The organism is Streptomyces gamaensis, from assembly GCF_042656465.1.
Classification (GTDB): domain Bacteria; phylum Actinomycetota; class Actinomycetes; order Streptomycetales; family Streptomycetaceae; genus Streptomyces; species Streptomyces gamaensis.
Genome location: NZ_JBHSPB010000008.1, coordinates 282,131 through 338,866, shown reverse-complemented (window position 1 = coordinate 338,866; position 56,736 = coordinate 282,131). Strand labels below are relative to the sequence as shown.

Annotated in this window: 46 protein-coding genes; 24 read left to right on the top strand and 22 right to left on the bottom strand. The window is 74.7% G+C overall.

Going from position 1 to position 56,736, the window contains the following annotated elements:
• Positions 1 to 44 precede the first annotated feature (44 nt).
• The 3 genes from ACFP1Z_RS16140 to ACFP1Z_RS16130 all read left to right on the top strand — a co-directional run bounded on the left by ACFP1Z_RS16140 (position 45) and on the right by ACFP1Z_RS16130 (position 3,693).
• A complete protein-coding gene (locus ACFP1Z_RS16140; RefSeq protein WP_390317019.1) occupies positions 45 to 905 on the top strand; it encodes an SAM-dependent methyltransferase in 861 nt (286 codons plus the stop codon).
• Positions 906 to 1,170: 265 nt separating this feature from the next.
• Positions 1,171 to 2,889: a hypothetical protein gene (locus ACFP1Z_RS16135; protein ID WP_390317017.1), complete on the top strand. Its 1,719-nt coding sequence runs from the start codon at positions 1,171 to 1,173 to the stop codon at positions 2,887 to 2,889.
• 183 nt (positions 2,890 to 3,072) lie between these two features.
• Complete coding sequence (locus ACFP1Z_RS16130; protein ID WP_390317016.1) at positions 3,073 to 3,693, top strand: TetR/AcrR family transcriptional regulator; 621 nt, start codon at positions 3,073 to 3,075, stop codon at positions 3,691 to 3,693.
• Between the two features lie 51 nt (positions 3,694 to 3,744).
• Here the strand turns inward: ACFP1Z_RS16130 and ACFP1Z_RS16125 are convergent, their stop codons facing one another.
• A complete protein-coding gene (locus tag ACFP1Z_RS16125) occupies positions 3,745 to 4,968 on the bottom strand; it encodes an FAD-dependent oxidoreductase (protein ID WP_390317015.1) in 1,224 nt (407 codons plus the stop codon).
• A 329-nt stretch (positions 4,969 to 5,297) separates the two neighbouring features.
• Here ACFP1Z_RS16125 and ACFP1Z_RS16120 point away from each other — a divergent pair, with 329 nt between their 5' ends.
• From ACFP1Z_RS16120 to ACFP1Z_RS16070, 11 genes are all read left to right on the top strand, one after another.
• A complete protein-coding gene (locus ACFP1Z_RS16120) occupies positions 5,298 to 6,275 on the top strand; it encodes a hypothetical protein (protein ID WP_390317014.1) in 978 nt (325 codons plus the stop codon).
• A gap of 503 nt (positions 6,276 to 6,778) precedes the next feature.
• Positions 6,779 to 6,946 (top strand): hypothetical protein, encoded by a 168-nt coding sequence (locus tag ACFP1Z_RS16115; RefSeq protein ID WP_390317013.1) that lies wholly within the window; start codon positions 6,779 to 6,781, stop codon positions 6,944 to 6,946.
• Between the two features lie 134 nt (positions 6,947 to 7,080).
• On the top strand, positions 7,081 to 8,640 hold the full coding sequence (locus ACFP1Z_RS16110; protein WP_390317012.1) for a radical SAM protein: 1,560 nt from the start codon (positions 7,081 to 7,083) through the stop codon (positions 8,638 to 8,640).
• A 20-nt stretch (positions 8,641 to 8,660) separates the two neighbouring features.
• Entirely contained in the window at positions 8,661 to 10,496 is a 1,836-nt protein-coding gene (locus tag ACFP1Z_RS16105) for a carbamoyltransferase C-terminal domain-containing protein (RefSeq protein ID WP_390317011.1), read from the top strand.
• Between the two features lie 59 nt (positions 10,497 to 10,555).
• A complete protein-coding gene (locus tag ACFP1Z_RS16100; protein ID WP_390317010.1) occupies positions 10,556 to 11,443 on the top strand; it encodes a phytanoyl-CoA dioxygenase family protein in 888 nt (295 codons plus the stop codon).
• Positions 11,444 to 11,532: 89 nt separating this feature from the next.
• On the top strand, positions 11,533 to 12,852 hold the full coding sequence (locus tag ACFP1Z_RS16095; RefSeq protein WP_390317009.1) for an MFS transporter: 1,320 nt from the start codon (positions 11,533 to 11,535) through the stop codon (positions 12,850 to 12,852).
• Positions 12,849 to 13,787 (top strand): NAD(P)/FAD-dependent oxidoreductase, encoded by a 939-nt coding sequence (locus ACFP1Z_RS16090; RefSeq protein WP_390317008.1) that lies wholly within the window; start codon positions 12,849 to 12,851, stop codon positions 13,785 to 13,787. The genes ACFP1Z_RS16095 and ACFP1Z_RS16090 overlap by 4 nt, the downstream gene beginning before the upstream one ends.
• 68 nt (positions 13,788 to 13,855) lie before the next feature.
• A complete protein-coding gene (locus ACFP1Z_RS16085) occupies positions 13,856 to 14,788 on the top strand; it encodes an SGNH/GDSL hydrolase family protein (RefSeq protein ID WP_390317007.1) in 933 nt (310 codons plus the stop codon).
• Positions 14,789 to 14,952: 164 nt separating this feature from the next.
• The gene (locus tag ACFP1Z_RS16080) at positions 14,953 to 16,788 is read left to right on the top strand and encodes a carbamoyltransferase family protein (RefSeq protein WP_390317006.1); all 1,836 of its coding nucleotides are present in this window, start codon (positions 14,953 to 14,955) and stop codon (positions 16,786 to 16,788) included.
• Between the two features lie 68 nt (positions 16,789 to 16,856).
• Positions 16,857 to 16,988, top strand: a complete 132-nt coding sequence (locus tag ACFP1Z_RS16075) for a hypothetical protein (protein WP_390317004.1) — start codon at positions 16,857 to 16,859, stop codon at positions 16,986 to 16,988.
• Positions 16,989 to 17,069: 81 nt separating this feature from the next.
• On the top strand, positions 17,070 to 18,167 hold the full coding sequence (locus tag ACFP1Z_RS16070) for a PP2C family protein-serine/threonine phosphatase (RefSeq protein ID WP_390317003.1): 1,098 nt from the start codon (positions 17,070 to 17,072) through the stop codon (positions 18,165 to 18,167).
• Between the two features lie 28 nt (positions 18,168 to 18,195).
• Here the strand turns inward: ACFP1Z_RS16070 and ACFP1Z_RS16065 are convergent, their stop codons facing one another.
• The 3 genes from ACFP1Z_RS16065 to ACFP1Z_RS16055 form a co-directional block, all read right to left on the bottom strand.
• Entirely contained in the window at positions 18,196 to 19,533 is a 1,338-nt protein-coding gene (locus ACFP1Z_RS16065) for a lanthionine synthetase C family protein (RefSeq protein ID WP_390317002.1), read from the bottom strand.
• A complete protein-coding gene (locus ACFP1Z_RS16060; RefSeq protein ID WP_390317001.1) occupies positions 19,530 to 22,694 on the bottom strand; it encodes a lantibiotic dehydratase in 3,165 nt (1,054 codons plus the stop codon). The genes ACFP1Z_RS16065 and ACFP1Z_RS16060 overlap by 4 nt, the downstream gene beginning before the upstream one ends.
• A gap of 94 nt (positions 22,695 to 22,788) precedes the next feature.
• A complete protein-coding gene (locus ACFP1Z_RS16055; protein ID WP_390317000.1) occupies positions 22,789 to 22,923 on the bottom strand; it encodes a hypothetical protein in 135 nt (44 codons plus the stop codon).
• A 239-nt stretch (positions 22,924 to 23,162) separates the two neighbouring features.
• Between ACFP1Z_RS16055 and ACFP1Z_RS16050 the strand changes: the two genes are divergently transcribed.
• Positions 23,163 to 24,104 (top strand): MBL fold metallo-hydrolase, encoded by a 942-nt coding sequence (locus ACFP1Z_RS16050; protein WP_390316998.1) that lies wholly within the window; start codon positions 23,163 to 23,165, stop codon positions 24,102 to 24,104.
• Positions 24,105 to 24,162: 58 nt separating this feature from the next.
• On the opposite strand, the gene ACFP1Z_RS16045 is transcribed toward ACFP1Z_RS16050, so the two are convergent.
• The 4 genes from ACFP1Z_RS16045 to ACFP1Z_RS16030 form a co-directional block, all read right to left on the bottom strand.
• A complete protein-coding gene (locus ACFP1Z_RS16045; protein WP_390316997.1) occupies positions 24,163 to 25,182 on the bottom strand; it encodes a hypothetical protein in 1,020 nt (339 codons plus the stop codon).
• Positions 25,183 to 25,510: 328 nt separating this feature from the next.
• Positions 25,511 to 26,926 (bottom strand): SufS family cysteine desulfurase, encoded by a 1,416-nt coding sequence (locus ACFP1Z_RS16040; protein WP_390316996.1) that lies wholly within the window; start codon positions 26,924 to 26,926, stop codon positions 25,511 to 25,513.
• Entirely contained in the window at positions 26,913 to 28,292 is a 1,380-nt protein-coding gene (locus ACFP1Z_RS16035) for a family 2B encapsulin nanocompartment shell protein (protein WP_390316994.1), read from the bottom strand. The genes ACFP1Z_RS16040 and ACFP1Z_RS16035 overlap by 14 nt, the downstream gene beginning before the upstream one ends.
• Positions 28,293 to 28,652: 360 nt before the next feature.
• Positions 28,653 to 29,810, bottom strand: coding sequence for a DUF6777 domain-containing protein (locus ACFP1Z_RS16030; protein ID WP_390316993.1), 1,158 nt, complete (start codon positions 29,808 to 29,810; stop codon positions 28,653 to 28,655).
• A 250-nt stretch (positions 29,811 to 30,060) separates the two neighbouring features.
• On the opposite strand from ACFP1Z_RS16030, the gene ACFP1Z_RS16025 reads away from it, so the two are divergent.
• The gene (locus tag ACFP1Z_RS16025) at positions 30,061 to 31,371 is read left to right on the top strand and encodes a streptophobe family protein (RefSeq protein WP_390316991.1); all 1,311 of its coding nucleotides are present in this window, start codon (positions 30,061 to 30,063) and stop codon (positions 31,369 to 31,371) included.
• Between the two features lie 5 nt (positions 31,372 to 31,376).
• Here the strand turns inward: ACFP1Z_RS16025 and ACFP1Z_RS16020 are convergent, their stop codons facing one another.
• The 3 genes from ACFP1Z_RS16020 to ACFP1Z_RS16010 are packed head-to-tail and all read right to left on the bottom strand — an operon-like array spanning position 31,377 to position 35,265.
• Entirely contained in the window at positions 31,377 to 32,369 is a 993-nt protein-coding gene (locus tag ACFP1Z_RS16020) for a serine/threonine-protein kinase (protein WP_390316989.1), read from the bottom strand.
• Entirely contained in the window at positions 32,366 to 32,893 is a 528-nt protein-coding gene (locus ACFP1Z_RS16015) for a hypothetical protein (protein WP_390316988.1), read from the bottom strand. The genes ACFP1Z_RS16020 and ACFP1Z_RS16015 overlap by 4 nt, the downstream gene beginning before the upstream one ends.
• A gap of 17 nt (positions 32,894 to 32,910) precedes the next feature.
• Complete coding sequence (locus ACFP1Z_RS16010) at positions 32,911 to 35,265, bottom strand: ABC transporter ATP-binding protein/permease (RefSeq protein ID WP_390316987.1); 2,355 nt, start codon at positions 35,263 to 35,265, stop codon at positions 32,911 to 32,913.
• A gap of 96 nt (positions 35,266 to 35,361) precedes the next feature.
• Here ACFP1Z_RS16010 and ACFP1Z_RS16005 point away from each other — a divergent pair, with 96 nt between their 5' ends.
• Entirely contained in the window at positions 35,362 to 35,808 is a 447-nt protein-coding gene (locus tag ACFP1Z_RS16005) for a gamma-glutamylcyclotransferase family protein (protein WP_390316986.1), read from the top strand.
• A 365-nt stretch (positions 35,809 to 36,173) separates the two neighbouring features.
• Positions 36,174 to 37,946, top strand: coding sequence for a M4 family metallopeptidase (locus tag ACFP1Z_RS16000; RefSeq protein WP_390317039.1), 1,773 nt, complete (start codon positions 36,174 to 36,176; stop codon positions 37,944 to 37,946).
• Positions 37,947 to 38,014: 68 nt separating this feature from the next.
• Here ACFP1Z_RS16000 and ACFP1Z_RS15995 read toward each other — a convergent pair whose 3' ends face one another.
• Positions 38,015 to 38,893 carry a helix-turn-helix transcriptional regulator gene (locus ACFP1Z_RS15995; protein WP_390316985.1) on the bottom strand — a complete coding sequence of 293 codons (879 nt, stop codon included), beginning with the start codon at positions 38,891 to 38,893 and terminating at the stop codon, positions 38,015 to 38,017.
• Positions 38,894 to 39,010: 117 nt separating this feature from the next.
• On the opposite strand from ACFP1Z_RS15995, the gene ACFP1Z_RS15990 reads away from it, so the two are divergent.
• Together ACFP1Z_RS15990 and ACFP1Z_RS15985 are read left to right on the top strand one after the other, a co-directional pair.
• On the top strand, positions 39,011 to 40,075 hold the full coding sequence (locus ACFP1Z_RS15990) for an NAD(P)-dependent alcohol dehydrogenase (protein WP_390316984.1): 1,065 nt from the start codon (positions 39,011 to 39,013) through the stop codon (positions 40,073 to 40,075).
• A gap of 239 nt (positions 40,076 to 40,314) precedes the next feature.
• Positions 40,315 to 41,088 (top strand): VOC family protein, encoded by a 774-nt coding sequence (locus ACFP1Z_RS15985; RefSeq protein ID WP_390316982.1) that lies wholly within the window; start codon positions 40,315 to 40,317, stop codon positions 41,086 to 41,088.
• A 720-nt stretch (positions 41,089 to 41,808) separates the two neighbouring features.
• Here ACFP1Z_RS15985 and ACFP1Z_RS15980 read toward each other — a convergent pair.
• On the bottom strand, positions 41,809 to 42,438 hold the full coding sequence (locus ACFP1Z_RS15980) for a 50S ribosomal protein L25/general stress protein Ctc (RefSeq protein ID WP_390316981.1): 630 nt from the start codon (positions 42,436 to 42,438) through the stop codon (positions 41,809 to 41,811).
• Between the two features lie 280 nt (positions 42,439 to 42,718).
• On the opposite strand from ACFP1Z_RS15980, the gene ACFP1Z_RS15975 reads away from it, so the two are divergent.
• On the top strand, positions 42,719 to 44,896 hold the full coding sequence (locus ACFP1Z_RS15975; protein WP_390316979.1) for a type 1 glutamine amidotransferase family protein: 2,178 nt from the start codon (positions 42,719 to 42,721) through the stop codon (positions 44,894 to 44,896).
• 19 nt (positions 44,897 to 44,915) lie between these two features.
• On the opposite strand, the gene ACFP1Z_RS15970 is transcribed toward ACFP1Z_RS15975, so the two are convergent.
• Together ACFP1Z_RS15970 and ACFP1Z_RS15965 are read right to left on the bottom strand one after the other, a co-directional pair.
• Positions 44,916 to 45,974 carry a hypothetical protein gene (locus ACFP1Z_RS15970; protein ID WP_390316978.1) on the bottom strand — a complete coding sequence of 353 codons (1,059 nt, stop codon included), beginning with the start codon at positions 45,972 to 45,974 and terminating at the stop codon, positions 44,916 to 44,918.
• 86 nt (positions 45,975 to 46,060) lie between these two features.
• Positions 46,061 to 46,234 (bottom strand): hypothetical protein, encoded by a 174-nt coding sequence (locus tag ACFP1Z_RS15965; protein WP_390316977.1) that lies wholly within the window; start codon positions 46,232 to 46,234, stop codon positions 46,061 to 46,063.
• 232 nt (positions 46,235 to 46,466) lie between these two features.
• Here ACFP1Z_RS15965 and ACFP1Z_RS15960 point away from each other — a divergent pair, with 232 nt between their 5' ends.
• From ACFP1Z_RS15960 to ACFP1Z_RS15950, 3 genes are all read left to right on the top strand, one after another.
• Complete coding sequence (locus tag ACFP1Z_RS15960; RefSeq protein WP_390316976.1) at positions 46,467 to 47,348, top strand: trypsin-like serine peptidase; 882 nt, start codon at positions 46,467 to 46,469, stop codon at positions 47,346 to 47,348.
• A 283-nt stretch (positions 47,349 to 47,631) separates the two neighbouring features.
• Positions 47,632 to 47,856 (top strand): hypothetical protein, encoded by a 225-nt coding sequence (locus tag ACFP1Z_RS15955; RefSeq protein WP_390316975.1) that lies wholly within the window; start codon positions 47,632 to 47,634, stop codon positions 47,854 to 47,856.
• Positions 47,853 to 48,032, top strand: coding sequence for a DUF6126 family protein (locus ACFP1Z_RS15950; RefSeq protein ID WP_390316974.1), 180 nt, complete (start codon positions 47,853 to 47,855; stop codon positions 48,030 to 48,032). The genes ACFP1Z_RS15955 and ACFP1Z_RS15950 overlap by 4 nt, the downstream gene beginning before the upstream one ends.
• A 24-nt stretch (positions 48,033 to 48,056) precedes the next feature.
• Here ACFP1Z_RS15950 and ACFP1Z_RS15945 read toward each other — a convergent pair whose 3' ends face one another.
• From ACFP1Z_RS15945 to ACFP1Z_RS15915, 7 genes are all read right to left on the bottom strand, one after another.
• Positions 48,057 to 49,583, bottom strand: a complete 1,527-nt coding sequence (locus ACFP1Z_RS15945) for a hydrogenase large subunit (RefSeq protein WP_390316973.1) — start codon at positions 49,581 to 49,583, stop codon at positions 48,057 to 48,059.
• Positions 49,584 to 49,586: 3 nt separating this feature from the next.
• Positions 49,587 to 51,311, bottom strand: coding sequence for a proton-conducting transporter transmembrane domain-containing protein (locus ACFP1Z_RS15940; RefSeq protein ID WP_390316972.1), 1,725 nt, complete (start codon positions 51,309 to 51,311; stop codon positions 49,587 to 49,589).
• The gene (locus tag ACFP1Z_RS15935) at positions 51,311 to 52,015 is read right to left on the bottom strand and encodes a hypothetical protein (protein ID WP_390316971.1); all 705 of its coding nucleotides are present in this window, start codon (positions 52,013 to 52,015) and stop codon (positions 51,311 to 51,313) included. Before ACFP1Z_RS15935 ends, ACFP1Z_RS15940 begins: the two co-directional genes overlap by 1 nt.
• A gap of 19 nt (positions 52,016 to 52,034) precedes the next feature.
• Positions 52,035 to 53,051: a respiratory chain complex I subunit 1 family protein gene (locus ACFP1Z_RS15930; RefSeq protein WP_390316970.1), complete on the bottom strand. Its 1,017-nt coding sequence runs from the start codon at positions 53,049 to 53,051 to the stop codon at positions 52,035 to 52,037.
• 34 nt (positions 53,052 to 53,085) lie between these two features.
• Positions 53,086 to 55,119 carry a proton-conducting transporter transmembrane domain-containing protein gene (locus ACFP1Z_RS15925; RefSeq protein WP_390316969.1) on the bottom strand — a complete coding sequence of 678 codons (2,034 nt, stop codon included), beginning with the start codon at positions 55,117 to 55,119 and terminating at the stop codon, positions 53,086 to 53,088.
• Between the two features lie 109 nt (positions 55,120 to 55,228).
• Positions 55,229 to 55,711, bottom strand: coding sequence for an NADH-quinone oxidoreductase subunit B family protein (locus ACFP1Z_RS15920; protein WP_390316968.1), 483 nt, complete (start codon positions 55,709 to 55,711; stop codon positions 55,229 to 55,231).
• Between the two features lie 247 nt (positions 55,712 to 55,958).
• A complete protein-coding gene (locus ACFP1Z_RS15915; protein WP_390316967.1) occupies positions 55,959 to 56,639 on the bottom strand; it encodes a DUF4142 domain-containing protein in 681 nt (226 codons plus the stop codon).
• Positions 56,640 to 56,736 lie beyond the last annotated feature (97 nt).

The window sequence follows — 56,736 nt, the reverse complement described above, 5'->3', positions numbered from 1 at the left end:
CGGCGGGCGGATCCGCCCCTGGTGACGGACGAAAGGCAGCGGTCATGGGTCAGGAGAGCACGGCGAACGCCGCGGAGGCGGCGCGGCGTTACTACGGCACGAGCGACGTCGACGGCTTCTACGCCGCGGTGTGGGGCGGGGAGCACATCCACACCGGGATCTACACCGACGCCGGCGAACCGGTCGGCCAGGCCTCGCGGCGCACGGTCGAGCGGACGGCGGCGAAGGCGGCGGACCGGCTCGGCCCCGGCGCCACCGTGCTGGACCTGGGCTCCGGCTACGGCGGCGCGAGCCGGTTCCTCGCCGAGCGCTACGGCTGCCGGGTCACCGCCCTCAACATCAGCGAGTCCCAGAACGACAGGCACCGGAAGGTCAACGCCGAGCGCGGACTGGACGGACTCATCACGGTCGTCACCGGGTCGTTCCAGGACATCCCGTGTCCGGACGGGCACTTCGCCGTGGTCTGGTCGCAGGAGGCGTTCTGTCACAGCGGCGACCGGGAGCAACTGCTCGGCGAGGCCGTGCGCGTGCTCGCGCCAGGCGGGGCGCTGGTCTTCACCGATGTGATGGCGGCCGACGGCACCCCGCGCGAGGCGCTGCGCGAGACCATCGCCCGCCTGGAGGTCGCGGAGCTGGCCACGCCGTCCTTCTACCGTGAGCGGCTCACCGGACTGGGGCTCGCGCGCGTCGACTTCGAGGACCGCAGCGAGCAACTGCTCACCCACTACACGCGGCTGGCCGAGGAGACCCGCGAGCGCGCGGAGGAACTGCGCGGACGCATCGCGCCGGCCTATGTGGACAGCCTGCTGCGGAATCTGCCGCTGTGGGTGGACGCCTGCCGTTCCGGCCTGTTGAGCTGGGGCATCTTCCACGCCCGCCGGGAGGGTCCGGCCGTGGAGGGCTAGAGCGTCCCCGTTCCCGGCGGACCGGACCGGCCGGTGCCCGCCGGTCCACCGGGAACGGACGGCGAGGGCACCCCGGGGTGCTGTGACCGAGATCATCACCGGGGTCGCGGGAGATCGGGACGGAGTGCGCCCGGCCGCGTGGCATGATCATGCAGATCTCTTGGTGCGGGCCGTGTGCGGCCCGCCCGTCGCCGCGCGACACGGCCCGAAGCCCCCTCGCAGGTCTTCGCGGGCCGTGGTCCGTCACGCCCCCGAGGAATCGAACTTGCGCAAGACGACCAAGGCCGGTCTCGCTCTGCCGGCCCTGACCGCCGCGTCCCTGCTGGTCGCCGGATGCTCGGCACCCTCTCCTTCCGGTGCGTCGGCCGCGCCCGGTGGTGGTGCGGAAGCGGCGTCCGCGACGCCGCCCGCTCCGGCGGAGCAGCCCCAACTCGTCGTCAAGGCGGCCCCCGAGGGCGGCGGCACCCCAAGTGCCGTGGCCCGGCCCACCGGTGGCGGCCGTCAGGCGGAGAAGACCGCGCTGAAGGTCGCCTCCTACGACCGCGCCACGGGCCGGGCCGTCATCTCCGGTGCGACGCACGGCCGGCCCCCGGGGCAGCCGGGCGGCGCGCACCCGTCGGCCTCGGCCCCCGCCGGCTCCGCCGCTCCCGCGGACAAGGCCCCGGGACGGCCTTCGGCGGGGCACGCCCCCGAGGGGACGGCCCCCGGCGGCGACTCCCCGGCGGGCGGCCCCGCCGACGGGAAGTCGCCGGATCGGCAGGCGCCTTCGGGCAGTTCCCCGGCGGAGCACGCCCCTGGCCCGAAGTCCCCCGACGGCAAGGCTCCGGCAGGCAGCGCGCCCGCCGGCACGGCACCTTCGGGCAGCGCGCCCGCACCGCACGCGCCGTCGGCCGACGCGCCGGTGGCCGTCGGCGACATCATCGCCAGCGCGCCCACGCCGGGCGCTCCGGACGGAGTGCTGGCCAAGGTCACCCAGGTGCTGGGGACGACGTCCCGGGGCACCGAGGTCGCCACGGCCCCCGCCACGCTCGGCGCGCTGCTGGGGGACGCCAAGGCGGACGGCACCGTGCCCGTCGACCCCTCGGCCGTGCGGGTCGAGCCGCTCGTGAAGGGCGCGAAGGTGTCCTGGGCGAAGACCGGCGGGCTCCACTTCGGCCCCGAGGGCGCCCGGTTGCCGCTCGGCAGCCTGCGGATCGACGTCGGCGCCGCGCTGCCGACGGTCCAGGGGGCCGCGGGCTCCGCCTCGGCGTCGGCCTCCGGCTTCGTCCAGCTGGCACCCGAGGTGGACTTCTCCTACGACGGCAGGGGCACACCCGCCGGCGGCTCGCCGGGCACCGCCTCGCTGGCGCTGTCCGGCACCTGGTCCTCCCAGTGGGAGCTCAAGGGCCGGGCCGCGGGCGGCACCGGCGGCAAGCCGCTGCGCGTGCCGTTCGCCAAGCTGCACGCCTCGCCGGTGATCCAGGTGGGGCCAGTGCCGGTCGTGGTCAACCTCGGCCTCACCTGCTATCTCCAAGTGGACGCCGACGGCCGGATCGACCTGGACGTCAAGCAGGACGTCAAGGGCGACTTCAAGGTCGGCGGCTCCTACAGCCGGGCCAAGGGCTGGACCCCGGTCAACTCCTCGGGCATCTCGGCGACTTCGCCGAGTGCGACGGTCTCGGCCGCGGGCAAGGTCAAGGCGACGCTGGGCGCGGAGGCCAACGTGGGCCTGTACGGCACGGTCGGGGTGAGCGCGGACGTCGCCCCGTACCTGCGGGCCGAGGCGGAGGGCCGGGCGAGCGGCGCTCTCGACGGCAGCGGCTCCGCCGTGGGCACGTGGAAGGCGCTCGGGGGACTGGATGTGTCGGGTGCGCTCCAGGTGCAGCTGAAGATCTTCGACACTCCGGTCTTCCAGAAGCCCATCCCGCTGGGCACGCTGCACCGGGAGTGGCAACTCGCCGCGGGCGAGGGCTCGGTCCCGGCACGGGGCGGCCGCCGCACCTGACCGCACCGGGGCGGGGCGTGGGCCGCTTCCCCGCCCCCGCCCCGGCCCCGTCACCATCACCGCCTGTACCGGTGCGGATCGCCAAGTGCGGCGGCCGCGGTGTACGGTCGACGGGCCGGCCGGGCACGCGAGCGGCCGGCCGGGTTCATGGTCGTGGTCAGGAAGGGCAAGGGTGGCGTCACGGTGACCCCTCGTCGCAGCGGTGCCGCGGATACGCCCACGTTCACCGAGCGGGCCCGTCGGGCGCAGATCGTCGAGTGCACGATCGATCTCATCTCCACCCGGGGCTACCCGGCGACCTCGCTGTCGGCGATCGCCGAGGCGGCCGGCATCTCCAAGGCCGCGGTGCTCTACCACTTCTCCTCCAAGGACAATCTGGCGCGCACGACGCTGGAGCACGTGCTGGAGCAGTTCACCGCCTACGTCGGGGAGCAGGTCGGGCGGACGCCGGACCCGCTCGACGCCGTCCTCGCCTACGTCCGCGCGATGATCTCCTATCAACGGGCCAACCGCCGCCATGTGCGGGTCATCACCGAGATGCTCCTGGACGACGCCGGCGGTACCCGGCTGAAGAACCCGGGCTCCCACGACACCAGCGACCGCAGGCAGTCCCTGGAGCGGCTGCTGTCCGCCGGGCAACGGGCGGGCCGGCTGCGGGACTTCGACGTGACGACGGTGGCGCTCGCGATCGGGGGCGCGATCGACGGAGTGATCGCGCACTGGCTCGTTCATCCGGAGTTCGACCTCGACGCGGCCGCGGACGAACTGGAGGCGTTCGCGCTGAGCGCCATCGCTCCGCGCTGAGCGCCTCGCCCCCCTTCCCCGGGACCCCCTCCCCTCAGGCCCGCGCTTCCCTCAGGCCCGCGCGAAATCCGGGGCGTGCTCGGGGCGTATGCCGATGCCCCCGAGGTAGCCCGCCAGATGGGGCAGGAACGGTACGCGCTGCACAAGACGCAGCCCCGCGGGCAGCCGGGCGAAGTCCAGGGTGCCGTCGAGGGCGGGCCGCAACAGCGTCTCGTGCTCGGCCAGTTGGGACTTCTGCACAACGGCCGTCGGCAGCCGGCGTCGCTTCTGGACGCGCTCCAGGTCGTGGACGCACACCGTGCCCTCGCGCAGGGGACCGGCGAGGATGCGCGCGGCGGCCACGGCGTCCTGCACGGCGAGGTTGACGCCGACGCCGCCGGTGGGCGACATGGTGTGGGCCGAGTCCCCGATGCACAGCAGCCCCGGCCGGTACCAGCGGTCGAGCCGGCCCATCGTCACGTCGAGCAGTTTGACGTCGTCCCAGGAGCGGATCGCGTCGGTCACCTCCGGCCCCCAGCCGAAGAGTTCCCCGATGCGGTCCCGGAAGCGCTCCAGGCCCTGGGCGCGCAGTTCCGCGTCGGTGCCCTTCCTGATGAGGTAGGAGGTCTGGTAGTAGTCGCCACGGTCCATCGTGACCGCGAACTGTCCCCGGGCGGCGCGCATGAAGACGCGGCCGTCCTTGGCGCCGTCGGGCCTCAGGGGCAGGCGGATGTTCCAGACGTCCATCGGCACGTCGAAGTGCCGCTGGCGGAGCCCGGCGTGCTCCCGCACGAGGGAGTCGCGGCCGTCGCAGGCGACGGTCAGGGCGGCGGCGAGCTCGCCGGGGCGGCCCTCCTCGTCGGTGTACGTCACACCGGTGACTCTGCCGCCCTCGGTGCGCAGCCCGGTGACGGCGGTGCGCATGCGCAGCGTGAACGAGGGCTCCTCGGCGGCGGCGCCGGCCAGGAGGTCGAGGAAGTCCCACTGCGGGACCATCGCGATGTGCTTGTGCCTGCCGGGGATGCGGCGCAGGTCGGCAGCGACGACGGTGTGCGCGCCCAGGTGCATGCGCACCTGGTCCAGCTTGCGGGCCGGGAGCCGGGCGAAGCGCTCGCCGAGGCCGAGCTCGTCCAGCAGGCGCAGGGTCGAGGGGTGCACGGTGTCCCCCCGGAAGTCGCGCAGGAAGTCCTTGTGCTTCTCCAGCACGGTCACATCGATGCCGGCCCTGGCCAGCAGCAGTCCGAGCATCATGCCCGCGGGGCCGCCGCCCGCCACGCAGACCGTCGTGCGCTCCATGGTCTCCGCCTCTCGTCGCGCTTCGGCAGGAGAGAGGGCGACCACCCCCACCCCTGACCACTCGGTCAGCAATCTAACCGATCGGTCAGACCCTCGGGAAGGGGGCCCGGCCCCGGCCACTCCCACGGGGGACGGCGCCGGGACGCAGGACGACGCACGAGGCCCCGGTGACCTGGCCACCGGCCGTTACGGGCCGTCATTCCCTGGCGCATTCACGGGTCTTGTCGGGCGCGGGTGCGGCAGGTGGATACTCGTCCCCTCCGGACCGCGAGGCTCCGGCCCCGTGGGCCCGGGACGCGTTCTCCAGCGGAAGCGAAGGGGATGCCTCCATGCCGACTCCACCCAGGGGCGCGCGGCCGGTCTCCGGCGGGACGAGCGCGCTCGACCTCCCCCGCACGCCCACCGGCGTCCAGCAGGTCCTCCACGCGCTGCGCGCCCGTACTCCCCGGCGCGGCGCCGGGCTTCCCGCGGAGCCGCGCTGGCGCAGCGAGTTCGTGGACCGGACCGCGAAGGGTCCGCGTACGTCGCTGCGCGCGTTCGGCTACGCGGACGCCGAACTCGGCCGCTGGGGGCGGCGGGTGGACGACACCGCCGTGGCCGGCCCGCTGCGGCTGCTGACCGAGGAGGGGCTCGCCGCGCTGACCGAGGTGTGCGACGGGCTGGAACGGGCGGCCGGTACCACCCGGTTCATCGCCACCCGGCGGGTGCGCGGTGCCGACCTGCTCTCGCCGTTCATCAACAACATGATCCGCGACCGCGTCTTCCTGCTGGCGTGCTCGCGGCTCGTCGGGGTGCCCCTGGTCCCGCACCCGCTGCGGATCCCCACCGCGCAGATCAACTACAGCGCGGGGCAGGGGCGCCGGGAGATCGTGCGCTGGCACCGTGACGGCATGGACTACGTCTTCACGATCCAGCTCAGCGGCGAGGAGGACTACGAGGGCGGCCGGTTCACCTACTTCCAGGGGCGGACGGACGAGTTCCCCGGTGACGGCCCCGGGGACCCGCGTGTGCGGGAGGCGCCGTGCCGGGAGCGCGGTGCCACGCTCTTCCTGCACGGGAGCCGGATCTTCCACGCGGTGACCCCGGTGACGGACGGGCGGCGGGTGGTGCTGGTGCTCTCCTTCTTCTGCCCGTACTTCGCCCGCCAGGACTCCAACACCTTCTGGCACCTCGCGGGTGACGACGGCATCCCCGCGACGGCGGTCGCCTGGCTGCGGCTGAAGTGGCCCGTGCGCAACCCCGCGGTGGACTTCAGCCTGCGCGCGGGGAGCCCCGTCGTCACCTGGGCGGACCTCGACCGGGACTGAGCGGACCGCGCCGCCTGTCCGGCCCGTCGGCGGCGAGGGCGCGCAGGAGCACTCGACGGCCGCCCCGGGACGCCGTGCACCCACCGGCGTGCCCGGGGCGGTCACGCGCGTGGCCGGATGATGCCGAAAGGGCGGTCCGCCGGGGACCGCAGGGCAAAAAGCGGGCCACAGATCGAATCCCTGCGGGGACCGGAACTTTCCGGCTCCCGTGACGGTCGGTGAGGCAGAGGCTTTTGCCCCTGACATGAACCCGAACGCTCCGGCCGCCCCGGAATTCCCGCTTTCCCGCTGCTGGTGCGGGAATTCACAGATCGCCGTGCACCGGCCCGCGCGCATATTCCGGAGGCCGCACATTCCGCTTTTCCCGGCATTCTCTTTGCTCACGGCCCGTCACTTGCCGTGCGGAGACTGGCCGGTTCGGCTATCCCCCGCCGGGTATCGGCCATGATTCGCTGATCGCGCATGCACGTATACCGGCCGAACCCCGGCGAGGAGATTCAGAGATGGCCGAAGTCAAGAAAATGATCACGCCGACGCCGACGGCGTCGTCGCGTCCCTGCGGATTCGTCTCCCCCGACAAGGGCAACGCCCCGACCATCACGCCTGTCCGCACCGCGGAGGCGACGCGGGCCGAGACCACCGGGCCGCGGGAGACGGGCACCCGGGCCTGAGCCGTCCGGCGGCCCTCCCACCTGCCCCGGGCCCGCCCGGCCGACCGCCGCCGGGCGGGCCCTGCCACGACCGCGCTCCGCGTGAGCGCCCGCAACCGCCCCGCCCTCGCCCCGCTTTCGGAGGAAGCCCGCCGATGTCCGCTCCGGTTTACCAGTCCTCCCGCTACGTCCGTACCCTGCGCTCGGCGTCCGACCGGGACTTCTCCCGGTTCGGCGGCCGGCTGGACGCCTATGACGGCGCCGAGCACACGGTGGCCTTCCACGCGCTCTTCGGCAACGCCCGGCTGGTGGACCGCGACACCGTCGAACTGCTCCGCGCGGCAGTCGGCGGAATGCCGCTGGACCAGCTGTGCGAGCGGGCCGGCCCGCAGACCGTAGAAAGTCTCATCGAGGCGCAGTATCTCGTGGCGGCCGGGCACGACGAGGCCGCCGAGATCGACGAACTCCTCGCCGCCCGCAGCGCGGCGCTGAGCAGCGGAGTGTTCCACTCCTCGATCCAGCTCGTGCTCACCAACGCGTGCAATTTCTCCTGTCAAGGCTGTTTCGCCTACAACTTCGACGGCGGTGTGGCCGAACGCAACCACTCCGGCGAGTCCGTCAGGCCCGGCCCCGTGCTCGTGCAGCTGCGCACGGCGCGCGGCGACAGCGGCCCCACCCTCGCCCGGGGCGACTGGAACACCGGCACCGACAGTGTCCGCAATCCCTCGATGCACATGTCGCCGCAGGTGGCGGAGAAGACGCTGCGCGAGGCCGTGGCCCTGCGGAAGGCCAACGGCGGCGGCGAGCTGACGGTGTCGTTCTTCGGCGGCGAGCCGACACTGGCGCGCGGCACCATCCTGCACGTCCTGCGCACCTTCGGGCGATCCTTCGAGGGGGTCGCGCTCTCCTACGACCTGACGAGCAACGGCTCGCGCGTCGACGCCGAACTCCTCGCCGCGCTGGCCGAGTACGAGGTGGCCACCACGGTCTCGGTGGACTATCTGGTGCCGGAGACCGGCGAGTTCCGCGGCGGGCAGCAGCAGCGCACGCCCTGGCCGGTGGTCCGCAAGGCGATCCTCGACCTGAAGGCGGCCGGTGTGCCGGTCAGCATCACCTCGGTGCTCTCGCAGTACACCTGGGACAAGTGGGGCACCCCGCTGATCGACTTCGTGGCCGAGGCCGGGCTGGACTCCCTCGACGTGATCGTCTCCTTCCAGGCCCGGGAGTTCTTCGACCGGCACAGCCCGCACGAGGTGGCGCAGAAGCTGCTGGCGGCCGTCGACCACGGGCGCGAGCGCGGCGTCCAGCTCAGCGGCTACTGGTACCAGACGTTCCAGATGATCGCCGACGAGCGCAAGTGGGCCGCGCAGGCCGACTACAAGACCTGTCCGGCGGTGGGCCGTCAGCTGTCCATCGAGCCCAACGGCTCGGTGTTCGCCTGCAAGGCCACCGCCCGCAAGCTGGGCACCATCGACGACTGGCGCGCGGTGTTCGCCTCGCCCGGCTACCGCGACTACGGTATGCGCGCCTACACCAACGGCCCCGGCTGCCAGGGCTGCGAGCTCCAGGGCACCTGCTCGGGCGGCTCGGCGGGGGCGCTGGAGGAGGAGAACGGGTCGATCCAGGTGATGTCGCCGGGCTACTGCGCGTACATGCGCGAGGTCGTCCAGGGGCTGCTGGAGCGCCACCACGCCATGGTCACCGCGGCCGTCTGAGACCGGGAGGGGACCGGGCGATGGCGACGATCGGGCTGAACTTCGGGCACGACGGGGGCGCGGCGCTCGCGCAGCCGCAGGGTGTCCATGTCATCGAGGCGGAGCGGCAGTTGGGGCTGCGCCACGTGTGCGGCGGCAACGCGCGCTTCGCGGACGGCGTGGGCACCTGGGTGGCCCGCCTGCACGCGCTCGCGGCGGAGCCGGTCACGGCCGTCGCGGTCAGCGACTGGTACACGCCCGCGTGCGCGATCCTGCCGGAGGGCCTGGTCGAGCTGACGGGTGAGGACTTCGCGTGGAGCCGGCCGGGGGCGGCCCTGCCCTCGTGCGTGCTGCGCCCGGTCAAGGCCGTCGACTGGCCGCTCGCGCTCGGGCCGTCCGGCCCCCTGCCGGTGATCGCGGTCCGGCACCACTACGCGCACGCGGCGCTGGCGTACCACACCTCCGGGGCGCGCCGGGCCCTCGTCCTCGCCCTGGACGGCACGGGCAACTTCGCCGAGTGCGGCATGGTGTGCCTGGGCGAGGGCCCGTCGCTGGCGCCCGTGCTGTCCTTCTCCAACCGCACCGGCCCCCGGTTCGGGCTGCTCTACGAGGCGCTGGCGCGGCGCGTGCACGGCGGGCAGTTCGACACGGGCAAGCTGCTGGGGCTCACCGCCACGGGCGAGGCGGACGCCGAACTGCTGCCCGTCCTGCGGGCGATGGTGGCCGCCGAGGCCACCCGCAGGGCGGTGCCGGACCTGCTGGCCCCGCTGGGCGAGCGGGCCCCGGCCGGCAGCGCGCTGCGCTACGAGGACAGCTGGTTCCCCTACGACGAGGACGCGGGCGGCTATCTGGACCCGCACCTGGGCGACGCGACGGACGACGACGTGGTCCACTCCTACGGCGGGGTGTTCCCCGACGAGATCCGCACCGCGCGCGGCCGGTCGGTCGTGGTCGGCCACGGGCCGGGCGACGCGGTGTGCCGCACGCTGGCGGCCACGCTCCAACGGGCCGTGGAGAGCGACCTGGCGCACCTGGTGGCGGGGCTCGCCGCCCGCTGGCCCGGCTACGACACGCTGTGCTACGCGGGCGGCTGCGCGCTGAACATCACGGCCAACACCCGGCTCGCCGAGAGCGGGCTGTTCTCCCGGGTGGCCGTGCCGGCCTGCTGCGACGACTCCGGGATCGCGCTGGGCGCGGCCCTGGCGGCGGCAGGAGCGGGCGAGCGCCCGGCCGCGCACACCCGGTGGCCGGGGACGCGGCTGGCCTTCGCCGGGCCAGCACTCGGCGTGCCGTCGGCCCCGGACGGCGCGCACGCGCGCCACACGCTCGGCAGCGACGGGGAGTTCGTCGAGGAGGTGGCCGCGCTCCTTGCGGACCGGCGGTGCGTGGCCTGGCTCCAGGGCGGGATGGAGACCGGTCCGCGCGCGCTCGGGCACCGCTCGCTGCTGGTCTCCGCGCACTGGGCGGGCGCCCGCCGCCAGGTCTCGCAGACCATCAAGGGGCGCGAGTGGTTCCGACCGGTGGCCCCCTTGTGCCCGGCCGAGTTGGCCCCCGGGTACTTCACCGGCCCCCTCGACCACACCGACACCATGCTCTTCGCGGTGCGCGTGCGCCCCGAGCGCGCCGGGGAGCTGGCCGAGGTGCGGCACATCGACGGCACCGCCCGGCTGCAGACCCTGCGCGAGGAGGAGCACCCGCTGCTGCACCGGCTGTGCCACGCCGTCGGCCGCCGTACCGGGCTGCCGGTCCTGATCAACACCAGCGCGAACGCGGGCGGCCGGCCGATCCTCAACGACCTGGGCACGGCGCTGGAGTTGCTGGACTCCACGGCGCTGGACGCCGTCGTCCTGGCCGACGAGCGGACCGTCATCACCTGAAGGACGGCACCACGACACCAGCACCACACACGGGACGGAACGAAGGAGCGGCACGGACGATGGCGGAACGGACCCAGCTCAGGGACATCCGCAAGCGACTCCCCCTGCGGGTACTCTCGCCCGAGGACTGGGAGCACTGGATCACGCGCGGCTACGTCGTGGTGCGCCGGGCGGTGCCGGCGGACAACGTGGCCCGGCTGACGCGGGCCCTGTGGGAGTTCGAGGACATGGTGCCCGACGACCCCGGCACCTGGTACACCGGGCGCGCCGGCAACCAACGGCTGCCCGGGCACAGCGGATTGGTGGAGATCTACAACCATCAGGCGATGTGGGACAACCGGCAGTGCGAGCGGGTCTACGACGCTTTCGTCGACATCTGGGACACCACCGCCCTGTGGGTCGTCATCGACTTCGCCAACGTCAATCCGCCCAATCGCGGCAACCGGGAGTTCACCGGCTTCGTGCACTGGGACGTGGACACCTCGCGCCGCCCGCTGCCCATCAGCTGCCAGGGCGTGCTCTCGCTCAGCGAGGGCGACGAGGAGATCGGCGGATTCCAGTGCGTCCCGGGCATCTTCGAGAAGTTCGACGCCTGGCTGGCGGCGCAGCCCGACGGCCGCGACCCGATGACCCCCGACATCACCGGCCACGAGGTCGTCACCGTGCCCGTCGGCCCGGGCGACCTCATCATCTTCAACAGCCTGCTGCCGCACGGAGTGCGTCCGAACCGCTCCGCGGACCGGGTGCGTATGGCACAGTACATCTCGATGGCGCCCGCCCTGGAGGAGGACACCGCGCTGCGCGAGCACCGGGTGCGCTTCTGGCGGGACCGGATCCCGCCGCACGAGCACGAGGGCAGCACCCGCAAGAGGGAACGCGAACTGTACGGGCGCGCGGAGCTGACGCCGCTGGGCGAGAGGCTTCTGGGGCTGGCGAGTTGGTCGTGAGCGCGGCGCGCACGGCCGTGGCCGGCCGTGACGGCACGCGGACGCGAGGGGGCGTGGCAGCCGCATGAGCAGCTCATGAGTGAGGTTCCTTGACCGAGGCAGACCCGCGTCGCGCGCGCCGTTCCCCGGTCCTCGGCCGCCGGTTCCGCCGGCTGTGGACGTCGTCGGTGGCGTCCAACGCCGGGGACGGGGTGACCCGCACCCTGCTGCCGCTGCTCGTGGTGGCGGGCCATCCGCAGCCGCTGGTCGTGGCCGGGCTCACGGCGGTCAACATGCTGCCGTGGCTGCTGTTCGCGCTGCCCGCCGGAGTGCTGGCGGACCGCTACGAGCGCCGCCGGCTGCTGCTGTACAGCAATGTGGTGCGCGCGGCGGCACTGTCGGCCGCCGTCGCCGTGTTCGCGGCCGGCACCTCGCTTCCCGTGCTGTACGCGTTGGCGTTCGTGCTGGGCGTGGCCGAGACGGTGGCGGAGACGGTGGCACCCGCGATGCTCCCGGAGATCGTGTCCGAGGAGCATCTGGAGCTCGCCAACGGACGGCTGTTCGCCCCGCAGGTCATCCTCAACGAGATGGCCGGCCCGCCCCTGGCCGGGCTGCTCGTGGGCGTCGGCGCGACCCTCGCGCTGGCCACGGGCGGCGCGCTGTACGCGGCCGCCGCCGTGCTGCTGCTGGGGCTGGCCACCGCGCGCGGCGCGCGGGGCGCGCGGCGGCCGGCGCACGCCTCGATGTGGCAGGACCTGCGCGCCGGCGTCGCGTTCGTGCTGACCCGGGCCGTGCTCACCCGCACCCTGGCCGCCAGCGCCCTGTACGGGCTGGTGTACTCGGCGACGTTCTCGATGCTCGTGCTGCTCGCCTACCGCTCCCTCGGGCTGCGCGCGACCGGCTACGGGCTGCTGCTGACGGTGGGTTCGCTCGGTTCGATCACCGGGACGTGGCTCGCGCCCCGGCTGGCCCGCAGGCTGCCGACGCTGGTGCAGGCGCAGTGGTCGCTGGTGCTGTCGGGGGCGGCGTACGTGGGGCTCGGGCTGGCGCGCGACGTGGTGAGCGCGGGGGCCGCGATCTTCTGCAACGGGGTGTTCATGATGAGCTGGAACATCCCCGTGCTGTCGCTGCGTCAGCGTTTCGCGCCGCCGGAGTTGCAGGGCCGGGTGATGAGCGTGTCGCGGCTGTGCTCGTGGGGAACGATGCCGATCGGCGCGGCACTCGGCGGGCTGCTGGCCCGTACGACCTCGGTCACCACCGTCTTCGTCTCCCTGGGCGGCGTCCTGGCCGCCGGCGCGGTCGCCCTGCTCGCGCCGCTGCGCGAGGGAGCGCTCGCGGCGGAACGTCCGGACGTCCCCCGCGGACCGCGCAGTGCGAAGGATCTCGGCAGCAGCACCGACACCCCCACGACGGAAGGAACGGGACCATGACCGCGGAAGCGCGCGAGGTGTACGACACGGTGATCGTCGGCGGCGGCCCGGCGGGGCTGGGCGCGGCCCTGTACCTGGGCCGTTCCTGCCGGCGCGTCGCGCTGGTCGACTCCGGGGACGCGCGGAACATGGCGGCGGGCGTCATGCACAACGTCGTCACCAACGACGGGGTGACGATCGCCGACTACCGGGCCCGCGCCCGCGCCGAACTCTCCCGCTACACGGTGGAGTTCCTCGACGACGAGGTGACGCGGGTGGCGCCCGAGGGCGAGCGGATCGTGACCACGACGCGCGGGGCGGGCACGCTGACGAGCCGGACGGTGATCTACGCGGCGGGGGTGCGCTCGCGGCTGCCGGAGGTGCCGGGACTCGCCGAGCTGTGGGGCAAGGGCGTCTTCGAGTGCCCCTACTGTCACGCCTACGAGGTGCGCGGCGGCTCGTTCGGGGTGTACGGCGGCTCGGTGCCCGGCGAGTGCCTGGCGGCGACGCTCACGGCGTGGACGTCGTCGATCACGTATCTGAGCGACGGCCGGCGGCTGCCGGAGGAGGAGCGCGGCCGGCTCGACGCGGCCGGGGTGCCCGTCGTCGCGGACGCGGTGCTCGGTGTCGCCGCACACCCCGACGGTGTGGAGGTCAAGCTCGGCGACGGCCGTTCGCTCGCCCTGACGGCGCTGTTCCTGCACCTGGAGACCGAGCCGCGCGTCGCTCCGCTGCGCCCGTGGCTCACGGCCGAGGACCTGGCCTCGGTGCAGACCGACGAGCGCGGCCGTACCTCGCTGCCCCGCCTGTACGTGGCGGGCGACCTGGGCCGCACCATGCAGCAGGCCGCCATGGCCGCGGCCAGCGGGGGGCTCGCGGCGATGTCGGTCAACGCCGATCTCGTGCGCGAGGACCGGCCGGGCGCCCTGTTCGACCTGCCGCCCGCCGCGCACTGAAGGGCCCGGCCGGCGGGCAGCGGACCGGCAGGGCAAGACCGAGGAGAACGCGAGGGAGAGCCGCCGTCATGAAGTCACCGCTGAAGTCACCACGCGCCGAACTGACGCCGCAGATGGCGCACTACACCTTCGTCCTGGAGGACCAGCCCTACATCGGCTTCTTCCAGTACGGCGACGAACGCACCCCTGTGTACACCACCGACGCGTGCGGTTTCCGCGTCTCGTACGCGGCCGGCGGTGCGGCCACCGTGGCGGGCGAGCGGCCGCCGGGACCGGTGCGGCTGCTCGCGGGCAGCTCGGCGGTGTTCGGCGTGGGCGCGAGCGGCGACCGGGCCACGGTCCCCTCCCGGCTGGGCACCGCGCACGCGCCCGGGCGCCCCTGGCTCAACTTCGCGGGGCAGAGCCTGAATTCGGTCCAGGAGCTGATGCTGCTGACCCTCTTCCAGCATCTGGTGCCCGAGGTGGAGGACATCGTGCTCCTCTCCGGCGTGAACAACCTCGTGCTCAGCCGGCTGCCGCGGTCCCAGCAGGGGCGGCACGGCGCGTTCTTCGAGTGCGGCCCCGCGCCGGACGCCGCCACGGTGCCCGGTCCCGCCGAACGCATCGCCCGCGCCACCGAGTTGACCGTGCGCCATCTGCGGGGCTGGCAGTTGCTGGCCCAGGCCCTCGGTGCCCGGCTGGCGTTCGCGCTGCAGCCGCTCGCGCCCTGGGTGCGCGAGGAGCCGGCCGCGCAGGAGAAGGCGCTGTTCGAGGAGCTGGACGAGGTCTCCAACTGGCGGCGGCTGCACCACGACATCGCCGCCATGGAGGTGGGCCGCGCCTACGCGGCGGCCCTGCGCGAGGGCTGTGCCGCGCTGGGCGTGCCCTTCCTCGATGTGAACCCGCTCCTGGGGGAGGCGGCCGCGCCGGGCGACTGGCTGTTCGTCGACCGGGTCCACTGCGTGGACACCGGCTACGACGCCGTCGCCCGGCTGCTGGCCGCGCACCTGGACCTCAAGTGACCGCCGCTGTCCGTCTATTCGTCCGTCCGGTGAAGTCCGGCGAACTCCGGTGAAGGAGTGGTCATGACACTGCTGCGCCGCCTTGTGGCCCGGCTGCTGCGCCGGCGGCGTCCCGGCGCACGCCCGCAGCCGGCCGACGACGCGTCCATCTACCCGATGTTCTGATGGCCGACGTGATCCTGGGCCTGTCGGCCTTCTACCACGACAGCGCCGCCGCGCTGGTGGCCGACGGGGTCCCGCTCGCGGCGGCGCAGCAGGAGCGGTTCAGCCGACGCCGCCACGACCCCGGCTTCCCCGGGCAGGCCGTCGAGGCGGTGCTGCGCACGGCGGGAGTCCCGCTCGCGGACGTCGCGGCGGTCGCCTACTACGAGGACCCGGAGCTGAAGTACGAGCGGGTGCGGGCGGCGTGGGCGGGTGCCGCCCCGCACGGCCTGGCCGCGTTCCGGGAGGGCTTCTCGGCGTGGCGGTCCTGGAAGCGGGACGCCACCCGCGTCGTGCGCGAGGAGCTCGCCGCCGCCTTCGGGGGGCCGGTGCCGCCGGTCGTGGCCCGCCGGCACCACGAGTCGCACGCGGCGTCGGCGTTCTTCGCCGGCCCCCACGAGTCGGCGGCGGTGCTGTGCGTGGACGGCGTCGGCGAGTGGGCGACGACCACGGTCTGGCACGGCCGGGGCACCCGGCTCACGCAGCTGGCCGAGCTGCGTTTCCCGCACTCGCTGGGGCTGCTGTACTCGGCGTTCACCCACTTCTGCGGCTTTCGGGTCGACTCGGGCGAGTACAAGCTGATGGGACTCGCCCCCTACGGCAGGCCCCGGTTCGCGGACCTGATCCGCGAGCGGCTGATCGACGTCAAGCCGGACGGCAGCTTCCGGCTGGATCTGCGCTGGTTCGAGTTCCTGCGGGGCCGCACGATGACCGGGCCCGGCTTCGAGGAGCTCTTCGGCGGCCCGCGCCGTGAGCCCGAAGGCCCGCTGACGGAGCGGGAGTTCGACCTGGCGGCGTCGGTGCAGCAGGTGACCGAGGAGGTCATGGTGGCGCTCGCGCGCACCGCGCGCCGGCTGACCGGTGAGAGCCGGCTGTGCCTGGCTGGCGGGGTGGCGCTCAACTGTGTGGCCAACGGGCGCATCAGCGAGGACCTGCCGCCGGGCGGCGCGCTGTGGGTGCAGCCCGCCGCCGGGGACGCGGGCGGCGCGCTGGGGGCGGCGCTCGCGCTGGCCCACGAGCGGGGTGCGCCGCGCGCGCATGTCGCCGAGGGGCGCGACGCGATGGCCGGCGCCCTGCTGGGGCCCGCGTGGCCGGATCGGGAGATCGGCGCGTACCTGGAGCGCGAGGGTCTGCCCCACGAGCGGCTCGAACCGGGCGCGCTCGCGCGGCGGGTGGCCGAGGAGCTGGCCGCGGGGCGCATCGTCGGCTGGTACCAGGGCCGGATGGAGTTCGGGCCGCGCGCGCTCGGCTCGCGTTCGATCCTCGCCGATCCGCGCGATCCGGACATGCGCTCGCGGCTGAACCTGCGGACGAAGTTCCGTGAGTCCTTCCGCCCGTTCGCGCCCTGTGTGCTCGCCGAGGACGCCAAGGACTTCTTCGACCTGCGGCAGGACAGCCCGTACATGCTCCTCGTGGCCCGCGTCGCGGCCGCGCGGCGGATCGCGCCGGCCGTGCCGGCCGGGCTGCGCGGGCCGGAGCTGCTGCGCTACGCCCGCTCGACGGTGCCCGCGGTCACGCATGTCGACGGCTCCGCCCGGGTGCAGACCGTCGACGGCCGCCACCCCCATCTGCGGCGGCTGCTGCGCGCGTTCAAGGAGCACACCGGCTGCCCGGTGCTGGTGAACACCTCGTTCAACGTGCGGGGCGAGCCGATCGTGAACACCCCCCGCGAGGCGTACGCGTGCTTCATGCGCACCGGCATCGATCTCCTCGCGCTCGGTGGTTTCCTGCTGCGCAAGAGCGAGCAGCCGCGCTGGCGCGAGGAGGGCGACTGGCGCGAGCGGATCCCACTGGACTGAGGACGACTGGACTGGACGACTGGACCGAGGGACGACCGGACCGAGGACGACCGAGGAGACACACACCCGTGCGCCGACTGCTGCTCACCGCCGTCTACTGGCTGGTGGTCACCCCGTGGGGCCGCTGCCGCCGCTTGCGCGACCCGCTGGCCCTGCGGTGGCGCCCGCGGGACGAGACGTACTGGCACTTCACCCCGTAGCCCCCCGCGAGGGCGTGCTCGCGACACCTGGGCCCGGTTGCGGCGGCGGGCCCGGCGCGGTGCCTATCGTGGATCACCACCATGACGCATTCCCCAGGCCGGGACGGGCCCCCGCAGGCGCCGCGTCTCCCCCACCTCGCGCGCCGGCTCGTCCTGGCCGCCTATCTGCTGCTCGGCGTCGCCGTCGTCATCGATCTGTCGGGCAATCCCCAGTTCACGTTCTCCCCGGTGCTGGCCACCGCGCCGGTGCTGGCGAGCATCGGCACCCGGCGGGCCCGGGTGCCGCTCGTGGTGGGGCTGGGCGCGCTGGTGCTGGTGGCGCCGCTGGCGATGGCGGACCGGAAGGTGCCGATGTCGGTGCATCTGACGGCGGGGTTCACGGTGCTGGCCGTCACGTGTGTGAGCACCGCGAACGTGGTGCTCGTCGCGACGCGGGAGCGCGAGTTGCTGCAGTCGCGTTCGGTGGCCGAGGCGGCGCAGAGCACGCTGCTGCGGCCGCCGCCGGGGCGCCTGTGCGGGCTGCGGACGGCGGTGCGGTATCTGGCGGCGGCGGCCGAGGCCCGGGTGGGCGGCGATCTGTACGAGGCGCTGGCGACGCCGTTCGGGGCCCGGCTGCTGGTGGGTGACGTGCGGGGCAAGGGGCTCGCGGCGATCGAGACGGCGGCCGACGTGCTGGGGACGTTCCGGGAGGCCGCCCAGGTCGAGCCGGATCTGGCGACGGTGGCGCGGCGGATGGACGCGGCGATGGCCCGGCGGCGGCCGGGTGAGGAGTTCGTGACGGCGGTGCTGGTGGGGGTGCCGGGGCCCGGGGAGCCGGCGGAGATGGTCAACTGCGGTCATCTGCCGCCGCTGGTGTGGCGCTCGGGCCGGGTCCTGGAGGTGGAGTCGCCGGTGCCCGATCCGCCGCTGGCGCTGCTGGAGTTGGTGGGCGGGGCGTACCACCGGGAGACGTTCGCCTTCGAGCCGGGCGATCTGCTGTTGCTGTACACCGACGGCGTGACGGAGGCCCGTGACGAGCAGGGCCGCTTCTATCCTCTGGCGCAGCGGCTGGCCGGGATGCCGGAGGTGGGCTCCCCGCGTGTGCTGGTGGACCGGATCGTGGCGGATCTGCTGTCCTACGCGGGCGGGGAGTTGTCGGACGACGCGGCGCTGCTGGCCGTGCGCCGGGAAGCGCACTGACGGCCGGCGGCGCGTCCCGGCGCCCGGGTCAGGCCAGCAGCAGGGCGCGGTCCCAGCGGGTGGCCGGGGCGGCGTCGGTGGCGAAGGTGTGCAGGGCGAGCGCGACACCGGCGGCGCCGGTGAGGAATCCGGCCGGGTCGCCGGTGAGCCCGCCGACGGGCCGCGGGGGCACGAGTCCGAAGGGTTCGTCGATGTCGGCGAGGTCGAGGACGCGTTCGGCGAGCCACGGCAGGTACGCGCGCAGGGCGGGGTCCCCGGTGTCGTCGGCCATGCGCCAGGTGGCCTGGAGCACCCCGGCCCAGCCGTGGCACAGTCCGGCGTCCGTCAGCCGCAGGGTCTCGGGCCCGTCGTAGTCGCGGCGGGCGCGGGCGAGCGCGCCGTGCCAGGCGGCGACGGCGCTCTCGCGCCACGCGCGGACGTCGAGGGCGCGCCCGGCCAGGTACAGGGCGCGGGCGATGCCGGCCGTGCCGTAGCACCACGAGGGCCTGCCGGGGGCGCGTTCGCCGGGGACGACGGTGCCGCAGGGGTCCAGGACCATGGTGCGCGGCCACCAGGTGCCGTCCGGGCCGCCGCGCTGGATGCCGGTGAGCCACTCGGCGAGGGCGCCGATGGCCTCGCGCTGTCCGGGGACGGCGGCGCCGTCCTGCCAGGCGAGGGCGAGCAGGGCGAGGGGGCCGGGGGCGCCGTGCGCGAGTCCGACGTTGGCGTGGCCGGTCTCGACGGTGGCCGGGGCGTGGCCGGCGGTGTACTGGGCGGTCCACCAGCCGGGCAGGGTACGGCCGTTGTGCTCGACGGGGGCGGTGAGCCGGGTGAGGGCGGTCAGGACGTCGGCGAGGGCCTCGTCGCTGCCGTCGATGCCGTGCTGCCGGCCGTCGAGGAGGTGCGCGCCGAGTCCGGCGAGCCCGGAGACGACGTCGTAGGTGCCGATGGTGGCGCACTCGCCGGCCGCGGGCTCGCGGCATCGTTCTCCCCCGGCGAGGGCGCGGGCCACGGTCCGTACGTGTCCGGCGAGGCGGTGGGCCGCGGGGACGGGCCGTCCGGTGGCGAGTTCGGCGCGGCTGAGCGCGAAGGACAGGGCGGGCACGCCGCGGTAGAGGCCGGGCAGGCCCCGGGCCGTGTGGTGCGCGGCGCGGGTGACGGCGCCGCTGAGCCAGTGGTGGGCGGTGCGCAGCGCGCGTTCGTCGTCGCGGCCGCGTTCCAGGTGCAGCAGCGCGATGCCGGGCATGCCGTCGCTGAGGCTGAGTTCCTGCCCGGGGTAGCGGCGGGAGGCGTCGGTGTCGGGCAGCCATTCCCGGACCTGGCGGGGGTCGGTGAGGCGCTGGGCGAGGTCGGTGGCGAGTACGGCCGCTCTCCGCCGAATGATCATGCGTGGGCACGCTCCCGGTCGCGGTGGGCCCGCACGGCGGTGCGTGCGAGCGCGAGTGCTTCTTCCTCGGCCCGCCGGTCGCTGCCGGCGAGCCTGTTGTGGTGCAGGTGCAGCAGGGCCGCGAGGGCGGTCGTGCCGCTGGTCCAGGCGGCGGCGCCGGGCAGGCGCAGCCGGTCGCGGTATGCGGTGACGGCGGGGGCGCGCCGTTGCCAGGCGGCCAGCAGTTCGGCGCCGCCGGGCAGTTCGCCCAGGGCGTGCCAGTGGCCGCCGGGGTCGAGGAGGCGGCGGGCGGCGTCGCGCAGTCCGGCGGGTGGCCGGTGGCGTTCGGGCCGGCCGGTGAGCAGGAGTTCGTCGGTGGTCCGCGGGCCGGCTCCGAAGCGGTGGAGCAGGTCGAGGTGGTCGGCGGCGGTCAGGAGCCTTCGGTCCAGGGCGAGGGTGCCGGTGCGCAGCAGGGTGAGCTGGGTGAGGCAGGAGTGGCTGTCGGCCTCGAAGAGGGCTTCGGCGGCGGCCATGGCCTCGGGTCCGCCGTAGCGTTCCCACTCGGGGGTGTAGCCGTCGACGAGCAGCCGGCCGCACAGTCCCCGTTCGGCCAGGCGGTCGGCCCACCGGCCCAGTCGGGGAAGGAGTCGGCCGCCGAAGGTGTGCGGGCCGCTGTGGAAGCGCAGGCGCAGGTGGGGGTCGGGGTCGGTGTAGCGGAGGTAGAACCAGCGGTCGACGCCGGGCGGCAGGTGCTCCAGGAGGGCGGGCAACTCGCGGGTGAGCACGGTGTCCTGGTGTTCGGGGGCGCAGTACAGCTTGGCGTGCAGCCAGGGTGAGCCGGGTCCGTAGGTCGGGCGCGGGCGGTGGACGCGGGGGACGGCGGGTGGCGGCGCGGTGCCGGGGGTGGTGCGGACGAGGGGGAAGGCGATCTCGGCGGGGCGGCCGCCGGACCAGCCGCGGCCGTGCGGTCCGTCGGCGAGTTGCTCTTCGAGGACGGCGGTGGGGCGGCGGCGCCACTCGTGCCGCAGCAGTTCGCGCTGCGCGGGGTCGGTCAGGTCGAGGGGGATGCGGTGGTCGCCGTCGGCGCAGACGACGTGGTCGGGGACGCGGCAGCGCTCGCGCCATTCGTCGAACAGGCGTCGCCAGTCGGCTGCTTCGGTGCGGGCGGTGTGCAGGGCGGGTTCGGCGGGCCGCCAGCGGGCGGGGGCGAGGACGGTCCGGCCGGAGCGGACGCGGGGCAGGTGGGGCAGGGCGGCGGCCGTGCCCCAGTCCCAGCCGGGCGGGGCGGCTTCCCCGCCGGCCGGGAGCTCGGCGAGGAAGCGGGCGAGGGCGGGGATGTTGCCGTGGGGCAGGAGCATGCTGGGCAGGACGGGCACGATCTCCCGGTCGAGGCGGTGCGACACCAGGGCGAGGCGGCCGGGTTCGGCGACGACGGAGAGGTCGGCGAGGTCCAGGGTGTGGGGCGCGGTGCGGTCGGTCCAGGCGGCCACGGTGATGGTGTGCTCCAGCCACCGGGGGACGGCGGAGACGTTGGCGGCGCGTCCGGTGCGGGTGCGGAAGGCGAGTTGGGCGGGGACGGCCCGGGGGTTGCGGGTGGGGGTGGCGCGTACGGCGCGGGCGAAGTCCTCGGCGGCCGGGCCCAGTAGGTGTCCGAAGCGGCCCGCGACGGCTCCGGCGACGGTGGAGACGCCGCGCACGACGAGGGTGAACTCGCCTGCCGCCATGGCCTCGACGGACGCGGCCAGTACTTCGGTCAGCAGGTCGAAGGAGGGCGGTGCTCCCGGGTCCGGTCCGTCGGTTTCCTCGGCGGTCTCCCGCAGGGCCGTCATCAGCCGGGTGTCGAGGGCGAGTTCGCGCCCTCCGGCCAGGGTGGTCTCCTGGGCGCGGGCGAGCAGCAGCCGGTCGCGGGCGGTGGGGCCGCCCGCCCGGGGCGGTGCGGGGGCGGTGGGTCCGTAGCCGGCGGGCAGGCCCAGTCCCCGTTCGGGGTCGAGGAGTTCGCGCAGGGGTACGGCTCGGCCGGTGCCGTACCGCTCCAGGAAGCGGGTGTGGTAGGCGCGCAGGTGGTGCGGCCCGGGGCGGCCGGCGGACAGGGTGGCGAGGAGTCCGGCCGCGCGCTCGGCCTCGTCGCGCAGGGCCTGCGGCAGGGTGACCCGGGCGTCGAGGGCGAGGTCCACGCGTACGGGGGCCTCGGCGGGGTTCAGCGCGCGCATCCGGGTGCGCAGGGCGTCCAGCCGGGCCGGGCCCGCGCCCGGCGGGAGCTGCGCGTAGGCGGCCAACGCGCCGTGGATGTCGCCCAGTTCGCGCACGGTGCGGGCGGTGGCGGGCGGCAGGGCGGCCTGGTGCGGGGTCAGCAGGCCGAGGATGTGCGCGAGGGGGTCGGCGGCGTGCTGCGGGGGGCGCAGTTCGGTGAGGAGCAGGCCCCGGCGCACGAGTTCGGTGAGCATCGCCTCGACGGTCCGTGCGGATGCCGCGGGGTGCAGTTCGCGCAGCCGGTCGCGCAGGGCGTTCCAGGCGACGGGGCGGGCGCAGAGCGCGACCGCCTGCCGGACGGCCTCGGTGTGCCGCACGGTCACTTCGCGCAGGGGCTGTCCGGACGCGTCGCTCACGGTGTCGGGGACGAACGGCAGGACGAGCCGGTCGCCGCGGACGGTGCACAGGTCGTTGGCGGTGACGCGCAGCAGCGCGAGGACGGCGGGGTCGCTCTCCAGGGCGTCGACGACGCCGTGGAGCCAGCCCAGGTCCGGGCCGGCGTGCTTGGTGTGCGCGCTGCCCCAGCGGGCGGCCGGGGCGGCGGCGAAGCCGGCGGCCGCGACGCCCGCGACGAGGCCGAAGGGGGTGGCCCGGCCGTTCATGCGCAGCCGGTAGCCGGCCAGCGCGCGGGCGGCCCGGCGGATCTCCTTGGGCGACAGGGGTGTTCCGGCGGCCGCCTTGTCGAGCACTGCGGCCAGGGAGGGGCTGGCCAGGGCGACCGCTTCGCGCAGGAGGGGGTCGCCGGCGGCCTCGGCGAGGGCGCGGGGCCCCTCGGCGGGGCCGGTGAGAGGGCGGGCGGGGCGGACGGCCGCCCGCAGCAGCACGGTCGCCGAGCAGCCGAACGCGGGTGGGTGCGGTGAACCGGGCCGTGTCCGTGAGCTGTTGGCGCCGTGCCGTCCCCCGTCGGCCGCCGCCTGCTCTCTCCCGCTCATCAACACCCTCTCGCCGCCCGCCTTTTCGCCGTATGTCTGATACGTCCGGGGCGCGGGGAGGGCCGCACGTCCCCACCCGTGCCCCGGACAGGGCTCAGCAGATGCAGCCGGTCTCCGGGTTGCAGGCCCGGCCGATGGTCACGGGGACGGTGACGGCGCGGTCCGCCGCGGTCTCCTCCAGGGGCGGTACGGTGATCTCCTCGACGTCCAGGTCGAACAGGTCCTCCATGGGAACTCCTCCACATGTTGTCCCGCCCCCGCGCAAGGGGGGCGCGCCGATGGGTTGGTGTGCCGGCCACGGCCAGGCGCGACCGGCACTCCGCACTGTAGGAAAAAGCGGTCAACGGCCGATCAACGAAGGATCAACCGGCCGTGACACGCGGCTCTCGGCCGCAGGGCGCGGCCCCGGCGGGCCCGCGGCGCCCCCGCGTATTGGCCACGTGCACGCGGGTGCCTAGCGTTCGGGGCATGCAGACGATCTCTTTGGGCGGAGTGGAGCTGACCCGCGTCGTGGAATGGCACGCGCCGATCGCCCCCACCTCCGCCGTCTTTCCCACCAGCACCCGGCAGATGTGGCAGGAGAACGCCTCCTGGCTGGTGCCGGACTTCTGGGACCCGCGCACCGACGAGCTGGTGGTCAACGCGCAGACGTGGGTACTGCGCAGCGAGGGGCGGACCGTCCTGGTCGACACCGGGCTCGGCAACGACAAGGAGCGGCCGGCCATGCCGGTCTGGTCGCACCTGCGGACCGGCTTCCTCGACCGGCTGGCCGCCGCGGGGGTGCGGCCCGAGGACGTGGACGTCGTCGTCAACACCCATCTGCACGCCGACCACGTGGGCTGGAACACCCGTCTGGTGGACGGGGAGTGGGTGCCGACGTTCCCCAACGCGGTGTATCTCATCGCGAAGGCCGACTTCGACTACTGGAACCCGGCCAACGGGCACGTCCAGAAGGGAAGGATGGGAGAGCTGACCGTGGCACAGGCCGTGGGCGGCATGTTCGCGGACAGTGTCGCCCCCGTGCACCGGGCGGGCCAGGCCGTGCTGTGGGAGGACTCCTACCGCATCGACGGCAGTCTGTCCCTGGAGCCCGCTCCCGGGCACACTCCCGGCTCGGCCGTGCTCCGGCTGGTCTCGGGCACCGACCGCGCCCTGTTCATCGGCGATCTGGTGCACAGTCCGCTGCAGATCGCGGAACCGGACTGCGACACCTGTCTGAGCGAGGACCAGGAGCAGGCGATCCGCTCGCGGCGGCGGATCCTGGCGGAGGCCGCGGACACCGGGGCGCTGGTCTTCCCCGGCCATCTGCCGGGCCACGGAGGCGCCGAAGTGCGGCGCGAGGGCGGCAGGTTCGCGCTCGCCCGCTGGGCTCCCTTCGCGCGTACGCAGGACGGCCCGGTGCCGGTGTAGGGCCGCGCGGCCCGTGCACAGGGGGGACAGCGGTGGCGCCGTCCCCCCTTGCGCGCGGCTACTTGGCGTTCTGGAGGGTGAAGGGCAGTTGCTGGGAGAAGAAGGACTGCTCGCCGTTGCTCACCGAGACCCCTGCCTCCGCGCTCCTGACGTCGCGGGGCGCGGAGGCGGCGACGGCGAGGCGCAGCCGGTAGGCGGCCGCGGCCCCGGGGGCGAGGGGTCCGGGGGCGGCGGGGCGCAGCGTGGCGCTCAGGCCGGGGTCGCAGCCCCCGGCCGCCAGCGGCAGGCGCTGCCAGCCCTTGCCGGGCACGTACTGCTGGAGGATCAGGTCCTTGGGGGCCAGGGAGTGGCCCTTGCCCTCGCCGTAGGCGAAGTACGCGGCGCGCAGGGCCGGATAGGCCCGGTCGGTGGTGTTCCTCACGGTGAGGGCGAACTCGCCGGCGGGGCCGCCGCGCCTGAGCGCGGCGTGCGGCTTCCAGCCGGTGACGGCGGCCTCGGGCCGGGTCGCGGTGGAGGTACGGGCCGGGGCCCGGTAGGTGTGGCCCTTGCCGTCGTCGACGGAGGCGGTGACGGTGACCTTCCCGGGCCGGTCGAGGTCCTGCATCCGCAGCGCCACGGTGTAGGGGCGGGCGCCGCTCGCGTCGGCGGTGAGGGGGAAGGTGAAGGCGCCGTGCTCGGGGCGGCTGCCCCGGCCCGGGGAGGTGCTCAGGTCGACCCACTTGCGGGTGGTGGTGTCGTAGCGCTGGACGGCCAGCGAGTCGGTGCCGAAGCCGCTGCTGGTCACGTCCAGACGGACGGTTCCCTTGGCGGCGGGGGTGCGCAGGGTGAGGCCGGAGGGCGACCACATGCCGATGGGCAGCTGCGCGGGGAGGCTGTAGGAGATGGTCTCGGCGGCGTCGCCCACGGGGGCGGACGCCGGGGGTGCGGGGTCGCCGGCCGTCCGCGCCGCCGCGTTGTCGGCGCCGCAGGAGGGGTCCGAGCGGGTGCCCGGTGCGCCGGTGGCCGCCGTCGCGGGGCCGGCGGTGGGTGCCAGCGCCGTCGAGAGCACCACCGCGGTCGCGATGACGGTGTTCCTCATGCCCGGCAACCTCCGCTGGGTGACTCTGGGTGTCATGCCGCCCCCTGTCCTCGGGTTGTGCGTACGCGCGGACGTTCCGACGTCGAAGATTCGCCGTCCGCGCCGGAGGTTCCTCCGGCGCGTGTGGATCCGGTGAAATCCCGTGGTCCTGCGGTGGGTTGACCGTGCGGCAGGCCGCCGCCCGGCCGGGTCCGAAGGAGGCCGTCCTGCGGGACGGCACGGTCGGTCCATGGGGCGCTCCGTCCTCCTCGGGCCGACGGTGCGTCAGTCGGCCGTACAGGGCGAGCATGCCCGGCCGGGCGGTGGCCGCATCAAGCCGACCCGCTGATCAGTCCCCGCGCTCCGTCAGTTGGCGCAGGGCGGCGACGAGTTGGTCCACCTCCTCGGACGTGTTGTAGAGGGCGAGGGAGGCCCGGGCGGCGCTGTCGAGGCCGTAGTGCCGCAGCGAGGGCTGGGCGCAGTGGTGTCCGGCGCGTACGGCGATGCCCTGGCGGTCGAGCCATCCGGCGACCTCGGCCGGGTCGTGGCCGGCGAGGGTGAAGGTCAGTACGGCGATCTTCTCCGGGGCGCTGCCGAGGATCTCCAGGCCGGGGACGGTCGCGAGCTGCTGCTGGGCGTAGTGCAGCAGCGCGCTCTCGTGGGCGGCGACGGCCTGCCGGTCGAAGGAGGTCAGCCAGTCGATGGCCGCCTTGAGCCCCACGACGCCGGAGATGTCGCCGGTGCCGGCCTCGAAGCAGTGCGGTACGGGCGCGAAGGTGACGCGGTCGAAGCCGACCGAGTCGATCATGTTGCCGCCGCCCTGCCACGGCGGCATGGCGGCGAGCGCCTCGGGTGTGCCGTACAGGGCGCCGATGCCCGTCGGCCCGTAGAGCTTGTGCCCGGAGAAGGTGTAGAAGTCGCAGCCCAACTCCTGGACGTCGACGGGGAAGTGGGCGACCGCCTGGGCCCCGTCGATGAGCACCTTGGCCCCGTAGCGGTGCGCGAGCGCGGTCATCTCCGCCACCGGTGGCACGGTGCCCAGCACGTTCGAGGCGTGGCTGAGGGCGACGAGCCGGGTCCGGCAGGAGAGCAGGTCCGCGAAGGCGCGCTGGTCGATACCGCCGTCGTCGCGCAGCGGGATCGGCACGAGCCGGGCCCTGCGCTCCTTGGCGAGCATCTGCCAGGGCACGATGTTGGAGTGGTGCTCCAGGGTGGAGACCAGGATCTCGTCGCCCGGCCCGAGGTCGGCGCGCCCCCAGGTCTGGGCGACGAGGTTGATGGCCTCGGTGGTGCCCCGGGTGAAGACGACGGTCCCGGGGGACTCGGCGCCGAGGAACGCGGCGACGGCGGCGCGTCCCGCCTCGTACATGTCGGTGGCCTCGCGGGCCAGGGTGTGGGCGCCGCGGTGGATGTTGGAGTTGGCGGTGGCGTAGAAGGCGGCGAGTGTCTCGATGACCTGGCGCGGCTTCTGGGTGGTGGCGCCGTTGTCGAGCCAGACCAGCGGGCGTCCGTTGACGGGGCGGTGCAGGATCGGCACGTCCTGCCGGGCCGCCTCCGGGGCGAAGCCGGGGCCGCGCGCCGCGCCCGGGGCGGGCGCGGCGGCCGGCGCGGGCGGGAGGGCCGTGCCCCGCAGCAGCGCCTCCGCCGGGGGCAGCACCGGCTGCGCCGGGGCCGCGCTCTGGGGGGTGCCCGCGCCCTGGGGCGGTGCGGTGCCCGCCACGGCCTCCACGCCGCCGGGCCACCGGAAGGGCTCAGGAGTAGTCATGGTAGCGGGAGACCTCGACGTTCTGGAGCACGGCGATGGCGTCCTCGACGAGCACCGCGGCGTTGAAGTACGCCGTCATCAGGTACGAGGTGATGCCCTTTTGGTCCATGCCCATGTTCCGCATGGACAGGCCCGGTTCGATCTCGTCGGGCACCTTCGCGGGGCGCAGGCCGACCACGCCCTGCTCGGCCTCGCCGACGCGCATCAGCAGGATCTCGGTGGTGCCGCCGCCGGGGCCGGTCAGGCGCACCTTGTCGGAGGGCAGCAGCGGGACGCCGCGCCAGGTCAGCAGCGGGCTGCCGTAGCCGGTGTCGATGACCGGGGGCACGCCCCGGCGGGTACATTCCCGGCCGAACGCGGCGATGGCCCTGGGGTGGGCGAGGAAGAAGGCCGGCTGCTTCCACACCTTGGTCAGCAGTTCGTCGAGGTCGTCGGGGGTGGGCGCGCCGGTGCGGGTCTGCACCCGCTGGCCGGGGGCGACGTTGTGGAACAGGCCGTACTCGGGGTGGTTGAGCATGGCCCGCTCCTGGCGTTCGCGCAGCGCCTGGACGGTGAGGTTGGCCTGGGCCCGGGTCTGGTCGATGGGCTCGTTGTACAGATCGGCGACACGGGAGTGCACGCGCAGCACGGTCTGGGCGAGCGTCATGTGGTACTCGCGGGGCGTGTCCTCGTAGTCGACGAAGGTGCCCGGGAGGTCGGGTTCGCCGGTGTGGCCGGCGGACAGGTCGACGGGCACCTCGCTGCCGGGGGCGGCGGGCCCGCCGGTGGTGTACGCGGCCAGCGCGGCGCGCAGGGCCTCGTCGCGGTCGGCGAGGCGGGCCAGCGCCGCGCGTTCGGCGCACAGGGCGATGCCGGGCGTCAGGGCCTGGACCCGGTAGGGCAGTGCCTGGCCGCAGGACCAGGCGCCCAGGTCGAAGAACTGGCCGTCGCCGATGACCTCCAGCAGGGCGTCCTCGCCGAAGCGGCCCGTGGCGCGCTTCTCGGCGCGGCCCTGGACGAGCACCCACAGCTTCCCGGCGGGGGCGCCCTCGGCGACGAGCTCCTGCCCGGACGCGAAGGTCACCTCCTCGAAGGCGGCGGCCAGTTCGCGCAGCAGGTCCTCGCCTGCGTCGCGCAGGAACGGTATCTCCCGGAGGTCCTCGGGGACGACGTGGTGGGTGCCGGCGTCCTCGTAGGAGCTGATCCGGTCGTCGCCGAGGACGAAGCTGCGGCGGCGGTTGACGCGGTAGACACCGGAGTCCACGTCCACCCAGGGCAGGGCGCGCAGCAGGTAGCGGGGGGTAATGCCGCGCATCTGCGGGGTGGTCTTGGTGGTCGTCGCGAGCTGCCGTGCGGCGTCCGGGGCGAGACTGAGCCTGTCGTTCACGGATACCTCCTCGAAGGCGGCGCGCGGCACGGCCGACTGCCGGCGCGCGCGGAAACGAGGTTGATCGTGATGTCGCCGGGGACGCTTCACAAGGCGCCATAATTCTGCAACAGGCTTGAAGTAAACGGCTGATGGACCCCACAGTTTCGTACAGACCCGGACCATCTCCGGCATGCCGGAGTCCGACCAGCGGCGATGGCCGGGTACGGCCGTCCGCGTCCGGGCCCGGCCGGCCTCCGTGCCACGGCTCTCCTCCACCGCAATCGACCAGATCCGATCGTCTGCGGTCGCCGGGCAGGGCGGTCAGTCGGCCGCATATGCCTTGAAGATGCGCCTGGGTTTCCTGTGGGGCGGGGTGCCTCAGCGGTGCGCGGGACCGTAGGCCGGGGGCGGCGGTGCCGTCGGCGGCGTGGGCGTGACGGGCGTCGCGGGCGGGGCACTCGGGGACGAGGCGGGCGGTGTGCTGTAACCGCCGCCGGTGGAGGGCGAGGTGTTCGGGGGCGGAGTGCCCGGCGCGGAGCTCTGCGAACTGCCCGTGCCCGGGCGGGAGACCGCCCGGTCGGTGTCACCGGTGCCGCCGGCCGGGCGCTCGAACCACCGCCCGCTGGTGGGGTCGTAGAGCGTGAGGGCCGTCAGGGGCGCGTCCGCCGGGGTGACGGCCACCGTGTTCTCCCAGCGGTAGGAGTCCCAGCCGCCTCCCCTGGCCTTGGGGGTGCCGTTCGCCGGGGAGGGCGGGCCGAGCGGGTCGCCGCACGCGCACCGCACCCGGGGCATGCCCCGGTCGTCGACCAGCACGGCCGTGCCCTTCTGCAGCACGGCCTGGAAGCCCGTGGCCGCGCCGTCCTTGAAGCCGTGGTCGGTCACCCGGGTGTCCAGGCGCAGCTGTACGGACGTCAGCGCCCGTACGTACCCGGGGATCTGTGCCGGTTCGATGCCCAGCGCGCCCGCGAAGGCGTTCGCCTTGGACCCGTCGGCGGTCAGATAGCCGATCTGGCGCTCGACGTCGCAGGACGGCGCGGAGTAGCTGCCCCCGTACAGGCCGGGCGTGGAGCCGGGGACCGTGCGGCCGGCGCCGGGGCTCGGCGGGGTGCCGGGGGCCGCCTGCGCGGCGGAGGCGCTGTAGCCCTGGGCGGTGGACCGGGTGAAGGGGTCCTGGCCGTCGGCCGTGGCGGGCTGCAGATAGACCTCGCCCGCGCCGGCGCCGCTCTGGCGGAGGAAGAAGATCGTCAGCGCGGCGGCCGCGACGAGGGCGCCGAGCAGCAGCGCGACGCGGGGCGCGGAGCTCCACCAGCGCCCCTGCCCGCCGCCGGGCGGCTCGCCCGGCGGCGGTCCGGAGGGCTCCCCGGTACCACCCGGGCGGCCGGGGCCGCCCGGGGCGGCGGGTGCGCCCGGCGGGGTGGACGGCCAGTCGGGCCGGGTGGGTTCGGGTGCTCCGGACGACGGGCCGCCGCCGTGCCCGGCGAGCGGCCCGGAGGGTGGGCCGGTGGGGCCTTGTTCTGACGGCGGTTCGGATGTCACGGCACTGCTCCTGCGGAGGAAGTCACGCCCCACCGTTGCGGGGTCTGTCCCGTTCGCCCGCCCCTTGCCCCCATTGTCGGGCGGTGGGCGAAGCCCGCAAGCCCGGGCCTGCCGCCCGACTGCGGGTTCGGAGGGGGACGCGGAGGGGACACCGAGGGGGACACGCCGTCCCCGGACCTACACCGCCCGTCCGGACTTTCATGAAGAAATAGCTGGTGTGTTGACTATTACCGAAAAGTCCGGAGACAGCGTGACCGAGCCACCCAGGGCCGCGCCCGCCGCGCACCGGGCCGCGCTGTTGTCCGTGCGCCTTTGGTGGGACGCGCTCGCCGCGGTGCTCGCCGGGCTGGCCGCGATGGCCGTGTGCGCCGCGCTCGGTCTGTGGGCCGCCGGGGCGGGCGAGCTGCCCGGCGGGTCGTTCGTCCCTGTCGTCGCGGCCGCGATGGTCGCGGCCGTCGGCGGGACCCTGGAGGTCACCGGCGGGGCGGGCGTCCTGGGCCGTACGGGCGGCGAAGTGGGCGTGGTCCCGCTGTCGGTGACGCTGTCCGGGGCGCTGGCGACCGCCGTGGTCTTCCTGCTCCCGCTGCGCCACCGCGCGGTGGCCGGCGGCGCGGAACTGGCCGGCCGCGTCGTGCGGACGGCCCTGCTGTGGCTGCTCGCCCTGCTGCTGGTCTCCTCCGCCGCCCGCCACTCCTTCCGCCTCGACCTGGGCGACCAGGTCCTCAACGGGATCGGCGAGGCGCTGGGCAGCACTCCCACGGTGGGCTTCCGCGCGGCGACCGCGTCGACGCTCGGGGTCGGCCTGCTGTGGCTGCTGGTGCTGCTGGCCGTCGCCACCGCCTGCTCCCGCAGGACCGCGCTGCCCTCGCGGCTGCTGCGCTTCCAGGACGTGGTGCGGCCCGTCGCCTTCGCGTCGGTCGTGCTGCTGCTGGGGTACGTGGCGCTGGGGCTGGTCGTGGGCCTGGTCGTCGCCGTCGGCCACGAGGAGCCCGGGCGCACGGCGGCCGTGCTGCTGCTGGGGCTGCCCAACCTCGCGTGGATCGCCTTGGGCGTGGGCCTGGGCGGGGCCTGGGAGGGGCAGGCGCCGCGCTCGATCGGGCTGCCGATGCCCGAGGCGCTGGCGGCGGTCCTGCGGGAGAACGACGGCTCCGCCCCGGCGGTCACCGTCTCCTCGCTGGCCCAGCACGACGGGCGGGCCTGGCTGCTGGTGGTGCTCGCCGCGCTCGCCCTGCTCGCGGCCGGCTTCCTCGCGGCCGTGCGCTCCCCCGCCGGGACCCGCCCGTGGCAGCACGCGCTGCGTCTCGCGGTGGCCCTCGCGCTGACCCTGCTCGTCATCGGGCTGCTCACCCGTATCGAGGCCCGCTTCGGCCTGTCGCTGCTGGGCATCGGCGATCTGGGCGGCTTCGGCGGCGAGGTGCGGCTGAGCGCGCGGCTGCTGCCGCTGGTGGGCGTCGGCCTGGTGTGGGGGCTGGTCGCGGGGTTCGCCGGCTCGCTGCTCGCCGTGCGGGTGCGGCGGCGCGGGGACGTGGCACAGCTGCCGGAGCCCAAGGTGCCCGGCTGAGGCGGTCAGCGGCGGCGCGACGGCGGGAGGACGGGGGCGGCCCAGTCGGGCGGCGGGGGCGGGGCCGTGGGGCGGCCGCTCCGCCGGGCCGGCGGAGCGGCGGGCGCCGGCCCCGGGGGCTGTGCCCCGCCGGCGCGGCGCAGCGCGGCGACGAACTGCGTGCAGCGCTCGTAGCGGTCCTCGGGCGCCTTGGCGAGTGCCTTCGCGAGCACCTCGTCGGCGGCCGCGGGCAGTCCGGGGACGCGTTCGCCGAGCCGGGGCGGCGGCTCGTACTGGTGCGCCCACAGCAGGGCCATGTCGTCGTCGCGGCGGAACGGCGGGGTGCCGGTGAGCATTTCGAAGACCACGCACCCCAGGCTGTAGACGTCGCAGCGGCCGTCGACGGGCTTGCCGGAGATCTGTTCGGGGGCGACGTAGTCGAGGGTGCCGACGAACTGGCCGACGCTGGTGAACCCGGTCAGCGACAGCGACTTCTTCGTCAGCCCGAAGTCGGTGAGGTAGACGTGCTCGGGCCGGTCGGCGTCGGTGCCCTCGGCGATCAGGACGTTGCCGGGCTTGACGTCGCGGTGCACCAGGTCGTGCGCGTGGGCGGCGTCCAGGGCGGAGGCGGTCTGGGCGGCGATGCGGCAGGCCACCTCGAACGGCAGGCGGCCCTCGCGGTCGAGCAGGGCGCGCAGGTCCTGGCCGGGCACGTAGCGCATGGCGATGTAGAGCAGGCCGTCGGCCTCGCCGGCCTCGAAGACCGGGACGATGTGCGGGTGGTCGAGGGCGGCGGCCGTCCGTGACTCGTGGTCGAAGCGGCGGCGGAAGGTGTCGTTGCGGGCGAGTTCGGGCGCGAGCAGCTTGAGGGCGACGACCCGGCCCAGGCGCAGGTCACGCGCACGGTAGACGACGGCCATGCCGCCGCGGCCGATCTCGCTCTCCACGCGGTAGCCGGCGATGCGCCGCCCGAGCAGTTCGCCGGGGCGGGCGGCGGGCCGTTCGCCGGAGGACGTCATGGCGCGCCGCCGGGCGGTGACGTCGCGGCCAGGACGGTCAGGGCGGTGCCGTCGCAGTAGCACCAGCGGTCGGCGTCGGCATCGTAGAGCCACAGCGCGTCGCCGTCGACGACGGCGCCGATCCGCAGGCCCCGGGTGCGGCCGCGGAAGGTCTCACCGTCGAGGCGGCCGGAGGCCAGGTCCTCCACGGCGCGCCGGTAGTGCCCCAGGGTGCGTTCGACGCGGGCGAGCAACTCGCGCGCGTCGGCGGTCCGTTCGGCCTCCTGGCCGGCGGCGGGCGGGGCCTGCGGCAGGGGGACGAGCAGCCGGGCGTCGACCCACGTGGTCCAGCCGTTGGCGCACTCGACCTCGCCCCAGTCGCCGCTCCTGCGGCGCAGGGTGACGGGCAGCAGCGCGTCCAGCGGCTCGGCGGGCACCAGGCCGTCCGGGGCGGTCCAGCTCGGCAGGCCGTGCGGGGGCACGACGTGGGTCGGGGCGAAGGGGGGCGGCCCGGTGGGGTACGGGGGGTGCGCTGCGGTGGCCATGCGGACTCCCGGTGCGGCTAGTTCCGCATGACGGCGGGCTCGTGACGGCGCAGCAGGCGCACGACGGCGAGGCCGAGCACGGCGGACAGCGCCACCAGCATGCCCAGGTCGAGCAGCCAGGTGCCGGTGGCGTGGCGGAAGAGCGGGTCGGCGGTCAGGCCGCCGGGCACGGTGCGGGCGAGGTCGACGGTGCCGGCCATGGCGCCCAGGGCCCAGCGCGCGGGCACCAGCCAGGCCAGCTGCTCCAGTCCGGGCACGCCGTGGAGCTTGAGCAGGGCGCCGCAGAAGACGACCTGGACGATGGCGAGGAGCACCAGCAGCGGCATGGTGACCTCCTCCTTGCGCACGAGGGCCGAGACGAGCAGGCCCAGCATCATGGCGGTGAAGGCGAGCAGGGCCACGGCCAGGGTGAGCTCCGCCAGGGGCGCGAAGAGCACGCCGCGGCCGCCGGGGGCGCCGGTGCGCACGCCGAGGAGGCCGACGAGGGTCAGCACGACGGCCTGCACGACGGTGATCGTGCCGAGGACGACCACCTTGGAGGTGACGTAGGCGGATCTGGACAGGCCGACCGCGCGCTCGCGCCGGTAGATGGCGCGTTCCTTGACCAGTTCGCGCACGGCGTTGGCGGCGCCGGTCAGGACCGCGCCGACGCACAGGATCAGCAGGGCGTTGACGGCGGTCTCGGCGGTCAGCCGGCTGCCGGCCAGGGCCCGGGTCATCGCGCCCATGACGAAGGGGAGGGCGACCATGATGACGAGGAAGGTGCGGTCGGCGGTCAGGGCGGCCGTGTATCTGCGGACCAGGGTGCTCAGTTGGGCGCCCCAGCCGGTGGCCCTCGGCGGCGCGGGGGCGGGGGGCGGGGGCCGGGCCCGGTGGGGGTGGGGCTGGACGGTGGCGGCGGCGATGTAACGCTCGTACTGCGGGGAGGCGCGGTAGCGGGCGGCCCAGTCGCGCTCCCGGTCGTTCTCGAACGCCTCGAAGGCCTCGGGCCATTGGGCGAAGCCGAAGAACCGCAGGGTCTCCCCGGGCGGCCCGTAGTAGGCGGTGCGGCCGCCGGGGGCGAGGACCAGCAGCCGGTCGCACAGGTCGAGGCTGAGCACGCTGTGGGTGACGACGACCACGGTGCGGCCGCCGTCGGCGAGGCCGCGCAGCATGGTCATCACCGAGCGGTCCATGCCGGGGTCGAGGCCGGAGGTGGGCTCGTCGAGGAAGAGCAGCGAGGGTTTGGTGAGGAGTTCCAGGGCGACGCTGACGCGTTTGCGCTGGCCGCCGGAGAGGCTGTGGATGGGCTGCTCGGCGCGCTGCCGCAGGGCGAGTTCGGCGATGACCTCCTCGACGCGGGCGAGGCGCTCCTGCCTGCCGGTGTCGCGGGGGAAGCGCAGTTCCGCGGCGTAGCACAGGGCGCGGCGCACGCTGAGCTGGGTGTGCAGGATGTCGTCCTGCGGGACGAGCCCGATGCGGGCCCGCAGTTCGGCGTAGTCGCGGTACAGGTCGCGGCCGTCGTACAGGACCGTGCCGCGGTCGGCGGGGCGCAGTCCGGTCAGGGCGCCGAGGAGGGTCGACTTGCCGGAGCCGCTCGGTCCGACGACGGCCAGCAGGCACTTGGCGCCGACGGGGAAGGAGATGTCGTCGAGGAGGGCCCGCCGCTCGCCCGGTCCGCCGCCGCGGACGGGCACGGTGACCGAGAGGTCCTGCACGTCGAGGGAGACCTCGCCGGTGTCCACGTACTCCTGGAGCCGGTCGCCGACGAGGACGAACGCGGAGTGCCCGATGCCGATGATGTCGCCGGGGACGACGGGGGCCCGCCGCACGGGATGGCCGTTGACGTAGGTGCCGTTGTGGCTGCCGAGGTCGACGATCTCGTGGCCGCCGTCGGGCAGGGCGCGCAGTTCGGCGTGGCGGCGGGAGACGACGAGGTCGTCGACGGTCAGGTCGTTGTCGGCGCCGCGGCCGATGCGCACCGTCCGGCCGGGCAGCGGGTGCACGGCGGAGGGCCGGCGGAAGGTGCCGGTGGCGGCGGGGCGGGAGACGGCGCTGGGCGCGCCGCCGCCGGGCGCGCCGGTGAGCGCGAGGGCCGGCCCGTCGTCGGGGTTGCCGAAGCGGATGACGGCGCCCGGCCCGACGTCGCACACGGTGACCCGGCGGCCGTCGAGGAAGGTGCCGTTGGTGCTGCCGGCGTCCTCCAGCGACCAGTGCCCGGCGACAGCCCGCAGTACGGCGTGCCGCCAGGAGACCCGGGGGTCGGGCAGCACGATGTCGCTCGATGGGTCGCGCCCGACCTGGTAGATCCGGCCCGGACTCATCGTCTGCGAGCCGCCGTCGGACTCGACGACGAGCTCGGGCGCGCAGGGCGCGACCGGCCGCTCTCCCATGGGTGTAGTTTACGGCGGGCCCCGGGCCTCCGCCTTCCGGCGGCGGGCGCACGGGAGCACGCGGGCGGCGGTCGGAGCGGAGGGAGGAACGGTGCGTTGACCACGGATGAGGAGTCCCGCCGCGGGCCGCTGCCGGTGTTCGTCTACGGGACGCTGCGGCCCGGCCAGGGCAACCACGGCCGGTACCTCGCGGGGCGGACGGCGGCCGAGGAACCGGCGGTGCTGCGGGGCGCGGTGCTCTACGAGGGGCCCGGCTTCCCGTACGCGGTGGAGGAGCCGGGCGGCGAGGTCCACGGCGAGCTGGTCACCCTCGACCCGGAGCGCTGGCGGACGCTGCTCGCGGCGCTGGACGCGCTGGAGGACTACGTGCCGGGACGCGCGCGCAACCACTACGTGCGCGTCGAGCGGCCGGTGGTGCGGGGCGACGGTGTCACGGTACGGGCCTGGGTGTACGTCGCCGCGCGGCCGCTGGCACGGCGGCTGGCGGCTCTCGGGGTCCGTGTGCCGGGCGGGAGTTGGCCGACGGGGCGCGAGGGGCGCTGACGCCCTCGCGGAACCGACGGCATCTCACATAGTGGACGGCCGACCTGGCCGAGCGGCCGCTCGGCCACTCCTTCGTCGACGTCAAGTCGCCGGTTGATCACGGTCGGTTGAGCCATTGTTAACAGTGCATCAACTGTTCGGACAAGGCGACCGATCCCTCTGGCCATGCCCATGCCAATGACGGCAGAGTTCCTCCGCAGAACCACAGGTTCTCGCGGTGCACGAGTGGCAGCACCGCGCGTCCGCGGCGGCCGGGCACGTCCCGAACCGCCCTCACGGCAAAGGGCGCTGAACAGTTGCGTAACTCCCCCACGATCCCCAGGCGCATCCTCACCGCGGCCGTCGCCGTGGTGGCCGCGGCCACCATGGCGGGCACCGCCGCGGCAACGCCGTCCCACTCCTCGGACAGCGCCGTACGGCCTGCGGGCGCCGCGCCGGCGGCCGCTCCGCTCTCCGCCGCCGTCAAGGCCGAGACCGTCAAGGCGGCCCGGGCCGCCGCCCTCGCGCACGCCCCGGCGACCGGCGTCGGCCGCGGCGAGACGCTCGCGGTCAAGGACGTGCTCGTCGACCCGGAGGGCAAGCGGCACGTGCGTTTCGCGCGCTCCTACCGGGGCGTCCCCGTCGTCGGCGGGGACCTGGTGGTCCACCTCGACGCGAAGCGCGCCTACCTGGGAGTGACCCGGGCCGCGCGGCACCAGGTCGCCGTCCCCAGCACGACCCCCTCGCTGTCCGCCTCCCAGGCCGCGGCGAAGGCCGCCGCGCACACCGGCGGCACCGCGGGCGGCGCCGAACTCGTCGTGGACGCCCGCGACTCCACGCCCGTCCTCGCCTACCGCGTGACCGTGGAGAAGAAGGACGCGGACGGGACCGGCCCGCTGCACAGCGTGGTCGTCGACGCCGCCTCCGGCAAGGTCGTCAGCAGCACCCCGCTCACCGACGGCTTCATATCCCCCGGCCTCCGCAAAAAGCTCAAGGACCTGGGTCAGCAGGCGGCCCCCGACACCCCGGCGCGGTCCGGCCGGCCCGCCGCCGGCGAGCGGCCGGAGCCGGGCGCGGGCTTCCCGGCCGCCGCGAACGGCACCGGCTCCTCGCTGTTCGTCGGCAGCGTGCCGCTGGTGACCACCCGGACCGCGAAGGACTCCTTCACCCTCAAGGACCCGAGCCGGGGCGACGGCGAGACCCGCACCGCGGGCGGCAAGGAGCTCAACTCCTTCGCGAGCGGTACCGCGTTCACCACCTCCGACAACCGCTGGGGCAGCGGCACCGCCGCCGACCCGGTCACGGCCGCGGTCGACGCGCAGTACGGCACCACCGCCACCTTCGACTACTACAAGAGCGTCTTCGGCCGCGACGGCATCAAGGACGACGGCGCGGGCCCGCGCGCCATGGTGCACTACGGGGACAAGGTCGACAACGCCTACTGGGACCCCGACTGCGGATGCATGCTCTACGGGGACGGCGACGGAGAAACGTTCAAGCAGCCGCTGGTGGCCCTCGACGTCACCGGTCACGAACTCAGCCACGGCGTGATCGGCGCGACCGCCGACCTCCAGCCGACCCGGGTCGACAAGGCGGGCAACCAGTTCGGCGAGGCGGGTTCGCTCAACGAGTCGCTCGCGGACATCTTCGGCACCGGCATGGAGTTTCACACGAACAACCCCGACAACCCGCCCAACTATCTGCTGGGCGAGAAGCTCGGTCTGGAGCAGACATTCCTGCGCCGGCTCGACAAGCCCTCGCTCGACACCCTGGAGGGAACCGTCGACTACTGGGACGAGGGCTCCTACGACCGTGAGGTGCACGCCGGTTCCGGCGTCTCCTCGCACGCCTTCTACCTGCTGGCCGAGGGCAGCGGCAAGAAGACCGTCGGCGGCTTCGCGTACGACTCCCCCACCTACGACGGGGCGCCGGTCACCGGCATCGGCCGGCAGAAGGCGGAGCAGATCCTCTACCGCGCGCTGACCCGGTACATGGTCTCCACCACGGACTTCCACGAGGCCCGCAAGGCCACACTCCAGGCCGCGGCGGACATCCACGGCGGGGACAGCGCGGAGTACAAGGCGGTGGACCGGGCCTGGGCGGCGGTCAACGTCACCGAGGCCAACACCCCCCGGCAGACGCCTCCGGCCGCGCGCTGAGACGACCCCGCGTCCCCCGCACCGGCCACGGCCGCCGCGGGGGACGCGGGCATACGGAGACCCGTCTGTCAGGCACCGCTCCGTGACGCCCGCTCGCCCTGCCCCTCGGCCTCCTCCAGGGACCAACTGGCCAGCAGCCGCAGGGACTCGGCCGACGGCGTCCCGGGCTCGGCGCAGTAGGTGACGATCTGCTGGCCCTGGTCGCCGGGGAGCACCAGGCTCTCGCACAGCAGCGTGAGCGGCCCGACGACCGGGTGGTGCAGCCGCTTGACGCCGAAGCACTTGTCCTGCACGTTGTGGGCGGCCCACAGCGCGCGGAACTCCTCGCTCTTGACGGACAGTTCACCGACCAGCGCGGCCAGCCTGGGGTCGTCCGGGCAGCGGCCGGCGTACAGCCGCAGCAGGGCGACGACGTCGGCGGCCTTGCCCGCCCAGTCCACGTACAGCTCGCGCGTCTCGGGCCGCAGGAACAACTGCCAGGCCATGTTGCGCTGCTGCGGGGACATCGCGGGGAAGTCGCCGAGCAGCGCGCGGGCCAGCCGGTTCCAGGCGATGATGTCCAGACGCGGGCCGAGCACGTAGGCCGGGGTGCTGTCCATGGAGTCGAGCAGGTGCTGCACCGCCGGGCGGATGCCGAGCGTACGCGCGCCGGGCGCCCTCTTCTTCGTGGACGGCCGGGCCAGGTGCTCCAGGTGCTCGCGCTCGGCGCGGGTCAGCCGCAGCGCGGTCGCGATGGCATCGAGCACGGCGGCGGAGACGCCCTGCCCCCGGCCCTGTTCGAGCCGGGTGTAGTAGGCGACACTGACACCGGCGAGCTGGGCCAGCTCCTCGCGCCGCAGCCCCGGGACGCGGCGCCGCCCGCCGTGGGGCGCCATGCCCACGTCCGCGGGGCTCAGCCGGGCCCGGCGGGAGCGGAGGAACTCACTCAGTTCGGTGCGCTGATCCATGGCCTCCAGTATGCGCGGGGGCCCCACCGCGAGGGTGACCCTGCCAGTGGTAGGCACGCGGAGCCTACGCTCACCGGAGTTCTGGCTGCTCACAGCGGTGCGACGGATGCTGGGGGCATGACCGCACAGACCACCACCACCGCTTACGCCTACGCCGCCCCCGCGCCCAAGGCGCCGCTGGAGCGGATCGCCGTCGAGCGCCGCGCGCTGGGCGAGCACGACGTGCTCATCGACATCAAGTACGCGGGCATCTGCCACTCCGACATCCACACCGTGCGGGCGGAGTGGGGCGAGGGCGGCACCTTCCCCGTCGTGCCGGGTCACGAGATCGCCGGTGTGGTCGCCGAGGTCGGCCCGGGTGTCACCCGCTACGCGGCCGGCGACCGCGTCGGCGTCGGCTGCTTCGTCGACTCCTGCCGCGAGTGCGAGAACTGCCGTGGCGGGCTGCAGCAGTACTGCACCGGCGCGACCGGCATGATCGGCACGTACGCGGCGACGGGCCGCGACGGCAAGCCCACCCAGGGCGGCTACTCGCAGCACATCGTCGTCGACGAGAACTACGTCCTGCGCATCCCCGACGCGCTCCCGCTGGACGCCGCCGCGCCGCTGCTGTGCGCGGGCGTCACCACCTACTCGCCGCTCGCGCACTGGCAGGCCGGCCCCGGCCGGAAGGTCGCCGTCGTCGGCCTGGGCGGCCTGGGCCACATGGCCGTGAAGATCGCGCACGCGATGGGCGCCGAGGTCACCGTGCTCAGCCAGTCGCTGCGCAAGAAGGACGACGGGCTGCGGCTGGGCGCGGACCACTACCACGCGACCTCGGACCCGGCCACCTTCGAGGCACTCGCGGGCAGCTTCGACCTGATCCTCAACACGGTCTCCGCAGACCTGGACCTGGGCAGCTACCTGGGGCTGCTGAAGACCGACGGCACCCTGGTGCAGCTGGGTGTCCCGGAGCGCCCGCAGGAGGTCGGGGCCTTCCCCCTGATCAGCGGGCGCCGCTCCTACGCCGGTTCGCTGATCGGCGGCATCCCCGAGACGCAGGAGATGCTCGACTTCTGCGCCGCGCACGGCATCGCCGCGGACATCGAGCTGATCCGTGCCGAGCAGGTCAACGAGGCGTACGAGCGGGTGCTGGCCAGCGACGTGCGCTACCGCTTCGTCATCGACGCGGCCACGATCTGACACGCCGCCGCGTCCCGCGCCGGGTCCGCGCCGGGTCCGCGGAGTGCCCCGGCGCCCCGCGTGGACACGGCGCGCGTGTCCCCGTACGGCGCCCGGCGGCGCACGGCTGTACGGGCACGTGCCCCGGAACGCCGTGCCGTTGTCAGTGGCCGGTGCCAGACTTGGGTCCGGGTCGGGGAAGGGCGCCGCGGTCGCGGCGGCCGGGCCCGGCGTGGATTCCGTCGAAGGGGCAATCGACCATGCTCAGCACCGACTTCATGACCGGCTCCCCCAACTGGATCGACCTCGGGAGTCCCGACACGGCGGCGTCCGCCGCGTTCTACGCCGAGGTCCTCGGCTGGGACGTGCAGTCCGCCGGCCCGGACGCCGGGGGCTACGGCCTCTTCCGGAAGGACGGCAAATCGGTTGCGGGCATCGGCCCGCTGACCGAGGAGAACGCGAGCCCGGCCTGGACGGTGTATTTCCAGTCGCCGGACGCCGACGCCACCGCCAAGGCGGTCGAGCAGGGCGGCGGCAGGGTCCGGCGGGCCCCGTTCGACGTGATGAACGCCGGGCGGATGGGCCAGTTCACCGACCCGGGCGGCGCCGACTTCGCGATCTGGCAGCCGGCCGCCGTCAAGGGCCTTGAGCTGGCGTCCGAGCCCGGCGCACTGTTCTGGGCCGAGTTGCACACGGGCGACCCCGCCGCGGCCCACGCCTTCTACCGCGGCCTGTTCGGCTGGCGCTCCCTGGAGGTGGAGATCCCGGGCATGACGTACACGGTCCTCTCCACGGCCGAGGGCTCGCAGGAGGACGCCTCCTTCGGCGGCGTCGTCCCGCTCCGGGAGGACGCCGAGGAGACGCGCTGGATGCCGTATCTGCTGGTGGAGGACGCCGACACGGTGGCCGCCCGGGTGCGGGAGTGCGGCGGCACGGTGCTCGTGCCGCCCGAGGACATCCCGCAGGTCGGCCGGATCGCCTGGTTCGCCGACCCGTTCGGCGCGGCCTTCGCGGTGATCAGGCCGCAGGGCTGAGGTGAGCGGTGGCGGTGGACGGCCCGCCGGCTGTCCACCGCTCCCGCGCCCGGCCGTCAGCGGTGCCGGGCGGCTGCCGCCGAGGCACGCGTGCGGCGGCGGCCCGCCCGCCGGGGCCTCTCACGGCCGGTCCGTCCTGTGCGGACTTCGCGGGCGGCGGACGCGCGGCCCCGAGCCGGTACGGGCGGAAGGACGAACGCCGGGCGGCCGGCGGGCCGACAGCACAGGGGCGGCCCCGCCCGAGGCTCAGCCGACGGCCGTCCGGGCCACGGAGCAGAGCCGACCGCCTGCTGCCGGCTCCCCTGCCACACCGACACCGACCACCCGGCCCGTCTGCCTGCCCCGCCGCCGGGAACCGCCGCGAACGGCCGGCCGGGCCGCACGGTTGCGCCGCCGCGATACAGGCTGGGCGCGCCGACCGAACCGACCCCAATCCTCCGCGACCCGACCCACCCACCCACCCACCACGAACGGCCGGCCGGGCCGCACGGTTGCGCCGCCGCGATACAGGCTGGGCGCCACAGGCCGGCCACCGCTCCTGCGCAGCTCCTGCCATGGCACCGCGCAGCGGCGGCGAGCCGGCCACCGGCGCACACCCATCGCGCCCTCCCCCGCCACCGGGAACCGCCCGCCGTATCCCGCGCGATACGGCGGGACCCCCGCCGGCCGGGTTCGCCGGCCGGCGGGGGTGCCCGCTGCCGTGCCGCCGCACGGCCCGGGTCAGCTCTCCGCCGCGGCCTCCTCCGCCGCCTCCGGGGCCGGGGCCGCGCCTTCCTCGGCCTCCTCCTCTTCCTCCTCCGGTGGAGCCTCGACCTGGGCGAGGACGACCTGGAGTACGGCGGCGTCGTCGTCGACGGCAAGCGTGACCCCGCGGGGCAGCGGGACGTCCGCCGCTCTGACGGTGTGCCCGGCCTCCAGGCCCTCGATGGAGACGGTGACGCCCTCGGGGATGTGGGTGGCCTCCGCCTCGACGGGCAGGGCGGCGAGGATGTGCTCCAACACATTGCCGCCCGGGGCCAGTTCGCCCTCGGTGTGCACGGGTACGTCGACGGTGACCTTCTCGCCCTTCTTGACGGCCAGCAGGTCGACGTGGACGAGGAAGCCCTTGAGCGGGTCGCGGTCGACGGCCTTGGGGATGACCAGTTCGCTCTTGCCGTCGATGTCCAGTCTGATCAGGACGTTGGGGGTCTTGAGCGCCATCCACAGCGCGTGGCCCTCGATCGTCACGTGCTTGGGGTCGGCGCCGTGTCCGTAGACGACGGCCGGGACCTTGTCCGCGCGGCGGATGCGGCGGGCGGCACCCTTGCCGAATGCGTTCCGCGTCTCGGCGCTCAGCTTCACCTCGGCCATGACTGCACTCCTCGTGATCGACAATTCGGTGGGTCCATACCCGCCCCGGCCCCCGGACCGGGCGGTGCTGCTCCAACCGGCCCAGCCTTCCCGCACCGCCGGGGCGATGCGCGCGGGCCGGGACGGGTTCCGCGATTCCCCGGCCGGCGCAGAAACGATCGGGCAGACTTTGCGGGCACCGTGCGGACACCTTCGCCACCACCCCAGGGGGGAAGCCATGAGCGCCTTGCAAGGAACCGAAGAGCCCGGCAGATCCGACGCGTTGGGCAGCATCGGGGGCATGAGCGTCCGCGGCGGGTTCAGCCGCCGACGGCTGTTACGGACGGGCCTGGCGGCCGGCGGGGCGGCGCTGGCGGCGGGACTGCTGCCCAGGATCCCCGGCCCCGACGCGCCGGACGCCGTCCCGGGCTGGGCCGCGGCGGCCGCCCGCCTGGCGGCCTCCCCCGCCCGCACCTCCCTGCCCGCGTTCCCGGAGTGGAGCCGCTACGCCCGCCTCGCGGACGGCACCTTCGACGAGGACGCCGACCCCGCCCACGACATGCAGCCGGTGATCGCGTCCCTGAAGGCGCAGAACGTCAGCGTGATCGAGCTCGACACGATCCTGTCGAACTGGCTGACCGAGGACGCCTTCCAGCAGCACATGGGCAAGGTGAAGAGCTTCGTGGAACTGGCCCACCGGGCCGGTCTGCGCGTGGTGATGTACTACCCGTCGCTGGAGGTCATCAGCGTCGGCGGGGAGAACGGCCCGTCCTTCTACAAGAACGGCGACGGCGGCGCGTGGGTGCAGCGCTCCCTGGACGGCAGGCCCAACGTCTTCTACGGGAGTCTGGTGGTGTGGGTCGACCCGGGCGACGAAAGCTGCTGGGTGAGCCCCAACTCCCCCTGGCGCGACTTCTACCTGGGCCGCATCAAGGCCCTCGCGGGCACGGGGCTGGACGCGATCTGGCCGGACGTGCCGATCTACTTCGACGGTGCCGTCAGCTGGTGCGACGCCTCGTCCTGGGCGGCGGACGCCTTCCGGGCCGACACCGGTCTCGCCCTGCCGCCCAAGGTCGACTTCGGCAGTTCCGTCTTCCGGCGCTACGTGGAATGGCGGCACCGCAATCTGCTGCGGTGGCAGCTGGACATCGCCGCCGCCGGCCGGTCGGTCAACCCGGATCTGGTCACCTTCGTCGAGACGGTGAGCATGGACTACCAGTACGCCACGACGATCGGCCTGGACGGTGCGTATCTGCGCGGGGCGGAGGGCGTCAGCCAGGTCTGGGAGGTGGACATCCTCGCCAACCACGACGGGATGCGGCACGCGACGGCCACCGACTGGACGTGTCTGATCTCGATGTACAAGTACGCGCGGGCGGCGAGCGGGACGAAACCGGCGTGGGCGTTCTCCTACGGCTGGAAGGCCGACGACGCCTCGCTGGTGATGGCCGAACTGCTGGCGGCGGGCTGCAATCCGTACGAGGTCAAGAGCCCGTACAAGAACGACACGACCGACCGGTCGATGCGCACCCGCATGTACGGCTTCGTCGCGGCGAACCAGGCGAAGCTGTTCGACGCCGCTTCCTCGGCCGTGGTCGGCGTCTACCACTCCTCCGCGTCCCGGGACTTCGTGGGTCCGTTCAACAGCGGTACCGGCATGTACGCCAACGCCAGGAAGCCGTCGGGGGTCAAGGACTGGTGGAGCGTGGGCACCCCGGACGACAGCTGCGCCCGGCAGCCGTGGCTGGGCGAGTTCCGGGGCACCGTCAAGGCGCTGGTGTACGCGCACATCCCCTTCGACACGGTGACCAGCCCCGGACTGACGGCCGCCGATCTGTCCCGCTTCCGGGTGCTGCTGCTGCCGAATCTTCAGGCCGTCTCGGACGACGAGGCGGCGGTGCTGCGCGCGTTCGTGGCGGGCGGCGGCACCGTCGTGATCACCGGGCCGGCACCCACGGCACTCGACCAGCTGGGCGCGGCCAGGAGCGAGTACGCGCTGTCGGACGTGCTCGGCTTCCGCAAGGCGGACCCGCTGCCGGTCTCCAGGCGCAACTCCTTCGGCGCGGGCACCTGCTGGTACGTCAAGTCCCTGGCCGGCCAGAGCTATCTGGTGAACACCGACCGGGCGAGCGCCGAGTCGCTGCTGGAGCCGGTGCGCGCGGCGGCCCCGGCGGCGGTGACGCTCGGCGGGGACCAGCGCGTCCACATGGAGGTGAGCAGGCTCGGCGAGGACACGGTCGTCCAGCTGGTGAACTTCACCAACTTCGGTGACACGCCTGCCGCGTTCCGCACCGTGCCCACCGTCTGCACGGTCTCGCTCGCCGTGCCGGCGGGCAAGCGGGTGGTGTCCGCGACGGTGAGCTCCCCGGACGCGGCCTCGCCCGCGCCGCAGCCGGCCGCCGTGCGCGTCACGGGGGCAACGGCCGCCGTGGAGCTGACGGTTGCGCAGTACTCCTTGCTGACCGTCACCTTCGGCTGAGCCGCCGGGGCCCGGCCGCTCAGTGGCTGCCGGGGGCGGGGATGCGCCACAGCGAGGCGGGCGCGTCGTCGTCCCCGGCATGGGACTCGAAGGCGATCCAGCGGCCGTCGGGCGACCAGCTCGGCGCGCCGTCGTAGCTCTTGTCGTTCCGCGTCACCCGCACCGGGCGGCCGCCGTCCGCGCCGGTCACGAAGATCTGCGGCAGATCGAGGCCGCCGCCGGTGGAGGAGTAGACCACCGAGCGGCCGTCGGGCGACCAGCTGGCGTCGGTGTGCTCCCCGGGGCCGTCGGTGAGCCGGCGCAGACCGGAGCCGTCCGCGTTCATCACGTACAGCGCCCAGTCGTCGCCCTGCTGCGCGCGCCGCTGGAAGACCAGCCGGTCGCCCTGCGGGGACCAGTTGGGCTGGCGGTTGTCGCTGCCGGTGGCGGGTCCGTCGATCAGCCGGGTGGCCTCGCTGCCGTCCTTGCGGACCTTCCAGATCGAGCCGTGCACGGTGCGGGCCCTGCCGCGTGCCTCGTCCTCCTTGCCTTCCTTCTCCTTGCTCTCCTGGAAGACGATCCACTGGCCGTCGGGCGAGAAGCTGGGCTCCAGATAGCCGGAGTCGCCGTCGTGCTCGGTGACCCTGGTGGGCCTGCCGCCGGGCGGCAGCACCCATACCTCGTCGCGGGCGCCGGCCCGGTCGGAGGCGAAGGCCACTCCGGCCGAGGGGTGCCAGCTGGAGCCGGGCAGATTGACCGCGGCCTTGTCCCGGTCCTCCAGCAGGGTGTCGGGCCGGCCGGGGTGCCCGCCGCCGGTCAGCGGCAGGACGCGCAAGGAGGCGGCTCCGTCGTTGTAGCCGCCCTGGAAGAGGGTGAACAGCAGGGACGTGCCGTCGGGCGAGAACGCGGGGTTCTGCGCGCTGGCCCGCCCGCCGCCCCGGTAGAGCAGTTCGGCGCCGTCGCCGCGGGATGCGCGGGAGGACGGGGGCGCCGGTGACTGCGGGGCGGGGGGCGGGGGTCCGGGCGGGGACGACTCGGACTCGCACGCCGTGAGCACGAGGAGGGACAGGACCGCCGCGGCGAACACATGTCTGCGCACCGGCCGACCCTAACCGAGTCAACTCCTCTCGTACAACGGATCGTTGGACGCGGCACTCGCGCAGCGGCCGCCCGGCCGGTGCGGCGTCAGCCGCAGCCGCCGGTGGCGGCGCGGGCCGCGCCGGGGGCGGTGACGGGCAGGAGCAGGGCCCCGCCGAGGGCGAGCGCGGCCCGGAGCACCCGCCTGCGGCCGACGGCTCTCGCCCCGGCCGCCGGGCCCGTCCTGGCGTCGGCCGTGCGCGGGTGCTGGGTGGACGGCATGGGAGGCGCCTCCTTCGCCCCGCCGCCCCTGTCCCGGTCGGGCTCCGGGTCCCCCCTCGGGGCGGCGTCGGCGACCAGAGGCTGTCCCGGAGCGGAGCGCGCCAATCCCCTCTCGCTCGAACGAGCGACCATATCGGTACGCCTGTGCAGGCGGGGACACCGGTGGGTGAACCCGGTATCAAGGGGGCCCAACGGGCGTACGGCACATACCGGTACGTCGTAGCATCGCGCCATGCCACCGAGGAACCGGCCGCCGGCCGCGCGCCGACGGCGTCCGCGGCCCGTCCGTACGGCAGCGCTCGTCGCCGCCCTGCTCGCCCTGGTGCCGTGCGCCGGCTGTGTGCAGGCGGGCGGTGCCCGGCCCGCAGCGGCGGCCGCCGCGTCGGGCACCTGGCCGCGCAGCCGGCTGCTGAAGGCCGATCCGCTCGGCCGCCACCCCGGCGTCTCGCACCCTGCCCGGCCCTCGCCCTCCAGCGCCCGGGTCGGGGCCCTCTTCGAGCGCGACCGCCGGGGCGACCACTTCTGCACGGCGAGCGTCGTGGCCAGCCCGGGCCGTTCCCTGCTGATCACGGCGGCGCACTGCGTGCACGGCGGCAGCGGCGGCGACTACCACCAGGACATCGTCTTCGCCCCGGCGTACCGCAACGGGCAGACGCCGGACGGGATCTGGGAGCCGGCCGCGCTCGTGGTGGACAGGCGCTGGGCCGCCTCCGGCGACCCGGATCTCGACGTGGCCTTCATCGTGCTCAGACCGCGCGACGGCAGACGGATCGCCGACGTGCTCGGTGCCAACCGGCTGGCCACGGGCCGGGGTTTCGTCCGCACGGCACGCGTGACCGGCTATCCGCGCAGCGGTTCCGACCCCATCACCTGCATCAACACCACGGCCCGGCACAGCGCGCGGCAACTGCGGATCGCCTGCACCGGCTACAGCGGCGGCACCAGCGGCAGCCCCTGGATCACCGACTTCGACCCCGAGCGGCACACGGGCTCGGTCATCGGGGTGATCGGCGGCTACCAGCAGGGCGGCGCGACCGACGACGTCTCCTACAGCCCGTACTTCGGCGAGGCCGTGGCCCGGCTCTACCGGCAGGCGGTGGCCAAGGAGAGCTGACCCAGGGCTGCTTGACGCGCCCTGCGGCGCGGATCCCGATCCCCTGATCGTCTGCCGCCGCTGCGGCGGGGAGGTCGACGGCCCGGCGCTCACCCCGCGTTTCCAGGTGCCCGGCCGGGGCGTCGAGGGCGCGGCCTGTAGCTCCGCGCGCGGTGCGCGCGTACGCCCCCGGCCGGATGTCGGTGGGCGGGCCTAGAATTGGCTCACTCTTCCACGAGCTCTTCCCCGGCCGGTGCGCGAGCCCGGGCCGTGTCGGAGCCCGCTGCCGGTCTGGGGGTCCGTCGTGAGCGTCTTCGCCGAGGCCATGCGGCAGCGGGTGCGGGCCGCCCGGGCCGCGCTCGCCGCGGCGCAGGCGGCCGACGACGCCTACGGGACGGCGCTGGCGGCGGACGAGCTGGAGGACGCGCTGCGCATGGCGCTCGCGCACGGCGTCGACCCGGACGGTCCCGGGGAGGCGGAGCCCTCCGGAGAGTCCGGGACGGCCGACGCGACAGGAGACGAGCGGTGACGACCGACGACACCCAGCAGCGCGCGGCCGCGACGGCACGCGACCGCCGGCGCGGCGCGGAGGACAAGAACGCCTACAACAACGTGGGCATACGCGTACTGATCTACGTCCTGGTCGGCCATCTCTTCGCGGGTTTCATCTGGCTGCTGTTCTACCTGGGCGCCCATGCCAAGTAGGACCGCCGGAGCCCGGCGGGGCGCTCACAGGTCGTTTCCCGCGTACGAGAGATTGAAGCTCTTGTTGGCCAGCGGGAAGTCGGGGACGATCGTGTCGGCCAGCGCGACCGGCAGGGCCGGCCAGTTGAAGAACGACGGATCGGCGATCTTCACGCGGGTCAGGGTGTGGTCGGCGGCGAGTTCGACGCGCGTGGTGATGGTGCCCCGCCAGCCCTCGACGACGCCGACGCCCGCGCGGTGCGCGTGCCGTCCGGACCGCGGCGGCCAGGTCGTCTCCCCCACCGCCCGCCCGGGCCCCAGCCCCGGGCAGAGCCGCTCGGCCAGCGCGAGGGAGACCTCGGTCTCCTCGGCGCGGACCAGGAAGCGGGCCAGGACGTCGCCCGAGGCGTGCACGGGGACGGTCAGGCTCTCGCCGTAGTCGTGGAAGGGGTGGTTGCGCCGGGCGTCGGCGGCCAGTCCGCTGGCGCGGGCGACGTAGCCGAGGCAGCCGAGGTCGCGGGCGGCGTCCGCGCCGAGACGGGCGGTGCCGGTGAACCGGTCGCGCACGGTGGTGTGGCCGAGGGCCAGCGTGACGAGTTCACGGATCTCCCGGCCCAGCGCGCGCAGGACGGCCGGCTCGGGCACCGCGCACAGCACGGCCCCGCCGGGCACGACACCGCCGCGCAGCAGCCGGTGTCCGGTGGTCTGCCGGTTCAGCCGCAGCAGCCGCTCGCGCAGGTGCTGGGCGCGGGCGTGGAGGATGCCGTGGCCGACGTCGTTGCACAGGGCGCCGAGGTCGGCCACGTGGTTGTGGAGGCGTTCGAGTTCGAGCAGCAGCGCGCGGGCGCGCCGGGCGGCCTCGGGCACGTACAGGCCGGTGGCCTCCTCCACGGCCAGGCAGTAGGCGAGCGCGTGCCCCACGGTGGTGTCGCCGCTGACGCGCTCGGCGAGCGGCAGCCCGTCCTCGGGGAGGCGGCCCTCGAAGAGCTTCTCGATGCCCTTGTGGACGAACCACAGCCGGGCCTTGAGCTTGATGATCGTCTCGCCGACGACGGAGAAGCGGAAGTGACCCGGTTCGATGAGGCCGGCGTGCACGGGGCCGACGGGGATCTCGTAGACGCCCTCACCCTCGACCTCCAGGAAGGGGTAGGGGCCCTCCTGTTCGCCGAAGGGCGGGGGCGGGCCCGCGTCGGGGTGCATCGGGTACCAGCCCTTGGGCCAGTGGAAGTGGCGCACCAGGCGGTGCGGCAGGGGGTGGCCCGTGGGCACGATGCCGTGCAGGTCGCGCATCTCGCGCTCGAACCGGCCCGCGGGGAAGGAGAGATGGGCGAGGGTGGGCAGTTCGGGCGCGTCCGGATCGAGGCGTACGTGCAGTTCGGTGCGGGTGTCGGGCGGGCCGGTGAGGAAGAGCAGGACGACGCGCACGGCGCGGCCGCCGGGGGCTCCCTCCTCGTCGTGGTGGGCGGCGACGAGCGCGAGCCGGTGCCCGGCCAGCAGCAACGCGGCGGCCTTGGCGGGCAGTTCGGCCGGGTCGAGGTCGGTCACGGTCCGCAGGGGTGCCTGCGCGTACATGGTTCAGCGGCCTCCGATGACCTCGCCGGCGGTGGACAGCAGCCGGGTCAGCGGCCCGGTGGCGACGCCGAGCGCGGCGCAGGCGAGCAGCCCGGCGGTCAGCGGGGCGGCCGCCGCGGCCCCGAGCCGCCGGCCGTGCTCGCCGCCGGAGGCCGGTCCGTGCGTTCCGGGTCCGAGCAGCATCCGGGCCGTACGGACGGCCACGGCGGCGAAGGCCGCGAGCATCAGGGGCAGCGCGGCGGCGACGGCCCAGCCGCCCGTGCGGGCGGTGAACCCGGCCCGGAAGATGCCCAGTTCGGAGGGGAACAGGGAGAAGGGCGGCAGGCCGAGCAGGGCGAGCACCGCCAGCCCGAAGCAGACGCCGAGGACGGGCACGTCGGCGATCAGGCCCCGCACCCGGCCGATGAGGCTCGTGCCACGCAGATGCAGGATGTGGCCCGAGGCGCAGAAGGCGACGGTCTTGGCGAGCCCGTGCCCGGCGATGTGCAGCAGGACGGCGGTCAGCGCGAGAGGGGTGCCGACCGCGGTGCCGAGCGCGATCAGACTCATGTGTTCCATGCTCGAATAGGCCAGCATGCGTTTGCCGTCGCGCTGGGCCAGCAGCAGGGCGGCCGCGAGGGCGAGGGTGACCAGGGCGGCCCCGGCCAGGAGGGTTCGGGCGTAGTGGGGGCCGAGGGCGGCGTCCGCGACGGTCTTGTAGCGCAGCAGCCCGGCGAAGGCGACCGACAGCAGCACTCCGGACATCAGCGCGGAGACCGGGGCGGGCGCCTGGCTGTGGGCGTCGGGCAGCCAGGCGTGCAGGGGGGCCAGGCCCGCCTTGGCGCCGAAGCCGAGCACGACGAGCCCGGTGGCCAGCCGGGTGACGGCCGGGTCGAGGCTGTGGGCGCGGGCGGTGAGGGTGGGCCAGTCCAGGGCGGTGGCCTCGGGGATGCCGGCCTGCCGGGCGGCGTAGTAGACGAGGACGGTGCCCAGGAGGGCGAGGGCGATGCCGGCCGAGCAGATCACGACGTACTTCCAGGCGGCCTCGACGGAGGCGCGGGTGCGTCGGTGGCCCACGAGGAAGGCGGTGACGATGGTGGTGGCCTCGATGGCGATCCACAGCACACCGAGGTTGGCGGCGAGCACCGCGGCGCTCATCGCGGCGAGGAAGGCGTGCACCAGGAGGTGGTAGCGGCGGGCCGTGCGCGCGTCGGTGCGTTCCTGGGCGAGGTGGGCGGGGCCCGCGGCGCACGCGAGGAGGGAGACGGCGCCGACGACGAGCAGCAGCCAGACGGTCAGGGCGTCGGCGCGCAGCAGCAGTCCGTAGGCGGTCACGGGGCCGTGGCCGGGGACGGTGACGGCGAGGGCGGCGCCGCTGGCGAGGATGGCGGCCGGGGAGAGCAGGCCGAGCCAGGCGCCGAGCCGGCCCGGCTCCGCTCCGGGCGCGGCGGGCGGGGAGTCGGGGGCGGGGCCCGGGGCCATGGGGTGCGCGGCCGGAGCGGGGCCGGCCCACGGGGTGCCGCCGGGGGCGGCCGGGGGCGGTGTGCTGCCGCTGTGCCGCCGCGCGGTGGCGACGCCCGAGAGGTGGGGGGCGGCCGCGCGCTGGGGCGGCGGCCGGTGGGCGAGGGCGAACGCGGGCCGGGGGCGCGGGATCCGGCCGCGCAGTCCTCCGGCGGCGTAGGCGGCCGAGGTGGCCAGGGGGGCCGCGATGGGTGCGGTCAGCAGCAGGGTGGTGGTGGCGTACGTCATCAGTCGCGCAGCTCCCGCAAATCGTCGATGCCGGTGCCGCCGAAGGCGGCCCGCATCCGGGTGGTGAGGATCTGCAGGACGAGAACGGCGAGCAGGACGTCGAAGGAGACGCCGAGTTCGACGATCAGCGGCACCCCGGAGGCGGCCAGGAAGGCCGTGGCGGTGATGCCGTTGTCCAGGAGCAGGAAGCCCACCACCTGGGCGAGCGCCCGGCGGCGGGTGACCAGGGTGAAGAAGCCGATCAGGACGACGGCGAGCCCGACGGGCAGGGCGCGCGTCGCGGGCGTGGGGTGCAGTTCGACCAGGGGCCGGGCGACGGCGTAGGCGAGGAGGGTCAGCATCGCGGCGCTCAGCAGGGAGGCCGCGACGTTGACCAGGGGGCGGGTCTCGCGTGCCTCGCTGACGTCCTCCTGGTAGGGGTGGGCGGGGTACGGGCGCGGGGGCTCGGCGGCGCCGAGCGCGCGCCGCATCAGGTGCGGCAGGGCTCCGGCGCGCAGCAGGGCGATGCCGACGGCGACGGCGAGCAGGGGGCGGCGGCCCTCGTGCAGGCCGAGGAGGGCGGGGAGCGCCGCGAGGGCCACGCCCTGCAGGGCGAACGCGCGCACGATGGAGGTGAGTTGGCGCAGCCACAGGACCACGACGGCGGCGAGCAGGAAGGCGCCGCAGGCGAGGTCGAGGAGCTGGGTGTAGACGCTGTCGTTCATGCGTGCCTCACGTGGGGCCTCACTCTCCGGTGAGGAAGTAGGAGGCGGTCACCGCGAGCAGGGCGAGCAGGAAGGATCCGGCAAGCAGTTCGGGGACCCGGAAGAGCCGCAGCTTGGCCCAGAAGACCTCGGCTGCCGCGAGGACGGCGCCGAGCAGGGCGACCTTGACGGCGAGGAGGACCAGGGCGAGGGCGAGGGCGGCGGGGGCCGCGCCGGTGGCGATGCCCCACGGCGCGGAGAGCGTGGCCAGCAGGCCGAGCAGGACCGCGAGCCGCATCTGGGAGCCGAGTTCGACCAGGGCGAGGTCGGGTCCGGCGTACTCCAGCACCATCGCTTCGTGGACCATGGTCAGTTCCAGGTGGGTCGAGGGGTTGTCCACCGGCAGCCGGCCGGTCTCGGCGAGGACGGCGACGGCGAGGGCGGCGGTGGCCAGCAGTCCGGCCGGGGAGGCCAGGCGGACGGGGTCGTCGAGTCCGCCGGAGACGATGGCGGACAGATTGGTGGACCCGGCCGGTATCGACAGGGCGAACACCGCGAGCAGGATGGTGGGTTCGACGAGGGCGGCCACGGTCATCTCCCGGGAGGCCCCCATGCCGCCGAAGGCGGTGCCGGTGTCCAGTCCGGCCAGGGCGAGGGCGACGGTGCCCAGGGCGAGCAGGGCCACCACCAGGATCAGGTCGGAGCTGCCGCTGACGGGGGTCGCGGTGGAGGCGAGCGGCACCAGGGCGGCGACGACGGCCGTGGTGGCGACGAGCAGCAGGGGGGCGGCGCGGAAGGCCGGGCCGGTGCCGACCGGGGTGACGGGCTCCTTGCGCAGCAACTTGCGCAGGTCGCGCCAGGGTTGGCCGATCCCGGGGCCGGCCCGGCCCTCCAGCCGGGCGCGGATCTGCCGCATGAGTCCGGCGAGCAGCGGGGCGCCGCCGACGACGAGGGCGACCTGGGCGGCGAGCGCCGCCGTGCCGGTGGCGTGCCGGGCGAGGGTGTGCGCGATGCCGTGGGTGAGTGCGCCGGTGGTGCCGTGTGCCGTGCCGTTCACGGTGTCTCCTCGTGCGCGGTGCGGGGCTCGTCCGTCACCAGCCCACCGCCAGGGCCAGCAGGAGGGCGACGAGGCCGAAGAACCCGTAGCCCAGGTAGAGATGCACGCTGCCGGAGGCCAGGCGGCGGGCGCCGCGGCCGAGTCGGGCCAGGCCGTCGAGGACGGGGCGGTAGAGCCGGTGCTCGATCCGGTCGGGCACGCGGCGCCGGTAGCGGACCTTCTCGACGAGGTAGGCGGATTCGCGCAACGGCGTGACGTCGACGTCCTGTTCGGGGGCGAGCACGTCGTCGAAGACCCGTTGCAGGGGCTCGGCGAAGGAGGTGGCGGTGTAGGACATGCGGGGTGTGGGGGCGCCGCCCCCGCAGTCCCACAGCCGGGCGCCGCGGCGGCGGCCGCGCCGGGTGGTGACGCGGACCAGCAGGGCGGCGACGGCCGTTCCGGCGGCGAGGGCGCCGGCGACCCACAGCGGGGAGAAGGAGGCGGCGAGCCGGTCGAGGCGTACGTCGAGGCCGCCGCCGGACAGCGGGGCGCCGCCGGTGAGCCCGGCGGCGGCCACCGCCCGGGAGAGCCCGTTGCCGAGGGCGCCGGGTACGAGGGCCAGCCCGGTGCAGCCGGCCGCGAGCAGGCCCATGCCGATGAGCATGCCGGGCGGGCTCTCCTGGGCCGCGGCGGCCTGGGCGCTGCGCGGCCGGGCGAAGAAGCCGACTCCCAGCGCCTTGACGAACACGGCGGCGGCGAGCCCGGCGGACAGGGCGATCACGGCGACGGCCAGGGGCAGCACGATGGCCGTGGACACGCCGGGCACGGCGAGGCCGCGGATGAGGGACTGCAGCAGCAGCCATTCGCTGAGGAAGCCGTTGCCCGGGGGCAGGGCGACGGCGCCCAGGGCGGCCACCGCGAAGAAGCCGGCGGTGGCGGGCATCCGGGCGCGCAGCCCGCCGAGCCGGTCCAGGTCGCGCAGTCCGGTGGCGCGGACGACGGAGCCGGCGGCGCAGAACAACAGGGCCTTGAACACGGCGTGGTTGGCGACGTGCAGCAGGGCCGCGGCGAGGGCGAGGGCGGCGGGGGCCGGGTGTCCGGAGGAGGCGAACAGGCCGGCGGCGCCGACGCCGATGAGCACGAGGCCGAGGTTCTCGGAGGTGGAGTAGGCGAGCAGCCGCTTGAGGTCGGAGGCCATCGCGGCCTGCAGGATGCCGTGGACGGCGGAGAGCGCGCCGGTGGCGAGGACGAGCAGCCATCCCCAGCGCGGGCCGCCGCCGAGCAGGTCGAAGGCGACGCGGACGATGCCGTAGGCACCCAGGTTCACCATGGCGGCGCTCATCAACGCCGAGACGTTGCTGGGGGCTTCGGGGTGGGCGCGCGGCAGCCAGGGGTGCAGCGGCACCATGCCGGCCTTCGAGGCGAACGCCGCGACCACGAGGACGAAGACGGTGCCCCGGGCGAGGGGGGACATGGCGTGGGCGCCGGCCCGCAGCGCGGTGAAGGTCTCGCCGCCGGCGCGGGCGGCGAACAGGGCGAGTCCGGCGAGCAGCAGGACGAGCCCCAAGTGGGTCATGACCGCGTACCACACGCCGGCTTCGCGTACGGAGGAGCGTTCGCGCTGTTCGGCGAGGACGAGCAGCAGGGAGGTGACGGCCATGGCCTCCCACAGCAGCAGGAAGGTGGAGACGGAGGCGGCCGCGGGGACGAGCACGAGGGTGAGCGCGAAGACGGGCAGCGCGGCCTGCACTCCGCGTGAGGCGGTGCCGTGCGGGCCGCCGCGCGCGCAGTAGCCGATGCCGTAGACGGCGACGGCGAGCACGACCGCCCCGGCGACGGCCATGAACATGCCCGACAGGGCGTCGACGGCCACGTACACGCCGGCCAGCGGCAGCAGTCCGGGGAAGGCGGCCGACCAGTGGGCGCCGCCCAGCGCGAACGCCCCGGCGGCAAGGGCCGCGGCACCGAGTGCGGCGGTGCACGCGCCCACGGCGACGACGCGCGCCCGCCCCGGCAGCACCGCTCCGGCGAGCGCCCCGGCCCCGGCCCGCCGGGCCGCGACGGCCGCCGCGCCCTCGGCCCCCCTCACGCGCCGGCCCCGCCGGCGCGCCGTGGACGCGCGGCGGCCACCGCGCCGTTCTCCCCGGCTAAGCCCTTGCCCCGCTCCCCCGCCGAACGGGCCTTCGCGTGCTGCCTGTTCACCGGCCCGTCACCGTGCGCAGGGCCGCCACGATCCGCTCCGGCTCCGGCGGACAGCCGGGTACGGTCATGTCCACGGGGACGACGTCGGCGACCGCGCCCTCGACGCCGTGGCCGCCGGCGAACTCGCCGCAGTCCACGGCGCAGTCGCCGACGGCCACCACGAGGTGGGGGCGGGGCATCGCGGCGACGGTACGGCGCAGCGGCTCGGCCATGTTCCTCGTCACCGGGCCGGTGACGAGGGCGACGTCCGCGTGGCGGGGCGAGGCGACGAGGCGGGCGCCGTAGCGCTCGGCGTCGTGGACCGGGCCGAAGGCCGCGGCGATCTCGATCTCACAGCCGTTGCAGGACCCCGCGTCGACGCAGCGCACCTGGACCGAGCCGCGCAACTCCCCGGCGGCGGGCGGCGGGGAGCCCGCCGGCCGGGGCGGGGCGGCCTCCGCGACTCTCCCGGTGTCGCGGATCGTGCGCAGCAGGCTCATGGTGACGGCTCCTCCCGGGGTCTGCCGAGGCAAACGGCTTGTCCCGCCCGGGGGTTACGGCGTGCGCAGCCTATGGGGAGAGTGTGTCTGCTGTGGTGCCTGTGTCGAATTCGCGCGATCGGGAAGAACGGACGCGCGAGGTGCCGGTCCGATGCCGCGCGGTCGGCGCTGTCGGCTACGGGAGTTCTGGCCGACAGACCGGTCCGCCGGGCGGGCGCAGCGCCTCGGCGGACCGGTGGCGCGGGGGTCAGTCGGCCTTCTGCACACCGGTCTTCACGCCGGTGTCCTTCTTGACGGCGGTGTCCTTGGGCACACCGGTGGTCTTCCTGGCGGCCGGGTCCTTCCTGACGTTCGTGCGCTGCTTGACGTCGTCCTTACTGCCCGGGTCCCGTTTGCCGCTCGTGTCCTTCTTGCCGCCCATGCAGTGGACGACGCGGTCGAGGTGCTCGGCGACGAACGGCTTGGCCTTGCGGGCGAGTTCGCGTACGCGGTCGTTCTTCCCGCTCTTGATCTCGGTCTCCATCAGCTGGAGCGTCTGCTCGTGCCCGGTCCTCGCCGACTCCAGCCACTTGCGGTCGTAGGTCTTGGTGCGGGCCCGGGTCCTGAGGTCGGACAGCTCCTTCTGCTGGTCCTCCGAGGGTCCGGCGGGCAGCGTCACGCGCAGCCGCCCGGCGAGGTCCACGAGTTCCTTGTCGAGCCGGGTGTGGTCGCGGACGAAGACCTTGCCGGTCTCCCTCACGCACCGGGTCGTGGCGTTCTTCGCGGTGTCCTTGCCCATCGCGATCTCCGCCATGTTGCCCTGGTGAAACGTCGTCAGGAAGGCGGTGTCGTGTCCCTCGTCGTCCGTGGCCTGCGCCGTGCCCGCCGCCGGTACCGTCGCCAGGGCGAGGGCTGCCAGGGCGGTCGCGGCCCGGTGTCGCATACGCATCGTGTGCTGTTCCCTTCTGTGCGGCCCGGCGCGGCCGTACGCGCGTCGCGGGCCGGTGTCCGGCAGGGCGTACGAGCCGACGCCCCACGCAGCAGAT

Bases quoted from the DNA above. Each gene is read 5' to 3' on its own strand.
- ACFP1Z_RS15935 (WP_390316971.1), bottom strand. From the start codon at position 52,015: ATGAACGACAGCGTCTACACCCAGCTCCTCGACCTCGCCTGCGGCGCC.
- ACFP1Z_RS16045 (WP_390316997.1), bottom strand. From the start codon at position 25,182: ATGAGGAACACCGTCATCGCGACCGCGGTGGTGCTCTCGACGGCGCTG.
- ACFP1Z_RS15990 (WP_390316984.1), top strand. From the start codon at position 39,011: ATGACCGCACAGACCACCACCACCGCTTACGCCTACGCCGCCCCCGCG.
- ACFP1Z_RS16080 (WP_390317006.1), top strand. From the start codon at position 14,953: ATGGCCGACGTGATCCTGGGCCTGTCGGCCTTCTACCACGACAGCGCC.
- ACFP1Z_RS15920 (WP_390316968.1), bottom strand. From the start codon at position 55,711: ATGAGCCTGCTGCGCACGATCCGCGACACCGGGAGAGTCGCGGAGGCC.
- ACFP1Z_RS16000 (WP_390317039.1), top strand. From the start codon at position 36,174: ATGGCGGGCACCGCCGCGGCAACGCCGTCCCACTCCTCGGACAGCGCC.
- ACFP1Z_RS16015 (WP_390316988.1), bottom strand. From the start codon at position 32,893: ATGGCCACCGCAGCGCACCCCCCGTACCCCACCGGGCCGCCCCCCTTC.
- ACFP1Z_RS15980 (WP_390316981.1), bottom strand. From the start codon at position 42,438: ATGGCCGAGGTGAAGCTGAGCGCCGAGACGCGGAACGCATTCGGCAAG.
- ACFP1Z_RS16060 (WP_390317001.1), bottom strand. From the start codon at position 22,694: ATGAGCGGGAGAGAGCAGGCGGCGGCCGACGGGGGACGGCACGGCGCC.
- ACFP1Z_RS16085 (WP_390317007.1), top strand. From the start codon at position 13,856: ATGAAGTCACCGCTGAAGTCACCACGCGCCGAACTGACGCCGCAGATG.
- ACFP1Z_RS15975 (WP_390316979.1), top strand. From the start codon at position 42,719: ATGAGCGTCCGCGGCGGGTTCAGCCGCCGACGGCTGTTACGGACGGGC.
- ACFP1Z_RS15995 (WP_390316985.1), bottom strand. From the start codon at position 38,893: ATGGATCAGCGCACCGAACTGAGTGAGTTCCTCCGCTCCCGCCGGGCC.
- ACFP1Z_RS16090 (WP_390317008.1), top strand. From the start codon at position 12,849: ATGACCGCGGAAGCGCGCGAGGTGTACGACACGGTGATCGTCGGCGGC.
- ACFP1Z_RS16010 (WP_390316987.1), bottom strand. From the start codon at position 35,265: ATGGGAGAGCGGCCGGTCGCGCCCTGCGCGCCCGAGCTCGTCGTCGAG.
- ACFP1Z_RS15965 (WP_390316977.1), bottom strand. From the start codon at position 46,234: ATGCCGTCCACCCAGCACCCGCGCACGGCCGACGCCAGGACGGGCCCG.
- ACFP1Z_RS16105 (WP_390317011.1), top strand. From the start codon at position 8,661: ATGGCGACGATCGGGCTGAACTTCGGGCACGACGGGGGCGCGGCGCTC.
- ACFP1Z_RS15915 (WP_390316967.1), bottom strand. From the start codon at position 56,639: ATGCGTATGCGACACCGGGCCGCGACCGCCCTGGCAGCCCTCGCCCTG.
- ACFP1Z_RS16055 (WP_390317000.1), bottom strand. From the start codon at position 22,923: ATGGAGGACCTGTTCGACCTGGACGTCGAGGAGATCACCGTACCGCCC.
- ACFP1Z_RS16050 (WP_390316998.1), top strand. From the start codon at position 23,163: ATGCAGACGATCTCTTTGGGCGGAGTGGAGCTGACCCGCGTCGTGGAA.
- ACFP1Z_RS15945 (WP_390316973.1), bottom strand. From the start codon at position 49,583: ATGTACGCGCAGGCACCCCTGCGGACCGTGACCGACCTCGACCCGGCC.
- ACFP1Z_RS16065 (WP_390317002.1), bottom strand. From the start codon at position 19,533: ATGATCATTCGGCGGAGAGCGGCCGTACTCGCCACCGACCTCGCCCAG.
- ACFP1Z_RS16020 (WP_390316989.1), bottom strand. From the start codon at position 32,369: ATGACGTCCTCCGGCGAACGGCCCGCCGCCCGCCCCGGCGAACTGCTC.
- ACFP1Z_RS16100 (WP_390317010.1), top strand. From the start codon at position 10,556: ATGGCGGAACGGACCCAGCTCAGGGACATCCGCAAGCGACTCCCCCTG.
- ACFP1Z_RS16070 (WP_390317003.1), top strand. From the start codon at position 17,070: ATGACGCATTCCCCAGGCCGGGACGGGCCCCCGCAGGCGCCGCGTCTC.
- ACFP1Z_RS15940 (WP_390316972.1), bottom strand. From the start codon at position 51,311: ATGACGTACGCCACCACCACCCTGCTGCTGACCGCACCCATCGCGGCC.
- ACFP1Z_RS15960 (WP_390316976.1), top strand. From the start codon at position 46,467: ATGCCACCGAGGAACCGGCCGCCGGCCGCGCGCCGACGGCGTCCGCGG.
- ACFP1Z_RS16120 (WP_390317014.1), top strand. From the start codon at position 5,298: ATGCCGACTCCACCCAGGGGCGCGCGGCCGGTCTCCGGCGGGACGAGC.
- ACFP1Z_RS16125 (WP_390317015.1), bottom strand. From the start codon at position 4,968: ATGGAGCGCACGACGGTCTGCGTGGCGGGCGGCGGCCCCGCGGGCATG.
- ACFP1Z_RS15985 (WP_390316982.1), top strand. From the start codon at position 40,315: ATGCTCAGCACCGACTTCATGACCGGCTCCCCCAACTGGATCGACCTC.
- ACFP1Z_RS16110 (WP_390317012.1), top strand. From the start codon at position 7,081: ATGTCCGCTCCGGTTTACCAGTCCTCCCGCTACGTCCGTACCCTGCGC.
- ACFP1Z_RS16040 (WP_390316996.1), bottom strand. From the start codon at position 26,926: ATGACTACTCCTGAGCCCTTCCGGTGGCCCGGCGGCGTGGAGGCCGTG.
- ACFP1Z_RS16115 (WP_390317013.1), top strand. From the start codon at position 6,779: ATGGCCGAAGTCAAGAAAATGATCACGCCGACGCCGACGGCGTCGTCG.
- ACFP1Z_RS16140 (WP_390317019.1), top strand. From the start codon at position 45: ATGGGTCAGGAGAGCACGGCGAACGCCGCGGAGGCGGCGCGGCGTTAC.